57 protein-coding genes and 1 riboswitch are annotated in these 57,671 nt (G+C 44.9%); of the genes, 14 read left to right on the forward strand and 43 right to left on the reverse strand.

Going from position 1 to position 57,671, the window contains the following annotated elements:
* Positions 1 to 28: 28 nt before the first annotated feature.
* The 3 genes from QZV24_RS04645 to QZV24_RS04655 are packed head-to-tail and all read left to right on the forward strand — an operon-like array spanning position 29 to position 2,285.
* Positions 29 to 772: a NifB/NifX family molybdenum-iron cluster-binding protein gene (locus tag QZV24_RS04645; protein WP_294520795.1), complete on the forward strand. Its 744-nt coding sequence runs from the start codon at positions 29 to 31 to the stop codon at positions 770 to 772.
* A gap of 37 nt (positions 773 to 809) precedes the next feature.
* Positions 810 to 1,646 (forward strand): Mrp/NBP35 family ATP-binding protein, encoded by an 837-nt coding sequence (locus QZV24_RS04650; protein ID WP_290657076.1) that lies wholly within the window; start codon positions 810 to 812, stop codon positions 1,644 to 1,646.
* A 33-nt stretch (positions 1,647 to 1,679) separates the two neighbouring features.
* Positions 1,680 to 2,285, forward strand: a complete 606-nt coding sequence (locus QZV24_RS04655; RefSeq protein WP_294520802.1) for a DUF1847 domain-containing protein — start codon at positions 1,680 to 1,682, stop codon at positions 2,283 to 2,285.
* A 98-nt stretch (positions 2,286 to 2,383) separates the two neighbouring features.
* On the opposite strand, the gene QZV24_RS04660 is transcribed toward QZV24_RS04655, so the two are convergent.
* Together QZV24_RS04660 and QZV24_RS04665 are read right to left on the reverse strand one after the other, a co-directional pair.
* A complete protein-coding gene (locus QZV24_RS04660) occupies positions 2,384 to 2,683 on the reverse strand; it encodes a hypothetical protein (protein WP_294520805.1) in 300 nt (99 codons plus the stop codon).
* A 77-nt stretch (positions 2,684 to 2,760) separates the two neighbouring features.
* Positions 2,761 to 3,444 (reverse strand): Crp/Fnr family transcriptional regulator, encoded by a 684-nt coding sequence (locus QZV24_RS04665; RefSeq protein ID WP_294520808.1) that lies wholly within the window; start codon positions 3,442 to 3,444, stop codon positions 2,761 to 2,763.
* Positions 3,445 to 3,572: 128 nt separating this feature from the next.
* Between QZV24_RS04665 and QZV24_RS04670 the strand changes: the two genes are divergently transcribed.
* A complete protein-coding gene (locus tag QZV24_RS04670) occupies positions 3,573 to 4,280 on the forward strand; it encodes a 4Fe-4S binding protein (protein WP_294520812.1) in 708 nt (235 codons plus the stop codon).
* A 76-nt stretch (positions 4,281 to 4,356) separates the two neighbouring features.
* On the opposite strand, the gene QZV24_RS04675 is transcribed toward QZV24_RS04670, so the two are convergent.
* From QZV24_RS04675 to QZV24_RS04745, 15 genes are all read right to left on the reverse strand, one after another.
* Positions 4,357 to 5,184, reverse strand: a complete 828-nt coding sequence (locus QZV24_RS04675) for a deoxyribonuclease IV (RefSeq protein WP_294520815.1) — start codon at positions 5,182 to 5,184, stop codon at positions 4,357 to 4,359.
* Between the two features lie 4 nt (positions 5,185 to 5,188).
* Entirely contained in the window at positions 5,189 to 5,593 is a 405-nt protein-coding gene (locus QZV24_RS04680; protein WP_294520818.1) for a rhodanese-like domain-containing protein, read from the reverse strand.
* Between the two features lie 33 nt (positions 5,594 to 5,626).
* A complete protein-coding gene (locus tag QZV24_RS04685; protein ID WP_294520821.1) occupies positions 5,627 to 6,217 on the reverse strand; it encodes a nucleoside 2-deoxyribosyltransferase in 591 nt (196 codons plus the stop codon).
* Between the two features lie 249 nt (positions 6,218 to 6,466).
* Positions 6,467 to 9,478, reverse strand: a complete 3,012-nt coding sequence (locus QZV24_RS04690) for an ATP-binding protein (RefSeq protein ID WP_294520824.1) — start codon at positions 9,476 to 9,478, stop codon at positions 6,467 to 6,469.
* Positions 9,479 to 9,751: 273 nt separating this feature from the next.
* A complete protein-coding gene (locus QZV24_RS04695; protein WP_294520827.1) occupies positions 9,752 to 11,758 on the reverse strand; it encodes an autotransporter outer membrane beta-barrel domain-containing protein in 2,007 nt (668 codons plus the stop codon).
* Positions 11,759 to 11,781: 23 nt separating this feature from the next.
* Positions 11,782 to 11,940 carry a hypothetical protein gene (locus tag QZV24_RS04700; RefSeq protein ID WP_294520829.1) on the reverse strand — a complete coding sequence of 53 codons (159 nt, stop codon included), beginning with the start codon at positions 11,938 to 11,940 and terminating at the stop codon, positions 11,782 to 11,784.
* Between the two features lie 105 nt (positions 11,941 to 12,045).
* Positions 12,046 to 12,591 (reverse strand): RNA polymerase sigma factor, encoded by a 546-nt coding sequence (locus QZV24_RS04705; RefSeq protein WP_294520831.1) that lies wholly within the window; start codon positions 12,589 to 12,591, stop codon positions 12,046 to 12,048.
* 9 nt (positions 12,592 to 12,600) lie between these two features.
* On the reverse strand, positions 12,601 to 15,315 hold the full coding sequence (locus tag QZV24_RS04710) for an NHLP bacteriocin export ABC transporter permease/ATPase subunit (RefSeq protein WP_294520834.1): 2,715 nt from the start codon (positions 15,313 to 15,315) through the stop codon (positions 12,601 to 12,603).
* A gap of 24 nt (positions 15,316 to 15,339) precedes the next feature.
* Complete coding sequence (locus QZV24_RS04715; protein WP_294520837.1) at positions 15,340 to 17,541, reverse strand: NHLP family bacteriocin export ABC transporter peptidase/permease/ATPase subunit; 2,202 nt, start codon at positions 17,539 to 17,541, stop codon at positions 15,340 to 15,342.
* Between the two features lie 5 nt (positions 17,542 to 17,546).
* Positions 17,547 to 18,506, reverse strand: a complete 960-nt coding sequence (locus QZV24_RS04720; protein WP_294520840.1) for a biotin/lipoyl-binding protein — start codon at positions 18,504 to 18,506, stop codon at positions 17,547 to 17,549.
* Positions 18,507 to 18,774: 268 nt separating this feature from the next.
* Positions 18,775 to 19,026, reverse strand: coding sequence for a hypothetical protein (locus QZV24_RS04725; protein WP_294520842.1), 252 nt, complete (start codon positions 19,024 to 19,026; stop codon positions 18,775 to 18,777).
* 29 nt (positions 19,027 to 19,055) lie between these two features.
* Positions 19,056 to 19,412, reverse strand: a complete 357-nt coding sequence (locus tag QZV24_RS04730; protein ID WP_294520845.1) for a hypothetical protein — start codon at positions 19,410 to 19,412, stop codon at positions 19,056 to 19,058.
* Positions 19,413 to 19,457: 45 nt separating this feature from the next.
* Positions 19,458 to 19,691, reverse strand: a complete 234-nt coding sequence (locus QZV24_RS04735) for a hypothetical protein (protein ID WP_294520848.1) — start codon at positions 19,689 to 19,691, stop codon at positions 19,458 to 19,460.
* Positions 19,692 to 19,715: 24 nt separating this feature from the next.
* On the reverse strand, positions 19,716 to 19,979 hold the full coding sequence (locus tag QZV24_RS04740; RefSeq protein ID WP_294520851.1) for a hypothetical protein: 264 nt from the start codon (positions 19,977 to 19,979) through the stop codon (positions 19,716 to 19,718).
* Positions 19,980 to 20,089: 110 nt separating this feature from the next.
* On the reverse strand, positions 20,090 to 21,274 hold the full coding sequence (locus QZV24_RS04745; protein WP_294520855.1) for an efflux RND transporter periplasmic adaptor subunit: 1,185 nt from the start codon (positions 21,272 to 21,274) through the stop codon (positions 20,090 to 20,092).
* Positions 21,275 to 21,380: 106 nt separating this feature from the next.
* Here QZV24_RS04745 and QZV24_RS04750 point away from each other — a divergent pair, with 106 nt between their 5' ends.
* On the forward strand, positions 21,381 to 21,569 hold the full coding sequence (locus QZV24_RS04750) for a hypothetical protein (RefSeq protein ID WP_294520858.1): 189 nt from the start codon (positions 21,381 to 21,383) through the stop codon (positions 21,567 to 21,569).
* 99 nt (positions 21,570 to 21,668) lie between these two features.
* On the opposite strand, the gene QZV24_RS04755 is transcribed toward QZV24_RS04750, so the two are convergent.
* From QZV24_RS04755 to QZV24_RS04800, 10 genes are all read right to left on the reverse strand, one after another.
* A complete protein-coding gene (locus QZV24_RS04755; protein ID WP_294520861.1) occupies positions 21,669 to 22,364 on the reverse strand; it encodes an alpha/beta hydrolase in 696 nt (231 codons plus the stop codon).
* A gap of 91 nt (positions 22,365 to 22,455) precedes the next feature.
* Positions 22,456 to 23,337 carry a YgcG family protein gene (locus QZV24_RS04760; RefSeq protein ID WP_294520864.1) on the reverse strand — a complete coding sequence of 294 codons (882 nt, stop codon included), beginning with the start codon at positions 23,335 to 23,337 and terminating at the stop codon, positions 22,456 to 22,458.
* Positions 23,338 to 23,351: 14 nt separating this feature from the next.
* On the reverse strand, positions 23,352 to 24,497 hold the full coding sequence (locus QZV24_RS04765; protein ID WP_294520867.1) for a zinc finger domain-containing protein: 1,146 nt from the start codon (positions 24,495 to 24,497) through the stop codon (positions 23,352 to 23,354).
* An 18-nt stretch (positions 24,498 to 24,515) separates the two neighbouring features.
* Positions 24,516 to 25,871 carry an SPFH domain-containing protein gene (locus QZV24_RS04770; protein ID WP_294520869.1) on the reverse strand — a complete coding sequence of 452 codons (1,356 nt, stop codon included), beginning with the start codon at positions 25,869 to 25,871 and terminating at the stop codon, positions 24,516 to 24,518.
* A 139-nt stretch (positions 25,872 to 26,010) separates the two neighbouring features.
* A complete protein-coding gene (gene thiC / locus QZV24_RS04775) occupies positions 26,011 to 27,318 on the reverse strand; it encodes a phosphomethylpyrimidine synthase ThiC (RefSeq protein WP_294520872.1) in 1,308 nt (435 codons plus the stop codon).
* A gap of 58 nt (positions 27,319 to 27,376) precedes the next feature.
* A riboswitch (TPP riboswitch) is annotated at positions 27,377 to 27,477 on the reverse strand.
* Between the two features lie 43 nt (positions 27,478 to 27,520).
* Positions 27,521 to 28,072: a GerMN domain-containing protein gene (locus tag QZV24_RS04780; RefSeq protein WP_294520875.1), complete on the reverse strand. Its 552-nt coding sequence runs from the start codon at positions 28,070 to 28,072 to the stop codon at positions 27,521 to 27,523.
* A 14-nt stretch (positions 28,073 to 28,086) separates the two neighbouring features.
* On the reverse strand, positions 28,087 to 29,181 hold the full coding sequence (locus QZV24_RS04785; RefSeq protein WP_294520878.1) for an N-acetylmuramoyl-L-alanine amidase: 1,095 nt from the start codon (positions 29,179 to 29,181) through the stop codon (positions 28,087 to 28,089).
* Between the two features lie 16 nt (positions 29,182 to 29,197).
* Entirely contained in the window at positions 29,198 to 29,401 is a 204-nt protein-coding gene (locus tag QZV24_RS04790) for a DUF3006 domain-containing protein (protein WP_294520881.1), read from the reverse strand.
* Position 29,402: 1 nt separating this feature from the next.
* Positions 29,403 to 30,347, reverse strand: a complete 945-nt coding sequence (locus QZV24_RS04795) for a ComEC/Rec2 family competence protein (protein WP_294520884.1) — start codon at positions 30,345 to 30,347, stop codon at positions 29,403 to 29,405.
* A 13-nt stretch (positions 30,348 to 30,360) separates the two neighbouring features.
* Positions 30,361 to 30,543 carry a hypothetical protein gene (locus QZV24_RS04800; RefSeq protein ID WP_290657050.1) on the reverse strand — a complete coding sequence of 61 codons (183 nt, stop codon included), beginning with the start codon at positions 30,541 to 30,543 and terminating at the stop codon, positions 30,361 to 30,363.
* Positions 30,544 to 30,677: 134 nt separating this feature from the next.
* On the opposite strand from QZV24_RS04800, the gene QZV24_RS04805 reads away from it, so the two are divergent.
* The gene (locus QZV24_RS04805) at positions 30,678 to 31,727 is read left to right on the forward strand and encodes a M48 family metallopeptidase (protein WP_294520887.1); all 1,050 of its coding nucleotides are present in this window, start codon (positions 30,678 to 30,680) and stop codon (positions 31,725 to 31,727) included.
* Positions 31,728 to 31,788: 61 nt separating this feature from the next.
* Here QZV24_RS04805 and rmuC read toward each other — a convergent pair whose 3' ends face one another.
* From rmuC to QZV24_RS04830, 5 genes are all read right to left on the reverse strand, one after another.
* Positions 31,789 to 32,958 (reverse strand): DNA recombination protein RmuC, encoded by a 1,170-nt coding sequence (gene rmuC, locus QZV24_RS04810; RefSeq protein ID WP_294520890.1) that lies wholly within the window; start codon positions 32,956 to 32,958, stop codon positions 31,789 to 31,791.
* 12 nt (positions 32,959 to 32,970) lie between these two features.
* Positions 32,971 to 34,101, reverse strand: a complete 1,131-nt coding sequence (locus QZV24_RS04815; RefSeq protein WP_294520892.1) for an acyltransferase — start codon at positions 34,099 to 34,101, stop codon at positions 32,971 to 32,973.
* A 13-nt stretch (positions 34,102 to 34,114) separates the two neighbouring features.
* A complete protein-coding gene (locus QZV24_RS04820; protein WP_294520894.1) occupies positions 34,115 to 34,849 on the reverse strand; it encodes an SIMPL domain-containing protein in 735 nt (244 codons plus the stop codon).
* Positions 34,850 to 34,993: 144 nt separating this feature from the next.
* Complete coding sequence (locus QZV24_RS04825; RefSeq protein ID WP_294520959.1) at positions 34,994 to 36,376, reverse strand: amino acid permease; 1,383 nt, start codon at positions 36,374 to 36,376, stop codon at positions 34,994 to 34,996.
* A gap of 108 nt (positions 36,377 to 36,484) precedes the next feature.
* Entirely contained in the window at positions 36,485 to 36,703 is a 219-nt protein-coding gene (locus QZV24_RS04830) for a hypothetical protein (protein ID WP_294520897.1), read from the reverse strand.
* 367 nt (positions 36,704 to 37,070) lie between these two features.
* Between QZV24_RS04830 and QZV24_RS04835 the strand changes: the two genes are divergently transcribed.
* Together QZV24_RS04835 and QZV24_RS04840 are read left to right on the forward strand one after the other, a co-directional pair.
* Entirely contained in the window at positions 37,071 to 37,673 is a 603-nt protein-coding gene (locus QZV24_RS04835) for a chromate transporter (protein ID WP_294520898.1), read from the forward strand.
* 10 nt (positions 37,674 to 37,683) lie between these two features.
* On the forward strand, positions 37,684 to 38,250 hold the full coding sequence (locus tag QZV24_RS04840; RefSeq protein ID WP_294520901.1) for a chromate transporter: 567 nt from the start codon (positions 37,684 to 37,686) through the stop codon (positions 38,248 to 38,250).
* 5 nt (positions 38,251 to 38,255) lie between these two features.
* On the opposite strand, the gene murI is transcribed toward QZV24_RS04840, so the two are convergent.
* Complete coding sequence (gene murI, locus QZV24_RS04845) at positions 38,256 to 39,032, reverse strand: glutamate racemase (RefSeq protein ID WP_294520903.1); 777 nt, start codon at positions 39,030 to 39,032, stop codon at positions 38,256 to 38,258.
* Positions 39,033 to 39,181: 149 nt separating this feature from the next.
* Between murI and QZV24_RS04850 the strand changes: the two genes are divergently transcribed.
* The 5 genes from QZV24_RS04850 to QZV24_RS04870 all read left to right on the forward strand — a co-directional run bounded on the left by QZV24_RS04850 (position 39,182) and on the right by QZV24_RS04870 (position 45,312).
* Positions 39,182 to 40,180, forward strand: coding sequence for a site-specific integrase (locus QZV24_RS04850; protein ID WP_294520906.1), 999 nt, complete (start codon positions 39,182 to 39,184; stop codon positions 40,178 to 40,180).
* Positions 40,181 to 40,186: 6 nt separating this feature from the next.
* Positions 40,187 to 40,678 (forward strand): hypothetical protein, encoded by a 492-nt coding sequence (locus QZV24_RS04855; RefSeq protein WP_290657930.1) that lies wholly within the window; start codon positions 40,187 to 40,189, stop codon positions 40,676 to 40,678.
* Positions 40,679 to 40,907: 229 nt separating this feature from the next.
* A complete protein-coding gene (uraA, locus tag QZV24_RS04860) occupies positions 40,908 to 42,155 on the forward strand; it encodes a uracil permease (RefSeq protein WP_290657929.1) in 1,248 nt (415 codons plus the stop codon).
* A gap of 6 nt (positions 42,156 to 42,161) precedes the next feature.
* Positions 42,162 to 43,082 carry an RluA family pseudouridine synthase gene (locus QZV24_RS04865; protein WP_294520911.1) on the forward strand — a complete coding sequence of 307 codons (921 nt, stop codon included), beginning with the start codon at positions 42,162 to 42,164 and terminating at the stop codon, positions 43,080 to 43,082.
* 109 nt (positions 43,083 to 43,191) lie between these two features.
* Positions 43,192 to 45,312: a hypothetical protein gene (locus QZV24_RS04870; RefSeq protein ID WP_294520913.1), complete on the forward strand. Its 2,121-nt coding sequence runs from the start codon at positions 43,192 to 43,194 to the stop codon at positions 45,310 to 45,312.
* Positions 45,313 to 45,368: 56 nt separating this feature from the next.
* Here QZV24_RS04870 and fba read toward each other — a convergent pair whose 3' ends face one another.
* The 8 genes from fba to dapB all read right to left on the reverse strand — a co-directional run bounded on the left by fba (position 45,369) and on the right by dapB (position 54,141).
* A complete protein-coding gene (gene fba, locus QZV24_RS04875) occupies positions 45,369 to 46,334 on the reverse strand; it encodes a class II fructose-1,6-bisphosphate aldolase (RefSeq protein ID WP_294520916.1) in 966 nt (321 codons plus the stop codon).
* 134 nt (positions 46,335 to 46,468) lie between these two features.
* Positions 46,469 to 49,138 (reverse strand): 3'-5' exonuclease, encoded by a 2,670-nt coding sequence (locus tag QZV24_RS04880; RefSeq protein ID WP_294520919.1) that lies wholly within the window; start codon positions 49,136 to 49,138, stop codon positions 46,469 to 46,471.
* Positions 49,139 to 49,140: 2 nt separating this feature from the next.
* Positions 49,141 to 50,469, reverse strand: a complete 1,329-nt coding sequence (locus QZV24_RS04885; protein WP_294520922.1) for a replication-associated recombination protein A — start codon at positions 50,467 to 50,469, stop codon at positions 49,141 to 49,143.
* Positions 50,470 to 50,471: 2 nt separating this feature from the next.
* On the reverse strand, positions 50,472 to 50,936 hold the full coding sequence (gene dut, locus QZV24_RS04890; RefSeq protein WP_294520925.1) for a dUTP diphosphatase: 465 nt from the start codon (positions 50,934 to 50,936) through the stop codon (positions 50,472 to 50,474).
* Positions 50,926 to 51,177, reverse strand: coding sequence for an RNA chaperone Hfq (gene hfq / locus QZV24_RS04895; RefSeq protein ID WP_290657917.1), 252 nt, complete (start codon positions 51,175 to 51,177; stop codon positions 50,926 to 50,928). Before hfq ends, dut begins: the two co-directional genes overlap by 11 nt.
* A 16-nt stretch (positions 51,178 to 51,193) precedes the next feature.
* The gene (gene miaA / locus QZV24_RS04900; protein ID WP_294520930.1) at positions 51,194 to 52,123 is read right to left on the reverse strand and encodes a tRNA (adenosine(37)-N6)-dimethylallyltransferase MiaA; all 930 of its coding nucleotides are present in this window, start codon (positions 52,121 to 52,123) and stop codon (positions 51,194 to 51,196) included.
* A gap of 140 nt (positions 52,124 to 52,263) precedes the next feature.
* Positions 52,264 to 53,298 carry an aspartate-semialdehyde dehydrogenase gene (locus tag QZV24_RS04905; protein ID WP_290657914.1) on the reverse strand — a complete coding sequence of 345 codons (1,035 nt, stop codon included), beginning with the start codon at positions 53,296 to 53,298 and terminating at the stop codon, positions 52,264 to 52,266.
* Positions 53,299 to 53,349: 51 nt separating this feature from the next.
* Positions 53,350 to 54,141 (reverse strand): 4-hydroxy-tetrahydrodipicolinate reductase, encoded by a 792-nt coding sequence (gene dapB, locus QZV24_RS04910; protein ID WP_290657913.1) that lies wholly within the window; start codon positions 54,139 to 54,141, stop codon positions 53,350 to 53,352.
* 332 nt (positions 54,142 to 54,473) lie between these two features.
* Between dapB and QZV24_RS04915 the strand changes: the two genes are divergently transcribed.
* Complete coding sequence (locus tag QZV24_RS04915; protein WP_294520934.1) at positions 54,474 to 55,262, forward strand: tRNA 2-thiocytidine biosynthesis TtcA family protein; 789 nt, start codon at positions 54,474 to 54,476, stop codon at positions 55,260 to 55,262.
* A gap of 129 nt (positions 55,263 to 55,391) precedes the next feature.
* On the opposite strand, the gene QZV24_RS04920 is transcribed toward QZV24_RS04915, so the two are convergent.
* Both QZV24_RS04920 and QZV24_RS04925 read right to left on the reverse strand, forming a co-directional pair.
* On the reverse strand, positions 55,392 to 55,907 hold the full coding sequence (locus QZV24_RS04920; protein WP_294520937.1) for a flavodoxin family protein: 516 nt from the start codon (positions 55,905 to 55,907) through the stop codon (positions 55,392 to 55,394).
* A 98-nt stretch (positions 55,908 to 56,005) separates the two neighbouring features.
* Entirely contained in the window at positions 56,006 to 57,271 is a 1,266-nt protein-coding gene (locus QZV24_RS04925; protein ID WP_294520939.1) for a lipopolysaccharide assembly protein LapB, read from the reverse strand.
* Positions 57,272 to 57,671 lie beyond the last annotated feature (400 nt).

A 57,671-nucleotide genomic window follows, 5' to 3' on the forward strand; every position in this document is an offset into this window, starting at 1 on the left:
GTCAAAAAAAAAGGGGGGGGAGGGTGCTATGGCCAGACCGGTGAAAAAGAAAAAAATATGTTCATTGCCTGCCTTTGCGGAATTTATTCCCAAAAACTGCAACAAGAATATGTCGGTAATCTATATGCCGGTGGAGGAATATGAAACCATCCGCCTCATGGATTACAACGGGCTAACTCAGCAGGAGTGCGCTGAACAGATGAATGTAGCCAGAACAACAGTACAGGCTTTGTATGTTGCTGCCCGCAAGCGTATGGCAGTATGTCTGGTGGAGGGAAAACCTCTGAAAATAGTTGGCGGTGACTATGAGGTATGTGGTGAAAACCACTTGTGCAGCATTACCCGTCGCCGAAAAAATCATTGTCCCTATGAGCAGAAAGGAAGTCGTATTATGAAATTAGCCGTAACCTATGATAATGGTGAGATTTTTCAGCATTTTGGCAAAACCAGTGAATTTAAGGTGTATGACATTGAAGATAACAAGGTAGTAAAAGCTGAGGTTATCAGCACCAACGGTCAGGGCCATGGTGCTCTGGCAGGTATTCTTCAAAGCCAGAACATTGATACCCTGATTTGCGGTGGTATCGGCGGTGGTGCCCAGAATGCCTTGGCTGCAGCCGGCATTGCCCTTTATGGTGGGGTTTCCGGCTCCGCTGATGCAGCAGTTGAAGCCCTGTTGGCCGGCAATCTTGCGTATAACCCTGCAGTTCACTGCAACCATCATGGCCACGGCGAAGGCCATACCTGTGGTGACCATGGCTGTCACCAATAAATGTGTGTTTGTATTATTAGTTTAGGAGGACAATTTTATGTCAGAAGAATGTAATCACGACTGCAGCTCCTGTGGTACCACCTGTGGTGATGATACCCGCAGAACCATCCCCTACGAGGAGCCAAATGAACTTAGCAATATACGCCATACCATTGCCGTGGTTAGCGGTAAAGGCGGTGTTGGCAAATCCTTGGTAACGGGCCTGTTGGCGGTAGCTATGTCCCGCAAGGGATGCCATGTAGGCATAATGGATGCAGATATTACCGGACCATCAGTACCGAAAATGTTCGGTGTCTCCGGCGAAATTCTGGGCAATCAGGCTGGTGCCTATCCGGTCAGCTCCGCCGGTGGCATTGATATTGTCAGTATGAATTTATTTTTGGAGGACACCTCTGATCCGGTAGTTTGGCGTGGCCCAGTTATAAGCGGCGTGGTAAAGCAGTTTTGGCAGGATGTTATTTGGAATGATGTAGATTACCTGTTCATTGATATGCCACCTGGAACCGGTGATGTACCTCTGACTGTAATGCAATCCATCAAGCTGGATGGTATTGTCATTGTCACCAGCCCCCAGGAACTGGTTTCCATGATTGTAGAAAAAGCCGTTAAGATGGCCTCCGTTATGAAGGTGCCAATTTTAGGCATTGTAGAAAATATGAGCTACTTTGAATGTCCGGACTGTGGCAAACAGCATAAAATATATGGTGAAAGTCATCTTGAGGAAATTGCCAAAGAATACAATCTGGATATTTTGGGCCGTATTCCTATTCAGCCAAATCTGGCCGCAAAGTGTGATGCAGGTCAAATTGAAACAGTTGACTCTGAATATTTACAGGCTGCTGTCGATAAGCTGTTGGCCGGAGATAAGAAATAATTTCGTAACCCAATTTTAAGGGAGGACTTCATTATGAACGCTGATTGCGCCAACTGTAAAACCCATGCCTGTTACACCGAAGGGGTAAACTGCACCGGCATAGACCGGGAAACCGTTTTGGCGGCCTATGATGAGAATGAGCGTCGTATTATGCAGGCGGCTGCCTATGTGGAAGGCACCTTTTACAGCAATATAACCCGGCTACAGGAAACGGCGGAATTTGCCAAAGCCATGGGCTACAAAAAAATTGGGATGGCCTTCTGTATCGGCCTAAATGCCGAGGCCCGTTACATTTCCCGCTACTTTACCCAGCAGGGCTTTGAATTTTACAGTGTCTGCTGCAAGAATTGCAGCTTTAACAAAAAAGAGCTTGGCCTAAAACAGGTCAAACCTGAGCTGGAGCATGAAGCCATGTGCAATCCCAAATTTCAGGCCAAAATTTTGGCTGATAAGGGTACGGAGCTGTTCATCTCCTGTGGATTATGTGTAGGGCACGACACCATATTTAACTCCAGCTGTCCCGGACCGGTTACAACCTTGGTTGTAAAGGATCGCCTGCTGGCTCATAATCCACTGGGAGCCATCTATTCCCGCTATTGGAAGCGTAAGCTGGGTATTATGGATGAAGACGAAGTATAATTTTATTTGGACATAAAAATAACCGAGGTGCTATTATTGGCACCTCGGTTTATTATTAAAAAAATAATAGCTCTAATAATGCGAATCATCAGGGAGATTCAACCAATAATCTGTACCTTTGTTACCCCGAAGGCTTCCTTCAGGGCTGGTATGCAATCCCGTTCCAAAAAGGACCTTTCCAATATACCGCCGCTCACTATCAAAAGAGTATCTCCCCGTTTATTAAAGGTTTGAATTTTGGAAAAGGCCCGGTTAAAAGTATCCACCGGTATGAGCTCCTTTAATTTATCTACGCCGGCCGCCAGCTCCGGCTTCTCCTTCTTTAGACGAATATCGAAGGGCTCCGCCACCTCGGAGCTAAGGTGAACATTTCCCGCCATATAGTTTTTGTTGAGCATAGTATTACTCCCTTCCTATCACTTTCCGGTTAAACATAATTATACACCAAAATCACTGAACTACCAATTGTCAGCATTCATTGTGCACTGAGTACAAAATGGTTCCGGTTGGTCTCCAGTATCCCTTCCTTTTGAAGTCTGGACAGCTCTACTGTCATGGCAGCCCGTTCCACACATAGATAGTCTGCCAATTCCTGTCTGTTAAAAGGTATATCAAAGCTTAGACTGCCGGCCCGTTGTGCTTCACTGGAAAGAAAGGATAATAGCTTCTCCCGGGTGGAACGCCTACTGATATGGGTGATTTTTTCATTAAAGGTCATAACCTTATTGGCCAGTACCCCCACCAAGTTTCGGATGAGTCTTTGATGATAATCACAGGCCGATGAACAGCTTGACAGCAGCCTTTTTACATTCATCATAAGAACTGTGGTATCCGCTTCGGCAATGACACTGATATTAAGTATAGACCCAGGTGATGCAGCATATATCTCACCAAAAAATTCTCCCGGCTGACATTTTGCCATTATATTACGATGCCCCCACACATCTTCCTGAATAATAAATATTGATCCAGTAAGCACCATGCCCATTACTTCCGTGCTATCACCGGCCCGGAATATGTATTTCCCTTTATCCGCCTGTATTATATAGGCACCAACACACCCCAATACAGCTTGTATTTCACCTTTGTCCATACCACTAAAAAATGAACACTTACTGATAATATTCATATTATTTTCTATTTCTTTTCTGTTAACCATAATTTTTGTCCTTTTTTTCCTATTTGTTTGAATTACAACATACTGGTTTGATATATTCTATTATACTTGTTCTATAAAGACAATAAACAGAAAAATTTTTAGTGTGTATAAGTAAGGAGAGTAACCCTATGATCAGACAGATTATCAATATTGACGAAGAAAAGTGCAATGGCTGTGGAGCCTGTGCAACGGCCTGCCATGAAGGTGCCATTGGTATGATTGATGGAAAAGCAAAGCTGCTGCGGGATGATTATTGTGATGGGTTGGGCGACTGTCTGCCCCAGTGTCCTACCGGAGCCATTACATTTGTCCAAAGAGAGGCATTAGCCTATGATGAGGTAGCCGTAAAAGAGCATCAGCGGTTACAGGCTATGGTCCAAAATCAGCCACCAGCCGGGGGATGTCTTAGTACCAGAATGCGAACTCTTACCCCGAAGGAAACTGCCACTGAAATAACAACATCGAAAAAGCTCCCTTCACAGTTGGGCAACTGGCCAGTACAAATAAAACTGGCTCCAGTCAATGCACCATATTTTTCCGGAGCCAAGCTCCTTATTGCAGCGGATTGTACTGCCTATTCCTATGCTAATTTCCACGATGAATTTATCAAGGGCAAGGTGACCCTTATAGGCTGTCCAAAACTGGATAGTATTGATTACAGCGAAAAGCTTACTCAGATTATTGCCCAAAATGATATTGAAAGCGTTACTATTGTCCGTATGGAAGTTCCGTGCTGCGGCGGGTTAGAAATGGCCGTCAAGAAAGCATTGCAGGACAGTGGCAAATTTATCCCTTGGCAGGTCGTAACCCTGTCCATCGACGGAAACATTATTTAATATAATAATCTCCCTGCCTATATGGCAGGGAGATTTCTTTTTATGCAGGCTGCCAAGTATTTTTAACAGCCAAATTCTATTCCATACTTCGCAGACTGGCTATTTCCCGGGCATATCCCTCGTTATCATTAGGGGTCTCCAATATAAATGGCAAAGCCTTTAAATACGGGTGATTGACTATTCGGCCAAAGGCCTCATTGCCGATACTGCCCTCACCAATTTTCGCATGACGGTCCTTCCGGGAGGCAAACGGCATCATACTGTCATTTAGATGAATAGCCCGTAATTTATCAATACCGATTGTCTCATCAAACTCCTTCAGAACACCCTCCAAATCATTCACTATGTCATAACCGGCACTATAAACATGGCAGGTATCCAGACAAACGCCTAAATGATCCTTTAGCTCCGTCCGCCTAATAATTTCCGCCAATTCCTGAAATGTACGGCCAACCTCGGTACCCTTGCCGGACATAGTTTCCAGCAACACTATGGTACTTTGCGCTTTTTTTAATATTGCATTCAACTGACGGCTAATAAGCTCAACAGCCACATCAACCCCCTGTCCCACATGACTGCCGGGATGAAAATTATAATAATTTCCCGGGGTGTGTTCCATCCGCACCAAGTCATCAGCCATAACATTGTGAGCAAATTCCCTCAGTTCTTCCTTGGCTGCACACGGATTTAAGGTATACGGGGCATGGGCTACCAAATAGCCTATCTTATGCTCCTTTTTGAACCGAAGAAAATCCGCCACATCAGCCACATCAATATCCTTCGCCTTGCCTCCCCGGGGATTTCTGGTAAAAAAGGCAAATACATTGCCTCCCATACTGACAATATCCTTGCCCATAGCCAGATATCCCTTGGCTGACGAAACATGACATCCTATATTAAGCATATAATTACTCCTTGGTGACTTCCCCATTCCAACTGATTATTCCACCAAATTCAACAATATTGGTATACCCCATATTTGCCAGTTTTTGGGCAGCTTCCTTGCTCCGCCTACCACTGCGGCAATAAACAAAAATTTCCTGATTTTTGTCCGCCAATTCGGCCGGTGGAGTTTTGTCAATGCTTTCGTTCGGAATGCAGATTGCCTTCGGAATATGTCCTGCTGTATATTCTTTTTGAGTCCGCACATCGACAATAATGTACCCGGAGCTTTCTTCCATCATTTTTCTGCCTTCATCAGGGGTAACCTGCCGAAAGGTTCCCTTGCTGCCCTCCGAAGAGGAAGCTTCCCCACCACAGCCACAAGCAATCATCATTAGAGCCAACAAGGCCAAGCAGATACTTTTCTTCATTTTCTCTATGCTCCCCTCATCCATACCACATACTTAAAGAGCTGTTTGTGACAAATACTGTCTGATTTCTGCTTTTAGCTTCTCTCCATTAAAGTTCTTGAACAACTTAATCATACAGCCGCTTATCATTGGATTCATGTCCATACCCTGCTCCACAGAATGGGTATCGGTTTTGAAACCATAACACCGTTTACCCAACATGTAGGCCATGCCCAGTTCCACGGCGGCTCCTTCGTCCGGCACCCGTCCATCGATATTCATAAAGACAATATCTGCATTTTTTACCTGCTGAGCGTCCAACTCAAAAATCATCTTTACAAGCTCCTCCTCGGTCTTGCCCACCAGCAAAGCTGCTTCTAAGCCATCCCGTTGAGGCAGAAATACCTGATATCCAGCATCTTCCAGTATTTTTACCACTTCCAGATTAAAGTTTTTATCCGCCTGACTAAACATTGGCGCGGCAAAATAAACCTTCTTACCCATACCAATCCGTTGACTGACCTGGGCCTTAAAGGCTTCTTCCACACCATTCTCCGTGCTATTGGCATTTACACAAGCCGCAAAGGAAAGCTGGAATACAGTACACAAGCCCAGCACCCCTGCCCATCTAAATATCTTATTCATAAAATTCCCCCTCTGTTATAACGCCATTGTTCAAATTTTTCTTCTTTAGAAGAAAAATATTCCAATTAGCGTTTCAACGAGCTGGGAGATATGCTCGCCAGCTGTTGTAGTTTGTTTTCCCCCACCTAAAGAGGTGGGGGACATCTTAAAGCTCGTTATCTATAGATATTCATAGTATATAGTGGTTTAGTCTAACTGCCGATATAGCAACTGGGAAAAAACAATTTGGTGGCTTCATCATAATGCTGACTACTCGTCCTTTTCCAATATGTCCTTTAAGGTGCCAAATACCTTGCTGATATCAATCGGTTTGGCCAGGTGACCATTCATCCCCATGTCAAAAGCCTTCTGCTGATCTTCCTTGAAAGCATTGGCTGTCATGGCAACTATTGGGATGTTGGACTTAGCTGAATCCGCCATCTTCCTTATTCTCTGGGTGGTATCATAACCATTGAGATTTGGCATCTGAACATCCATAAGAATAATATCATAATAATCAGCATCGTGTTTTGTGAGCATATCAATGCATTCCAAGCCATCCCGGACCCGATCCACTGCAAAGCCGCTATCTTCAAGCAAGGTGGTGGCAATTTCAGCGTTGAATTCATTGTCCTCCGCCATGAGAATCCTTCGTCCGCTAAAGTCCCAAATATCCCCCTGAATCTGCCCATCATCTGCTTCAGCCGGTGCCTTACCAATCCGGTGGGGCAGCTTGAACACCATCTCGGTGCCTTCTCCCAGCTTACTATTCACTTTTATGGTACCGCCCATTATGTCAATCATACTCTTGACAATGGCCATACCAAGCCCTGTGCCCTGAATGCCACTTTGAGAGGTGGTACGGGCTCGGGAGAATTGTTCAAATATCTTATCGACAAACTCCTGGGACATACCAATGCCTGTATCCCGCACCGTAAATTCAATGGTGCATTCACCGACTTTTTCGCCAGGCAGTTCCTTAACCCCTACAAAGATACTGCCCCCATCCGGCGTATACTTCACCGAATTGCTGATGATGTTCATCATCACTTCTGACACATGGGTCCGATCAATGTAGAGAAAATGATCCGCTATTTCGCAGGAGCTGGACAGCTCCAAATGCTTGTTGCGCATTTCCCCCTCAAAGATAGCCAGGCAGGAATTAAACAGCTCTACCGCATCCGTCAGCTCTTCTTCAATCACTATTTTTTTGCTTTCAATGCGGGACATTTCCAGCACATTATTCAAAATATCCAGCAACTGATGACTGGCCATTTTAATTTTTTTACGATATTCCTTGTGCTTGGCCACATTATCCGACATCCGGTCTTCCAGCTCCGTAAAGCCGATTATGGCATTCAGCGGTGTCCGAATATCATGACTCATGTTAAACAAAAAGGCTGTTTTTGCATCATTGGCCTTATCAGCGGCGGCCCGGGCTTCCTTGAGCTCAAGATGCTGATTCTGTAGCTCCTGATTTAAAATCCTAGTTCGGGCCAGCTGCATATCCTTTTCCTCAGACAGCTCCTCCAAAAGTGCCTCCCGGGACTGCAGTTCCTGATTCATGGCGGAAAGCTCTTCGTTCAATAAGGAAATCTCTTCCACTTGGTCCGCCAGCTGCTGCCGTTGTGCCTCAGTTGTCCGCAGGAACTCACCCTTTTTCCTGCTTTCTCTCACCACAAAGAACAGTATCAACAGGAATATCAGGCTTAAGCCACCCACTGGAATCCATAAATGTTTCCGGAAAAAGTCTATGGTGGTAATTTCATTTTTCGGCATATAGTTGTAGGCCCGGGACAGGGCAAAATCCTTATCTATCAGACTGAGTCCATGGTCCAAAACCTGCATACCTTCAATATTTTCCCGCAAACCGGCAAACCCCAGTGCACCATCATTTAGCAGTTGGGCTGTGTTTAAATCCTTATACCGCTCCTTGCTACGCAGGAGATATTCCGTTCGCAGCTCACTGACAAAAACTGCGTCCGCCTTGCCCTGCAAAACAGCATCAAGACAGTCGTAGGCATTATTATAATAGACAAATTCACTGTTCGGATAATAAACCACCCTGTAATCATCCATTATACCGTTGCGCTTGGAAACAGCTATTCTGGCCTTAGTCAAATCAGGATATTCACCGGCATACAGAACATTAAAATAAGAACTTACTGCCGGCACACTTGGCAATACATCATGGATTTCAGTGATCCAGTAATTGGACACCACCGGAAATATAACATCAACCTCCCGGTTATGCAGTGCTTCATTGAGCTGGGTAATATTTTCATAGCCCTTGTAGATTATTTTTATTTTGGTGAAATTTAAGGACTTAAATATCTCCGGCACGATATCCTTGACCACACCGATAACATTTCCGTCACTGTCCGTTGCAGAATACGGCAAATAACTATCAAGATAGCCCACCGTAAATGTATCATGTTCAGCCAGCCATTTGCGCTCTACCTTGGACAGGGTAGTGGTAAAGGACGTGCGATTAAACCATTTTTTGGTAAGCTCTGAAATAAAATACGGATTTTCATGGTACAGTCGGTACTGGGCCTGGTCAAGCTCGGCCAAAATATCTGGACGGGCTTTATTCACTACCAAATAATAATCCGATGTGCCAGCCTCCTGACAATTCTCAAAGCCCATATTTTGGAAGGAATTATATCCTTCGGCAATCATTATATCAATATCGCCTTTTTTTAAGGCATCATCTCGTTCCTTAATATCACTATACTGAACGAGTTGAGCCTGAATATTATGGTCAGAGAGGAATTTCTCGGCCACCTTGTATTGGGCTCCGGTTAAAGCACCAATCCGTCTTCCGTTAAAGGAACTCGGCTCAGAAGAAATATAATCAGTTGTTGACCTTTTGAAAAACAGATACTGGATTGACCCCATAGGCTGGTTTGGATAATTGATAATAGTTTCCCGGTCCGGGGTGTGAGCCAGACCTGGCAGTAAATCAATTTCCCCCTTCAACAGCTTCTCATACAGTTCACCATAAGTGCCATACACATACTCATATTTCCAGGAATTTAACATTTTAAGGCGCTGCAGATAATCATAGGAATAGCCACTTTTTACCCGATTATCATCCGCCCCCATCTGGAAGCCGGCTTCTTCATAATAACCTACCCGAACAATCTTTTCATCATTGGCTTCAACTGCTATTTCAGCCATAAATTCTGATGAACCCAGCAAGCAGGCCAATGTAGCCAACAGACAAAACATTGATTTAAGATTAAACACTTTCAGGCACTGATCAAATATATATCGCAATTTGTGCACCTCCCCGGAGGAATATATTACAAGCAATTACCATTTGATATCATTTCTATTTATTCTTTATTGATACCGAAAAATCCTATTATCATATAATTTTTTACAGTTTTTAACCTAAGCAGCTGTATCCCGAAACAAATTAAGGCGGATACAGCCTTTACATTACCTGCAAAGGTGTCATATCCGCCTTAACACAAAACTATTTTTTTAAAACCTTTTTCCGGGCATCTAATTTAAACTATCAAAAGGTTATACAGGCTATCAAAGATTCTAAAACATCCAATTGAACCCAACGCGCCCCATAATGCCCCGTTGACGGCCTACCCAACCTACAGCGGAAATATCAATACTCATTTTATCATTACCCTGCGGTTTGAATACCCAGCCCATTTCCAGCATACCACTGGCTCCACGGGCAGTTGGTGCAGGCGTAGACCGACCATTGCAGGTGGCCCGGGCCGTACCATCAAATTCATATTCAAAGGCCGCACCAAAATAATATTTATTTTTTTCATTTAGGCCATGACTTTCCCGTACGCCCAACCGGAACCGTTCACTATGCACACTGTCGGCAGAAAACTCCTGTCCCGTACTCAATCGGAATGTCTCTGGTCCGGTATAATTATAGAAAAATTTACCATAATAGGTAAATTTATGGTTTGGCTTCCACTCCACTTCCCGGCCCAAACCAAAATGGGCCCCATAATAACTGGTACTGGAATCAAAATCCTGCCTGGTCTTTATTCCATTGAATATATAATCATTGGTACTGTAATCCGACTTTAGGCGCCCACCCCGAAGGCTTGTTTCATAAAACTTACCGTCGTTGAAAGTGGTACGGCAAACTATTCCCATACCATAATAACTGCTTTTGCCCCAACCATGGGTACCATCATCCAAATAGGAATCAAAGCTACCCCGGCCATACTCAAACACGGGTGCAATTAGTACCCGACGCTTTTCCGTGTCAATTTTTTTGGACAAGCCCAGCACCATGCTATATCCCCGCATATCAACATAAGAGCCGGTAATCTGTCGCATATTACTGCCACTGGCTGCAAAAAACGGCGTATAAACCTGTGCTCCAGCTGCCTGGGCCGCACTGGCCGCTCCGCTGCCAGATAAAAAATCAGCTCCACGATTTATCAGTACGGGAACCCGAAATGATATAAGATTCTCTGTGTTAAAATGCAGCTCATCCGTATCAACTATCCGCATTACTACATGATTGGCATCAGGACGACTAACTTCAAGAACATACATTATACCGTTAATATCCCCGGTAGGAAGCCCTGAATCACCGTGTCGACCGTAATAAACTGTAGCATCATTATCCGTTATACCTGTGTCATTAACCAGCAAATTCACCACCGAACCCACAGGCAGACTGCTGGTTTTGTCCAAAATACCATTTACGGTACTGGAACTGATATCTGTGCTTGCTCCACCTACTACCGTCACCATAGTATCACCGGACACAGACCCTATTGGTACATGAACATTATAGGCATTAAACGCCCCCAATTCCCCAATGGTTAAATTTGGCACATAGGTATTAAGGGTGTTATTGGTTCCCATAACAGCACTGCGGGTGCGATAAGTATCATTAAACAGCATCGACCCGTAAATCTTGGCATTATATAAATCAGCATCCGCAAAAATATTAACGGTATTATCATGGAGCCGCCCGGCTATGTTCGGAGTATCCGGCTTTGTTTCCGCGGCAATAACATAATTGTTGAGTTTACCACCGTGAATATTGATAATATTGCCACTGACATCACCATACTTGCCATGGCCGGCAATAACATTCATCTTCAGGCCACTGGCCGAGGTATCATGAATGTGCAATGTACTATATCCGGATTGCTTAGCGGGATCATCGTACACTTTCCAGCCAACCACACTGCTATCAGCTGCTCCCACCTCGATAATATTTTTTTGCACCGGAACTGCGGAAACATCATCATGATATCCACCATATACATCGACAAAGGCATCACTGCCGTCAATATTAAGCGTCGTGGTGGTACCTCCCGGTTTACCACCATAAGCCCATATATCGGCCTCGCCATCCCCCTTTACCGTCACTTCGCGGCCGACCTGTTCATCCCCTTTTTTGATTAGGATAACCCGGGCCGGAACCTCGACAGTTCCATCGTGGTGTTCGTATTCAGACTGAACAGCCGCCGGCCACATAAAACAACCGGTACTGACGGCGAATATAAGCGCACTTATTGCCTTATGCAGTTTTTTCCCTTTACCAGTGCTTCCCATATTCTGCTCCTCTACAGACATACTTACATATCAATAACCACTGTCTCACCAATATCTACCGGGGCATCATTGTTCTCTACCTTATTGATAACTTCCACCTGGGCCCCACCTACAACTTCATCGATTTGGTCCAACTTCAGCTCCTGCTTGCCCGGCATGTTATTTTTCTTTTTTTCTTCCATTCTGGGTCCCCCCCTTACACTGCTACAAGAATATAATTGACAACCTTCTATTGATATATACGAATGAAAACTATTGCCGTTACAAAGAACAGCTATGAAATATATTTATTCCTGTCCCAAAATCTGCTTAAGAGTTCCCATGGCCCGAAACAGTATAACCCCCACATTGGCAGAGGAAATATCCAATATTTCGGCAATTTCTTTATTACTCATATCGCCCCAGAATTTCAACTCAATAATTCGCTGTTCCCGTTCGCTCAGCTTATCCATGGCCAACAGCAATTCCTTTTTTCCTTCTTTGACTAACAGCTGTCCATCCGGCTGCTCCAAATCATCTACCTTAGGTGAAAATACATCATCCCATTCCACATTTTGGCGGTGGCTTTGCCAACGATAATAATCCGTCAAAGTACGGGTAGCAATCCGGTTAAGCCATGTAGCAAAGGATGCCTTGCTGCTGTCAAATGCGGCTAAATGCTCCACCATTTTCTCAAATACATCACTGACTATATCATCGGCTACAGTAGAATTTTTCACCCTGGCATATATTAAATTATATATTTTCGGAAAAAAGTGCTCATATAATTCATCAAATGCCGTATTATCTGTTAGAGCCTGCTGAGCAATTTCGTTCCAATTCTTTTCTTCCATATTCCTCTCCTATGCAACCTGACGCTTTACCAGCTGGGCAAACACACCGTTTTGGGCCAACAGCTCATCATAGGTACCGTTTTCCACTATACTGCCTTTATCCATAACCAAAATCCGGTCACAATTACGGATGGTGGATAATCTGTGGGCAATGACCAACCTGGTGGTATTAAGCTTATCCAGACTTTCTGTAACAATGGCCTGAGTACGGTTATCCAACGCACTGGTAGCCTCATCAAAAATCAGAATAGCTGGTTTGGCTGCCAAGGCCCTGGCTATCATAATCCGTTGCCGTTGACCACCGGAAATATTATTGGATCCCTCGCTGATTACCGTCTGCATTCCCATAGGCATCTCCCGGATATCATCGGCAATTCCGGCGGCTTCAGCCGCCACCCAGGCATCATCCATAGAAAGAGCTGAATTCCCCACAATATTAGTAAAAATATCGCCGGACATCAGCTGACCGTTTTGCAAAACTACGCCCATTTGGCAACGAACTGACGGAGCTGACAAATCAGCCAATGATTGACCATCATAGTAGATTGCCCCGCTTTTCGGTTGTTCGAACCCCAACAGCAAACGCACCAGTGTGGATTTTCCACAGCCGGAATGCCCTACAATAGCCACATTCTCCCCGGCTGCCACCTGAAAGCTCACATCGTGAATAACATCTTTTTTACCTTCGCCATAGGCAAAGGACAAATGGCTCACCTCAATAGCTCCGGACAACGGCTCAGCTTCCAGCTTATCCTCGGTGGTTTCCGGCACTTCCGCCAAAATTGGCCGCAGATTTTCAATATGAGGCTGAATGGTAAAATAGGTCCCAATTAAAGGAATTACCGAATTTAAGGTGGCATTAAACGAGCTGAAGGCTGCTTCAAAGGCCAAAAATTGTGCATAGCCAATTCCGGTTGTTACCAATTTTCCGCCAGTACCGTCACTGATTGATTCCTGCATACCATAAATGACCACATAATATAAAAGCATGGTGAGAATAAATGGCTGCACTGCCGCAATTATCGTATTGTAATTCCCCTGCCATCTAAGCTTCAGATTCCACTTCCAGGTTTCGCCAAAAACCTTACTCCAAAGGTGATACGCCTGTTCTTCCGCCCCCCGAACCCGGAACTTGGACAATCCGCTGAATAGCTGTTGAACCAAACCCGCCTCAGCGTTGCCAGCCGTAATCAAATTGCGCTGAAACTTCAGCACCCGACGGTAAACAAAGGCTGTAATCAAACACCACACCAACCAGACCACCATAGCTGCCGCCGTCAGCTTCAGGCTGTACCAACACATAAGCAGCAAACTCCAAAAGGAAAAAATCGTATTAAATACCCCGGTAACAAAATTACCGCTTACTACATCCTTGATAGCATCTATACCATGCATCCGGCTGGCCAGTTCCCCACTGGTGAACTGTTGGAAAAATTTTTGTGGCAACGATAAAAGTCTGCCCCACAACGCAGCCTCCACAGCCATATCCAGCCTGGTACCAATCCGCATCACAGCTATAACCCGAATCATGGACAAAGCCGCCATGGTAAAGCTGGTGACCAATACTACCTGGGTAACGGTTACCAGTCCTTCTCTATCCATAATTGGTAGAATATCCTGGAAGATTGTTTCAGTTATTATCGGTGAAACCAATGGAATTAAGCCGGCAAAAAAGCTTACCAGCAAAATGGTCCGATAATCAGCCTTCCAACACTGATTGACCATAAATCGAATCAAATCAATAATTTTCAGCTTGCGTCGCGGAAAACCGGCATAACAAACAAACGCATCCTCATCCAGCTGAGCTACTACATCATCCGTCAAAGGAATACCAGCCGGTTGCTTTTTGGTAATCAGCCTGTATTCCCCCGGACCATTAGGAATAATCGCCGCCAATTCTTTTTTATCACCATAATAGCCAATCATTACCCCGCTGTCTTTGGAAAACCAATCGTTCCCCTCCAGTTTTACTAACCGAAGCTCTATATTGGCCTTTTGCGCTAAACGACGCAGCAGAGTCAACGGATCCAGCTTTTTGGCAATATCTGTGGAAAGAGAAATGTCCCCATCCGGCATTGATAAGGCTTTAGACGCCTGACGCAATATAAAGACCGTTTCAGATATGGCACGCCCTTCCTGCTCCGAACTGGTTTCCTCGTAATATATTTCATCGTCACCCAACAAAATATTGATAGCATCCCTGACCAGCCACCTTTTCTGTTTGGCCAGAATTTTTTGCCGACGGGCCAGCTGTTTGTCAGCTGATAAAAACCGTACTCCCTGCAGCATGGAAAAAATCTGCTGGTGGCTTATAAAAGTCTTTAACAGCTCCTCCCGGTTATCCTGACAGTCCTGAAATAACTCAGCCTTTGGCCATAAGGAGAGCATATCATCCCCTATAGCAATCATCCGTTTAACCCAGGAGATTTTACTTAAAGTATTAAACCACCCATACATCAACGGAAGAAGTTCTTCCGTTGCGGTGTCTGCCATGGTCTTTTCAATAAGCACACTGTCAGTTACTGCATATATATGAATAAATACTTCGCCAAATTCATCCATAGCAGGGAAAATGGCCTTGCCAGTGTCCAAAGACAACAAGAAAACCTGGCGGTAATCCCGTCCCTCCCGGGTAACAGCATAAACCTCCACCTTTCCTGCATCCAACACTAAAAATTTATCTTCATTTGTCAGCAGCCAACGCTGGCCCGCCTGTAATTCCATACCATCACAACCTGCTATAAATATTTATTCATTACTTGCACTGTACTCTTGAATTAACTGCCGATATGGACCATCATGCTCCATCATATCCCGATGACGCCCCCGTTCCACAACTTTGCCCCGGTCCAATACGATAATCTCATCCGCATCCCGAATAGTAGACAATCGGTGTGCGATAATTACACAGGCACATCCCCGATGCCGGATGTTTTCCAAGACCTTCTCTTCAGTAATTGGGTCAAGGGCGCTAGTCGCTTCATCCAATACCAAAATAGATGGATTGACGGCCAAAGCCCGGGCAATTTCCAGACGCTGACGCTGGCCTCCGCTAAAGTTAAGGCCACCCTCGGACACAGCAGCATCATAACCGTTTTCCAGTTGCAAAATATCATCATGAATGCAGGCATCCTTGGCCGCCTGAACAATGTCACTTTGTCGCAGAGAATTATCAAATAAAGCAATATTTTCCCCCACGGTGCCGGTAATCTGAAATACATCCTGATCCACCGATGCCAAAGAAGTGGTAACAATATTGCGAGGGATGTTCCGCCGCGGCATCCCATCAAAGAGTACTTGACCGCTCCATTCTTCGTACAAACCGGTAATAATCTTTGCCACAGTGGACTTACCGCTACCGGATGAGCCCACAATAGCCACCCAATGTCCAGGCTTTAAATGCAGATTAAAACCCATCAATAAAGGTGGTTCCAACGGACTGTAGCCAAAGCTGACATCATTCAGCTCAAGGTCACCTGAAAGTCGCTGCTTCTCAAACCCCAACGGTTTTTTCGCCGGATAATTTAAGCTATCCACATCATAGCGCCGTACATCGTTAAGCCGCTGCATCTGCATCTCAGTTGTCTGCAAATTGGTATACAGTCTGGACAGATTATTCACCGGAGCCTGGAAACTGCCCATCAGGTGCTGAAAAGCCACAAACATACCGGCTGTCATGGCCCCGTCCATAATGGAAAAACCACCGAAGGTCATAATAAGGGCCCCATTGAGTCCCGCCAACAGGGTTGGCAACATATTAACCGACAGCATCCAGAGTTGTGATTCCTGCCGGCCATTCAGTACCTTGGCCCGATATCCGGCCCATTTCATAAAGAAATCGCCTTCATTGCCATTGGCCTTAATACTGTCAATCATGGTCAAGCCGTTAATGGCCGTACCATATTCCTTGCCAACATCCTGCTGAATACGCATGGCCAAATCCGTCAAACGGCGTCTGGTGTACATCAATACCCCAATATTTATGGCCATAAAGCAAATACCAATAAAAGTCAAAAATGCATTATACTGCAGCAGCAATATCAGGTAAAAAAAGGCCACAAAGGCATCCAACACTGCTGTAGCGGCCTGACCGGACAAAACAGCGGCCACGGATTCATTCATCGCAATACGACTGGCTACCTCAGCGGCATATCGTTGATGGAAAAAATGCATCGGCAGTCGCAGCAAATGCCAAAAAAAGCTGGATGAATCAGCCAAAGTAAGCTTTCGTTGCCATCTGGTCAACATGACTGCCCGAAGCCAGGTCAATACAGCTGATACAATGAAAGACACCGTCATGGCCAAACATAGATTTACCATCCAATCCCGGTGTTTTCCCGTGAGTATATCATCCAAAAAAATTTGGCTGAATACCGGTGCTGCCAATCCAGGCACAATCATACACAGCCCCAACAATACCAGAAACACCATGCCCCACTTATCTTCCCACAGCTTTCCCGCCACAGCTTTAAACACATTGTAACGATGGCCGGCTGGCTGAAATCCCTCCGCTGGTCGTATGGTCATGGCAATCCCTGTGTAGGAGGTAAGAAACTCATCCCAAGTAACTGTCCGTTGGCCCATGGCCGGATCATTCAGGTAAACAATATCCCCCCGAATACCTTCCAGCACCACGAAATGATTAAATTCCCAATGAATAATCAATGGGTAATCCGCTTCTTCCCGTATGCTATCGGCTTCCCAGCTGTAGCCATGTACCTCACAGCCCCGGGCTTTGGCAGCTCTCATTACATTACTGGCCTTGCTGCCATCCCGGTTAACTCCACATTCAGCCCGCAGTTTTTCCAATGGAATCCACAGGCCATAATGAGCCAACACCATGGCCAAGGAAGCTGCACCACATTCAGTAGCCTCCATTTGCAATATCGTAGGTACCTTCACCCGCGCTCCCGGTTTATTAAATATATTTTGCAAAAAATCCATAGCCATATGACTCACCTGTTCCGCAGCCATTGGCTGATTTTATAAAATACTTTTTCAATCGGTGGACGCCGTTCAATAATAACCGAACCCGTACAAAAACTGCCCGGAGTTATGGGCTTATGCTCCCCTACAAAAGAAGTCCACAAATAACCGGAAGGATTGTTTTCATCCTTCACTAAGACGAAGGAAACTTCTACAACTGCCCCCTGACCACTAGCCATAAGCCACTGGGCCAGTTCCGGATTGCTTACCTGCTGTACAATAGATTGCAACGCCACCGGATAGTCCGAAACAGTACGCACTACTCCAATAAGACTGCCTGATTCCTGTACATCTGCCCCATTGGGTACCAGCTGAATGGTTTGGCCAGGCTCGATGCGTTTGCCCTTATCCAGCGGAACATACAATACCCCGGTCAAATCACTGCGCTTTTGGGTTAATCGCACCGTACAAAGCGTAGTTCCACTGGTTACCACACTACCCTTACGCACCATAACACGATCCACAACGCCATCATAGTCACTAATCACATCCCGGGAAGCCAGCTGATGCTGCAGTTTGGCTCTATACTGATACACCTGGTTGGCCGTATCATGCATATTCCCAGCCAGTTGGGAACCATATTGGGCCATATTGGTATCTGCTGACTGCTCCGGCTGTTCCAACTGGGCAATAATGTCACCTTTTTTGACTTCCGAGCCTTCCCGGACATATACATGGGAAATTTTCCCACCAGCCACATGATTTATCGTAGCCATACCACCTGGGTCCAAAATCATCCCTTTACCATCAGCCCGTACCGTAAAGGAACCAAAAATAGACCATAGGATAACCGATATCAACAGAATCCCGATAGCCACCAGCGACATCCAACCAATAGGCGTGGTAATGGGCAGTAGCATATCCAGTCGGTCAGGAGAGCGCAGCTTATCCAGCGCCGCCTTGCTAAAAATATCACTTCCATCTGACATATCCAATAAACCTCCCACGCCTTATTCTACACGGCATAATTAAACGAACAAAAATTATAACGCCATTGTTCAAATTTTTCTTCTTTAGAAGAAAAATCTTCCAATTAGCGTTTCCCTAAAGGACTAGCTTCGCGTCGCAACGAGCTGGAGTTTGTTTTCCCCCACCTAAAGAGGTAGGGGACATCTTAAAGCTCGTTATAAAACAGCCAAAAGACCTGTCGGATAATCCGGCAGGTAATTTGGCATCCACGCTATATTAAAGCTATTATTATCCTACATTCACATCGCCATCAATGGTGTTAGGACCACCAACATTGTTCTGCTGAACTCCACTGTTATTGCTGTTGTTCTGCGAAGTAGTTACATCATCATTGACTGTTTCATCAACTTGATAGATAAGACCTCCCAGTTGAGGCTTGGGCATCTGATCCAAAACATCTGGCGATATCTGCGGAAGCTCTCCCCCTGAGACCTTTGCCAAGCCATCATATTGCAATTCCTTTTTATTCAAATCTTTCATCGGTCTCACATCCTTCTGCACAGTGTTAGTTATTTACCACCAAGATTCACACTGCCTCCAATGGAGTTAGGACCATCCACATTGTTCTGCTGTACTCCACTGTTATTACTGTTGTTCTGGCCAGCACCTGTGGTAGTCTGGGTTGGACTGTTAGGTGTCGCTCCTGGAGCGACAACAACAGCAGCACCACCACCGCCACCACCGTGAGGACTACCGCTACCACCGATGATGCTGGAAACTCCATCCGATACAGTATCATAAACCTCTTTCGCAGGTTCAGTTACAACACCTACCGCATCTTCTGCTACATCCACAATATCATTGAAAATGTTTCCGCCGGAAACCTTGCCCAAAGCCTTATCATGTAACTCGCGCTTATCTGTCATTATGTCCATCCCCCTTCTAGCCAATTTTTATATGTTACACTATCCTTAACCGATATTTACAGTAGTGGTTTCGCCAGTATCCTTTATCACCACCGGCGAACCAACATTTACAGTCCCTGGATTATTGCTGATATTATTTTCCTGAATAACATCACTGATATTATCGCCGGATTCATTGTTCTGCTGAGCACCGTCATTGTTGCTGTTATTCTGCTCTGTTCCACCTGTTATATTATCCAGGCTATCCAATTCCAGTTCCCGTTTTCCCTTTGTGCTCATGGCAATCGCCTCCATCCCGCAGGACTATTTACTTATATTCATATCATTTGCAGTGTTAGGACCTGATATGTTGTTTTGCTGGGCACCGTTATTATTACTGTTGTTCTGCCCACCGGAAGCCCCACCGGAACCACTGTCCGAACCACCGCTTGAGCCACCACTTGAGCCACCACCATTAAGTAATTGATTGGCAACATCCACTACTGGTGCTATGTACTTCTCCCAGCCACCGCCAGCAACCTTGTCCATAGCCTCGTTCTGGAGTTCTCTCTTTTTGTTATCAGTCATTTTAAACAGCCCCTTTCTTTTACTTTGTTGATGTTATCATCTTGCATTTCTGCTTTCTTGACTATACATACGATTTCACAATCCAACTATTACAAATTGTTTAAATATTTTTAACCATCATCCAAATCTACATCAATTTCCGTACCTACGGTCAAGCCTTCAGTATCTGATGTAATGACGATATCGCCTTCCTGCAGCCCTTTAATTATTTCTATATAAGTACCGTCAGTTATACCAGTTTCTACATCCCTAAAGCCCAACCGTCCATCGGCTTCCAAAACGGCTACCCGATCATGACTTTCATCCGTGAAGCAGGATATAGGTATCGTCAATACCCGACGGGTAATGCTGGAATGCAACCTCATTTTCCGATATGCACCCGGCTCCAACAGCCCCACCCGATTATCTATCTGCCAAACTATCTGCCTTACTGACGCCGGTTCATTCAGTGCCGGGGTAATTTTCATTATCGTGGCCGAAAATACTTGATCTGCGCCCAGATTTCCTACCGAATAATTTGCTCCATAAGATTTAGGCAGAGCCTCACCTCCCAATACAGAGACGGCCCCACCGGCAATACTTACTTCTATAGGCCGGCCAATTGCCATGCGTCGCGCATGTTCATCAACTACCGGTGCCGTAAAATACAACTTGGAAAAATCTCCCACCAGAGCTACCGGTGTACCGGCACTGACATAGGCCCCCTCACTCTGGTACAATCGAAGCACCTCGCCGGCAATCGAGGAGGTTACCATCTGCCTGGACTGACGCAAAACCAGCTGTTCCCGTTCAGCCTGATAGCGGGCCAGCTTTGCCTGGGCAGCTGTATAGGCAGCTTCAGCCTCATCATACCGTTCCGCGGAAATTGCATTATAATCCATCAACTGCTTGTAACGATTATAAGAATTTTTTGTTTTCAGCACCTGAGCTTCCGCATCCAGAATATCACTGTCAATCTGCTTCAGTTTTAATGGAATATCTTCATCAATCAACTGCATAATTGTCTGTCCAGCCGATACATTACTGTGCTTTTCCACATATATCTGTACAACCCGGCCATTTTCCCTGGCTATTACATCAGTCATATCATCACTGTAAAGGTTTACCAGTTCCAGTTCTAACATAGGCCTGATGGTACGCTGCTGTACCACAGACCCTCGCAAAGGTAACCGGAGATTTTCCATCCGCTGGGCGATTTCATTTTCTCCCCGATGATTAAGATAGACACCGTATACAAGTAGTGCCACAATAATTGTTATTATAATACCTACACCAAGGTAGAAATAATTCTTCATAATTTACTCCAAACCATTTTAAAAATTTGTAAAAAAATATGTAATACTACACCCACCTAATCGTATATTTTGTTAGAATAAATAAAACAGATAGGAGGGAACGAATATGCGTATCGAACATGATTTACAAGATATAGATTTCTCCAAGCTCAGCAAAGTCAAGGACAGCCTTAAAGCTCACCTTCACGAATTGCGGGACAAAAAACGGGAATTGTCTTGGGATGAATTGGATAATTTGGCCGCAGCCGGCGGACCAACTTCCTGTCAACCACCTGATTTGCACAAAAATAAATAAAATTATATAACTTATAACTTTTAACTACTTCGTCAAACAATCTGAAAATCCTGCAAAAACAGAGGCACATTAGCTAAAAAAGTCAATGTGCCTCTACTTTTATTTCAATATCCAAACGATACCCTTGGCAATTCTATCATCTACATCGCGAAAATGGTTGCCGGGGTTAAGCTCAAACACTGTATCAATCCCTTGTTGCTGGTAGTGGTTTAAAATAGCCCTAGTCCGGTTTTCCACTTGCATCATCAACTTATTTTTGACATTCTTTTCCTTATTCCCCAAGGACAAATACACTTTTTCCGGCTTTTGGGCAAAAGGATTATCCATTACATATTCGGCAAAATTTGGGAACCAAAGAGACCCGGAGGCACTGACAGCTCCCTGAAACATATCCGTCCGGTATAAGCTGTACAGAGCAAACAAACCTGCCAAGGAATAACCGGCAATTATTAAGGTTTTCGGCTCAGCTGAAATTTCCCGCTTTATAGCAGGGATGATTTCTCCGGTCAGTTGGGCAAGATAAATGTCTGCCCCGGCCTGAAATGGTTTCTCCCCCTTAAAAACTGGCATACATTCCCAAGGAGACATTTCCCTATTCCACTCAATGTCACCTATTACTGCAAGTCTAAAGGGCTTATCCGTCCACCTTCGACCTTTTTCGTATATTTCTTTACCGTTCCCCTGAAAAGTGTTTAGAATAATCAGAGGCGCCGACTGCTCATTTACACCATAAATATAAACATTTTTTCCTGCTATCTGCATCATTATCACCGACTTGTCCTGTAAAGTTACCACATGAAAGGTGGAGCCTTAGCACCCGTTAGCATAGGGTAAAGAAAAAGTGACTGAACGGGTCAGTCACTTAAAATTCAAATTACCCAGCAACCTAGTAGCTACCGGAACCGCCACCATTACTACTGGATCTGCCGGAGCTGGAGCTGCTGTTATCACTCTTGGCTCGCTTGGTTACAGTTCTGGTAGTATGAAGAAATACATCTGATTGCCGGGAAATATTAACCGAATCCCGGTTCAGATATTCATTAGCTTCACTGACATGCCGAACATTACTCATATTACCCCGCAGGTGACTGACAAACAGATAGGCAATACCAGCGGAAATCAGGGCACCAAGGATAAGCCCCAGGAAACTGAACTCATTGGCCGGATCCCATGGTTCTCCTTCTTTCTCATAATAGGCCAGAAGCTCATCCACCTTGTCAGCGTACGCATTGAAGGCACCGTTATAATCATTATCCTTCAAATCACTCATAAAGCTATCACGAATAGCCGGAAAACCATTTTCGTCCGTTATACGCTCCCGCATATTATTATCGGTAGTAACAGCCCATTTTCTGGCACTCGGGCAAACTACCATCATAATGCTGCCGTTATTATTGGCTTCATCCCGATAATTCCGGTTAAGGGTTTCATCGGCAAATTTCTTGATACCTGATTCAGAACCAGTTTGGGCATCCTTGGGCACAGTCATAACCACTACCCGGACATTGTACTTCTGCTCAATAGTAACGAGCTTTCGCATCAATGCCTGCTGCTGATCCGGTTTTAACAGATTTTCCATATCAAACAAGCTAACCATGCCCAAATCAGCCGGCAATTTTATCTGACCGATAGCTTTGGGATCTTTTTGATTGGTGGTTGTCTGAGCCAGCAAATTCCCTGCCGGGAAACTATCAGCACCAGCCATAACCGGTACGGTCAAAGCCAGCATCAATAGCAGGGACATAAAAACAGTAAGTAATTTTCTCATTTTCCTGCCCCTCCTCAATCCATCATTGCTTCCGTAATAATCAAAACAATCCACTTACAAATGAAATAAGTTATTGGCAAGGTTATAAGCCATGCTGCCGCGCCATACATCTTGGCCTTATTTTCATCCACTGGCAGTTCCCCCACCAGCTTGCCGGTCTGCCCATTCATAACAAAGGTAAATGGCTTATCCTGATATCTGGTAGTTAAAATCCAAACCGGAGCCATAGCGTACTGCACATCACCGTTTAGCTTATCCATATGAAATGCTGTTGTACTGCAGGTGTCATAGCCGTCTACTGAATTATATAGCACGCTTTCCGTTGATTCTTTGATACGGCTTTCCGCATTTGGAAGTGCTTCTTCGGCCGTAACATCGTATCGGTCAGCCAGGAACCCGGCCATATAGCTGGTATTAAATGGCACCAGTTGTGAATAATTAAACGGTTCAATACTTTCCATCCAGGTATCATCCATCTTCACACTGCCATCCACCGGCACATTGACAAAGTCCATAGTACCGCCCCGGGTAACCCGGTAATGGTCAGTTTCCGTTACATCATAATCACCATCCGTGTAATACCGGGAATTGGTTGCTTCGAATTCACCATCAGCCTCAACAGACTGATTAAACAGCCAATACGGTACATACATCCCCTGAATAGCTTCCACACGGGACTGGGAGGCAAAATTGCTTGGAAGCAACCACTTACCTTTATGATAATCCGAAAATGCTTTTTTGGCGTCAGCTTTAGTGGTCTGGAATGGAATAACCGTATCTGGCCGAAGCTGACTTTCGTACCGCCCCGGTACCATTACCGGGTTGCCACAATAAACACACTCAGTGGCCAAAGTATTATTATCACAGACAATTTCTGCCCCACAGGAGGAGCATACCATGGCCTTTAACATGGCAATTTCGTCCGAACCCCACTGGCCACCGGCTTCAATCAGCTCGGCTTCCTTTTTTTCAATCTTGGTATCCTTGGTCTTTTGTGCTGCTGCCGCCGATGCTTCCTTGGCGGCATAGTACTGTTCCAACTCATCAACTGTAAATTCCGATTCACAGAATTCACATTTTATTTTGCTGCCGCTGCCCGGAGTATACGCAAGGGGCGCACTACAGCTGGGACATTTATAATTTACAGAGGTATCGGCCATATTTATCCCCCAATCCTATTACTGAATGTCGTTGTCATCAAATGCATCACCGCATTCCGGGCAGAACTTCGGCGGATTATGTGGGTCCTCCGGTACCCAACCACACTTATCACACTTGTAAAGCGGTGCATCAGCTGGCTTCTTGGCACCACACTGCGGACAGAACTTGCCTTGGTTTACTGCACCACAGCTACAGGTCCAGCCTTGAGCCTCTGGCTTTTTACTGCCACAATTTACACAGAATTTGCCAGTGTTTTCCGCACCACAGGAACATTTCCAAGAGTTACCGCTGGCGGCAGCCGCCGGTGCTGCCTGCTGTGGCGGAGCTTGCTGAGGCTGTTGCTGGGCCTGCTGCATTGCTCCTACCTGCATCATCTGCGCTGCCTGACCACCGCCAATACCACCGGCCATGCCCATACCCATAAAGGCACCCATAGCTCCGGCCCCGCCTTCGTTGCTGGCAGCCATTTTCATACTGTCAGCCGTAGCTCCAGCCATTTGCAGACCGGCCATCTGGGCATTGCCCATGCTGGCATAACGCTGATAATCCTTGATTTTTTCTTCATCTTCGTCGCTGGCCTTTACGCTGCTCACACCGAAGGAGACAATTTCAATACCTCTAAGCTCCCCCCACTTTTTGCTGAGCAGGTCATTTAAGATATCAGCCAATTCATCCACATGAGCCGGAATGCTGCTATATTTGATTTCCTGCTCAGACAATCTGGCCAAAGCTGGCTGCAGCTTGGTCATAAGCTCACTCTTCATTTGGCTGTCTATCTGCTCCCGCGGATAGGAATCTGTTATATTGGCACAAACATTTGTATAAAACAGAATAGGATTGGTAATCCGATAACTGTACTCACCAAAGCACCGCAAGGATACGGTCATACTAAGACCGCTGCGTTTATCATAGGTATCAAAAGGAATAGGGCTTGGAGTCCCATACTTGTTACCAATGATTTCCTTGGTGTTCACAAAATATACCCGCTGATCCTTCCCCGGATCGCCGCCAAAGGTAAATCTCTTGCCGATTTCACCAAATATCGCTTTGACATTTGACCCCAAATCACCGGTAAATATGGATGGCTGCAGGGAAGTATCATATTTGTACTCACCTGGTTCAGCACAAATATCCACAACCTTGCCCTGTTCAACAATAATCATGCACTGTCCGGTGTTTACCGCAATAACAGAGCCGTTGGAAATAACATTATCCTCGGCGGATGTGTTGGAACTGCGTCCCTGGCTGCTGGTACGCTTTTGTCCCTTGACTACCAATAGATCGGCCGGAATACTTTCACAGTATATAAATTCCTTCCATTGATCCGCCAGTGTACCGCCTGCGGCACCCATTGCTGCTTTAATAAGCCCCATAAGATATACCCCCCAAATTAAATTTTTCCAATATATTTTCTATTTCGATGTTTTTGATATAAAATCCTTTTATTTGGAAAAATATAAACAAATAGTCTTATACAACAAGTGCAGGCCTAAATGACCTGCACCTCTTATTTTAATCCTCAAACGGACATTTTGCCTTGTTAAAATACTTGTTTACAATCTCTACAGCACAATAGTCTCCACACATGGAGCAGGCCCCTTCATCCGCGGGGTTCCGCTCCCCCCGAACCTTCCGGGCCAGATCGGGATCAATGGCCAGCTTGAGCTGTTCCTCCCAATCAAGATTTTTCCTGGCCTCCGCCATCCTGTTATCCCATTCCCTGGCCCCTGGCACCCCACGAACAATATCAGCAGCATGGGCGGCAATCCGGGAGGTAATTACCCCGGTATGCACATCATCAATGGTTGGCAAGGCCAAATGTTCAGACGGAGTAACATAACACAGGAAATCAGCCCCACTTACCGCCGCCAAGGTGCCACCTATTGCAGCAGTAATATGATCATACCCCGGTGCAATATCCGTTACCAATGGCCCCAACACATAAAATGGTGCGTTACGGCATAGGCGCTTCTCCAGCTTCATATTGGCAGCAATCTGATCATACGGCACATGACCCGGTCCTTCCACCATAACCTGCACTCCTCTGGACCAAGCCCGGTCTACCAGCTCTCCCAAAGTAATCAGCTCCGTTATCTGGGCCCGGTCAGTGGCATCATTTATACAGCCTGGTCGCATCCCATCACCTAAACTGATGGTGACATCGTATTTCTCACAAATATCCAAAATATCATCATAATGAGTGAAAAATGGATTTTCTTTTTCATTGTGCAGCATCCAGCCTGCAATAAAGGAACCACCCCGACTGACAATATCCATTTTCCGGCCCTGCCGCCGCATTTTTTCAATGGCTGAAAGGGTAACACCGCAGTGCATGGTCATAAAATCGGCCCCATCCTTGGCCTGCTGTTCAATGGAATGAAGCATATCCTCATCCGTCATTTCCACCACAGCACCATGTTCCTTTATCGCCCGTACCGTAGCCTGATAAATTGGCACAGTTCCAACCATAACAGGTGAATGGGCAATAATCTGCCGTCTGGATTCATCAATATTATCTCCGGTGGATAAATCCATAACGGCATCCGCTCCGCATTTTACTGCTTCAGCCAGCTTTAACAGCTCCGGAGCCGGATCAGGAAAGGTACTGGAAGTACCAATATTAGCATTTACCTTTACGGAAAGACCTTCCCCCACTGCACATGGCTTTAGGTTATTATGATTGATATTGGTACAAAGTGCCACCCGGCCGGAGGCAATCAATTCCCGCAACCTATCCGGGTCCATCTGCTCTCTGGCGGCGGCCAGCTTCATTTCATCAGTGATTTTTCCTTCTCTTGCCTTTTGCATCTGTGTTGCCATTTTCTTTCCTCCCAAAAAATAAAACCATCCCTGCGTACAGAAATGGTTTTCAAATGCCCAAAGCATCTTTTCACTTCCCTACGCAGGTATTATCCCAACAGGTTCAAAGGGTCGGCAGTAAATACTGCCTCTCAGCCAAAGGTTCCCCCAGTGAGTATATTCAATTCATTGATATTCTAACACCAAAGAACACATTATTCAATTATTTAAGCAATTCTTCCATCCTGGTAATAGGCTGGCTGGTATCCATATGCCCTTTCAGGGTTTCCACCTTGCGCCCCTCAATGACAATCTGGACTTTTTTTATCTCCGGAAATTCAGTAAGGGTATTAACAATCGATCCTACCAGCATCTCTTCACCAGTGGATCCACCGGATAACTTATCAACCATTGCCTTATTAAAGTCCACCTTGGCTGTATCCCCGGTCACGGTTACCCCCAGCACCTTGGCATCCTTCGGAATAACAGTGGTCAGCTTACGGTCATCCGTCCCGGCCAACAGGGCATCCATAGCAGCCCGATATTTCGTGGCCCCCTTGAGCTTTACCTTCTTTTTCTCGGCCACCAGCTTGCTGGCATCGTTATTCGGGAAGTAAACCTTGATTTCCAGCGTATCATCTGCCGGTTTATCAGTATTGGTAGTAACTCCGGCGGACGGTTTATCCTGCTTGGTTACATCGGTATTATTACAGCCTGATATCATAAAAACTGCCACCAACAGCAACATACTAATCAGGATTTTGGTGATTTTCATTCAGTTTACCTCCATTATCTCAATGTATCACGGAAATAATTATTTATGCCCCGGCAAATAGCTTTGGCCATAGTGTACTGGCATCGCACATTTGCCAACATACTTTCCTCATAAGGATTGGTAATAAACGCCGTTTCCACCAAAGTGGCCGGCACCCGGGAATTTCTCAGCACATAAAAACGGGCGCTGGTTATGCCACGGTCCCGCAGGCCTGTACTATGTACCATTTCATTTTGAATATACTGGGCCAGCATAGCATCCCGAGAGGAATGAGGATAAAAATATGTACCGGTACCATTGGCTTCCGAATTCGTAAAAGCATTGCAATGTACGCTGACAAACATTTCCACCGATGGATCCCGACGGGCTACATCCACTCTGGCCTGCAATTCCTGCTTATCGGTGGCAACTGGGCCAAATACATCCACATCCGTAAAACGGGTCATAAGCACTCTGGCGCCATTTTCCCGCAGAATTCGGGCAGCTTCCAAAGAAATACTCAAAGTAACATCCTTTTCCCTCAACAGACTAGGACCACTAGCTCCATTATCAGTACCACCGTGACCAGGATCCAGCACAATAGTATGCCCGGCCACACTGTCCATCAATTCATCCTCCGGTATATCAGGTACCGGCTTGGTATCCACTGGCTTGCCTTCATCCCCGGCAATCTCAATCACCAATCGATACGGCTTTCTGGTTTTCTTGTCCTTTTCAACAGTGTAAACCTTGTATTCATGCGTTGCCAAATCCCCATCTGTGGCAATCATAATCTGTAAATCATTTTTATTCTTTTCTCTTACGGTCATATATCGGGCTATTTTACGGTCAAGACCGATATTTTTCTTTATCTCCCCTGGCTTGGTATTTTTCATCAGCACCAGTAGCTGATTGGGTTTGTCCGGATTATCCGACACCTCGTATTCCAGATTATCACGGCTAAGTCCTATTTCAATTTTCAGCCAGTCCCTATCCCCGTCTTTATAGCTTTTATAGTGAAAACTCTCCACTTTGTGGCTGGGTGCCGCCTGACAGGAACCAAAATTCATTCCCCAAAAGCCTATGGCACAACAGACCACGATGAACAACCTACATAGTATTCCCTTCAAAAAAATCGCTCCCAAATCACTTTCCCATTAACTCCATAGCTTCTTTCAAAGCATCCTGAGTCTTTTTCTTATCAATGGAAATTTCAATATTGATATAACTGCCTTCAGCTAAATCCTCCGGCAACAAATTACTGGGAATTTCTATCTGATAATCCTCATTCTCCCCCAGTAAAATCACCGCCAGATTTTCTTCGATTCTGTCAACATATGCTGAAATCATCTTATTGTTCTCCTGTCACCGAATATGTATTACCATCGCTTATAATGGTAATCGTACCACTTTCAGCTGTCGTAAGATATTTTATATTATATCTCTTGAATAAATTACGGACTTCCTTGTGAGGATGCCCATAAGAGTTTCCCTTGCCGCAGGATATTATTCCCCACTCCGGATGAACCGCCTTCACGAATTGAAAGGATGATGATGTATGGCTGCCATGATGAGGCGTCTTGTATACCTTGCAGGCCAACCCGTCACCGTATTTTTCAAGAAGTTCCTTTTCAATATCTTTTTCAGCATCACCGGTAAACATCATGGTAAAGTTCCCAAATGATAGAATTCCCACAATGGATTCATTGTTCACATTTACTTTTCCGCCGGTATTCAACGCTTTCGTATCCTTATCCACCAGCTGTGGCGACGGACTCAGTACCCTGAACAAAACCCCTTTGCCAAAATCCAGCACATCACCAGCCTGAACGGTAGTCTGATCAACCCCACGGGCTTTGGCTGTTTTCAGCGCGTTGCGAAAATGAGCTGATGCAGAAGGAATACCATTATAAATGTATTCATCCACATCATATTTTTTCATTACCTTGGCAGCACACCCCATATGATCAGCATGGGCATGGGTGACAATCAGCTTGTTAATATGGGTTATCCCCTCCCGGTCCAAGGCTTCAAACAACTTATTATTGTTTTCCCCCTTATGTTCACCATCACGGTATTTATCATCACCGGTATCAATAAGAATCACCTGTGCACCGGTCTGAATGAGATAAGCATCCCCCTGGTCCACATCGATAGCCTTTATTATAAGCTGACTGTCTATATTGGTGCCACTATCCACTGCAGCAGTATTGCCGGCCGTATTTCCACATCCGGCCAACAGCATGGTCAAAGCCACAATCAGTAAAAAGGCATTGCGTAATAAATTTTTTAACATAGTCGTTACCTGCCTAACGCTTATTCTTAACATTTACTACATACAGTCGTATACCAAGCATAATCAGCCAGGCTGTCACGCTGACCAGCAGCACATAGTCAATCGCCTGCAAATTGCTGTAATCCGTATCGTACAAAATAACGGCAATAAGCACCATCATCAGCCAGTCTGTTTTATTTAACCCGTCTATTTTCATATTCGCCTCCAAAGAACAAAACACACTTTGTCCAACCTTATAAATCAACTTCTATATTATATCACTTAACAAAAAATATGACAAAAATACCATCTTCCGCTTTTTTCTTATCTCTAAAGATATTTTAATCATTTATGTTTGCTTGTGCTGCCTTCTCTTTTTCCGCTGTTCCATCCCAGGCTGATGCCAATTGGATATCAACGGTTCTCAATGTAGGAGTTGCCGGCTATCAAATGGTACAGTACAACAAGGAATTTGATAGACTGAACAACACCGAGGAAGGTCGTCAGGATTTGTATCAAAGTATGAAGAATAAACAGGGAGTAAATGACGACCCATATCTAAACAACCGTCTGGATGGCATTATGGGCAATCTGCACAATGCTATTGCCGTCAGCGACCCATCCATCAATGACAAACCATATCTGTACTTTATCAATCCAAGCAACGATTTTAACGCAGCCTGCTCCTTAGGACATGTTATGACCGTTAATACCGGTATTTTTGATCTGCTGAAAACCGATGATGAAGTAGCAGTAGTCCTTGGCCACGAAATGGCCCATGGACAGAAGGACCATGTAGCAAAAGGCTTTAAAAAAAGCATTCCAGTAACCCTGATTGCCACAGCCATTGCCTCCAATACCAACACCGTTGGTACGGCGGTTACTGCACTTATCGCTGACTACACGGAAAAGGTGCATATCACCAAACCTAATGAATGGGAAGCAGATAACTACGCATTCAATTATATGTCGGATTCCGACTACAATCTGGGAGCCTGTGCTGCGGTTTGGCAACGGGTAATAGATAAATACAGTGGTCAAAAGGACCGGATGACCGGTGATATTTTCTCCGTTTCCGACCATCCTTCCCACGATGAACGGCTCAATAACTACATCAAAAAAATCAAAGAATACAGCAACGGAATAGTGGATGTCAAAGACAGTGCCGTATATGTCAACGACAAGGAATTTATTGCTCCTTCCGCTTACGGTGATATGACTGGGAAAATCCGTGCTTACTATGTAGCCGGCAACCTGGCCCGTGCCTGCCACGACAACAAAAACATCACCGCCACTGTAGAAAACAGTACTGTTTATATGGGCGAACAGCCTATTATCACGCCAATCGGCACCGATGCATCACCGGAAGAAATTGCCGCCAAGCTGAATAGCTTGAAGTAAAACCAAAAATACTGTAGCCTGATAATTCCATCAAGCTACAGTATTTTTTTGCCTTTAAATATTATTCTTCTTCAACATCCACCGGTAAAGCTTCCACATCCTTCAGCTTTCGCATCATCATATTGGTACGGGTACCTACCAGAGAATCGAATTTACTGGTCACCTGTCCCAGCTGCTTATGTAACTTTTCAACGGCCTCGCTGTACACCATAAATTCACTTTTTACTTCTCCCAAGGTCTTCCATACCTCATTGGAGCGTTGCTGAATGGCCAAAGTTCTAAAGCCCATCTGCAGGCTGTTTAATGTAGCAGCCATAGTGCTTGGACCGGCAATATTTACCTTGTATTTATGCTGCAACCGTTCAACCATACCATTGTCTACTGCATGGGCATACAGACCTTCCACTGGCAGAAACATTAACGCGAAACTGGTAGTATGGGGCGGCGCCAGATACTTGGTGGCAATATCCTTGGCTTCGCTGTCCAGCCGATTTTCCAGCTCCTTTTTGGCCTGCTCAATCAAGCCTTTATCCCCGGATGACTGGGCCTCCAACAGATGACTGTAGGAATCCATCGGGAATTTGGCATCAATTGGCAGATAAACCACCTCGCCCTCCAGTCCCGGCAGCTTAATGGCAAATTCCACCCGTTTATTGCTGCCTGGGACGGTTTCCACATTTTCCTCATACTGCTCCGAGGTCAAAATATCCACAAGAATATTTTTTAACTGGTACTCTCCCAATACGCCTCTGGTCTTAACGCCGGACAATACCTGCTTCAAGCTGCCCACATCGGCCGCCAGAGCCTGCATTTCCCCCAGCCCTTTATATACCTGCTCCAGCTGACTGCTGACCGTTTTAAACGAAGCTGAAATCCGTTTTTCCAGTGCTGTCTGCAGCTGCTCATCCACAACGCCTTTGATTTCCTTGAGATTTTTATCCAATTCACTGCGGATAGTGGTAATGCCCTTTTCGGTTTCCGTCCGCACCGCTCCAAGGCCATCGCCAACCACTGATTTAATCTCATTCAACGCCTTAATATTTGCATCATCCATCTGGGAAATATTGCGGCAAATATCCTCCTTGGTCATCTGCTGGCCATCCCCCAAGGCCTTCTGCATATTCCACAGCACCTGCTCAGCCCGAGAATTATCTGGTTTTTTCATCATCAAGGCAATCAAAAGGCCTATGATTATTAACAACAATACAATAGCAATATAAATCGGCTCCATAATCTCCTCCGTTTATTTTTTTGGATATACTCCAATAGTGGCCTTATTTATAACCGGTATCACCTCACCTAGCCGACGCATCAGCATGGCCAACAGCAAGGTAGCCCCCACCGCCAGGCAGTAAAACAACACAGTCATTGACACGGTAAGCCGCAGCCCCAGACCATCAAACAGAAACCCAAAATAAGTCAGGGCCAACGGATGAGCCAAATACATAAAATAGGAATGCTTGCCCAAAAGGGCCAAAACCGGCCGTAAGAAATCCGGCAGCTGCCAAAGGGTAAAAATAGTGAAGAAAAACAGACTGGCTCCCAAGGTATAAATTATCCCGGTAGGTGCCAGCTGATGGGCCGTAGCCACTCCCTCCAGTGGTGTATAGCCCCGAACGCTCAACAGATAATAGTAATAGCCCAGATGCGCCGCCACTGTCAGCCAGAAAAATACCACTATTCCGCTGCGGTATTTGGCCATAAACTCCATAAAGCCATTCATATGTACCGCCAAATAGCCCCCCAGCAGGAATATAAACACATAGTGTATTACCCAATAATTCAAATGATAAATGGCAAACCGGTTAAGAATCGGATTTTCAATTGTATACGGGTTCCAAATAAAGCAAAGAAGATAATTTATTGCTATCTGGGCAACCAACAGCCAGACCAGCTTAACATTATCCAGCCGTTTCACCGCCCATACCCACATTGGCATCATCAGATAAAACCATATGAGCAGTACCATAAAATAAAGCTGATAATTGGCCAGGCCAAAGAATAAATCATACAATATTGTAATAGGATTTAGTGGCCCCGGGTCCTGCCACAAAATACAGTAATGTACTATATAAAACAAGGACCATACCACATAGGGAACCACCACTGCCTTGTAACGGCGCTTCAAAAAATCCTTGTATACAAACGGCTGGGACAAATCCAGATTGTAGAACAGTCCAAAGGCCGAGATAAAGAAAAAAATCGGTACACTAAAACGGGTGAAAATTTCCAATAACGCAACAATATGGGGATTGGCAATGGCATCCGGTGTAGTATGCTGGCCCAGATAGGCCGCCCCAATATGGATACCCACAACCCCCAGCATGGAAATTCCCCTAATATATTCTATTGCCGCCAATCGTGGCTTTTTCATCCAAAACGCTCCATTACTCAATAATATAGTCTACATGAACTGTTGCACCCAGTTCAATAGTACCAGCCTCAATAGGGGTAGGCTCGGGTGCTTCATTATCCATCGCGCCGGCACTGGCCATCTTGGCTAATGTCATATCAGCCCGTGGTTCAACGCTTCCAACACTTTCCGTTACCAGCTTTATCCCCTTGATTTTTATCCCAAGTTCATCGGCAATGATGTCCGCCTTGGCCCGGGCATCCCGCAGTGCAACCCGCAGTGCTTCCTTGCTATACACTTCCGGTTCCTTTAAATCAAAGTTCAAATTATTTACCCGATTGGCACCGTTATTCAAGGCCCGATCTATAACAAGACCCGTTTGGGAAATATCATTGACCACTACCTCAAGGGAACAGGACGCTGTATAACCAATAACCTTGTTTGTCTTATTTTTTTCCTGACTGTATACCGGCCGAAAATTATAGTGACTGGTCTTCATATCAGACGGATCGATGCCCAAATCCTGCAGAGCTGCTTTTACCGCATTGGCAGCGGCGGCATTATCCTGCTGAGCCTGTTTCGCGGTCTTGGCATTGGACACAATACCAATGTTAATATTGGCTCTATCCGGCGTGGCCGTAACCTCACCATAGCCGTCTACGGAAATATAGTTTGTTGGACTGTCCGCAGCACTGGCCAGTCCCACCATTGACACCATCAGAACACACATCAACAATAAACTCTTTTTAACAACTTCTACAATGTGCATTATTAGCCCCCCTTACTTTGTTAAAAATACCCCAAAAACTCATCGGTCAAAACATTCTAATCTACAGTGTACACAATTATTTTCAACATATCAATAGAAAGCCCCTTTCAGCTTTACACTGAAAAGGGCTGCTGGCGTGTTTTCTTATTCGGCCGAGCGCAATGCTCCCAAGCGTTCCTTTTTCCGTTTTTGTCGTTTATGATTGCCAATTTTAAACAAAGCCATCGGGATTAACAGACTGACAACCCCCAGATATATTGTTTCCCGTAAATCCGGAGTAGAGGCAATAACCACCATGCAGATTACCTGAGCCCAAATACCAAACAGGGTAACAAAGGGAAAGAATGGCGTTTTATATTTTAGTTTATCCTCGGAATTTCTGGCAATACAGTGCTTACGAAAATTATACTGGCTCCAGCAGATAGAAATCCAGGCAATAGCACCGGTAAATCCGGACAAGGATAACAAATATGTATAAGCCATATCACTGGAATCAAAGCTGTACAAAAGAATGATAAACCAGCAGGTTATAATAGTGACAATTACTGAATTTTGCGGTATCCCCTTGTCATTTATTTTGGCAAAAATCTTTGGTGCCATACCAATGGATGCCAATGAATACATGGCGCGGCTGGTACCATAAAGACCGGAATTAACACAGGAAAGCGCCGCGGTCAAAATTACAAAGCTGAAGCAAGCCGCAAACTTATCAAAACCATAGTTGGCCAGTGCCACTGCAAACACACTTTCATCCAAACCAGCCTGTTCCCATGGCAAAATGGAAACCAAAATAGAAATCGGAATAATATATAATGCGATAATACGCCATGTAACATTTCTTACAGCCAAAGGAATACTTTTGGCGGGGTCTTCACACTCACCGGCGGCCAGCCCAATGATTTCTGTCCCCTGAAAGTTTACCAGAATAATGGTCATGGTCAAAATAATTGCCCAATAACCATTAGGGGCAAAACCACCACTGCCTAATAGCAGAGTTGTTCCAATAAAGCCCTGATCCCCCACAAGGCCCACAATAATCATAATGCCCACAATACTGAAGGCAATAAGGGCGATTATCTTTATAATGGCCAACCAAAATTCACTCTCACCAAATTTATCCACCTGAAACAGATTTACCAATGTGACCAGCAGGCAAAAAAAGATAGCCCACCATAGCTGACTGATTTCCGGAACAAAATTATTCATAATTATGCCCGCTGCAATCATTTCAGCCGGCACATAGGTAACCCAGGTTATCCAATAAGTCCAACCCACTCCACAGGCCCAGGTTGGATTGATATACTTTCGAGCGTAAGTTACGAATGACCCCGCTATAGGTTCAGCCACAGCCAACTCTGCCAAACAAAGCATAACACACAGCACAATAGCTCCCCCCAATAAATAGGACAGAACTGATGCCGGGCCAGCCTGTTGCAGAATATAACCTGTGCCAAGGAAATATCCGCTGCTAATTACCCCACCCAAGGATATTAACTGTAAATGGCGGTTTTTCAATCCCCTTTTCATACCTTTATCTTCCATTATAGCCTTAACACGACCTTTCAACGCTTCATTCAAAATACTTTGTATACTATAGCATTTTTCAACCAGTAATGCCATTTATTTCTGCTGATTCTACTTATCTTCAATCAGCTCATCATCTTCATCCTCATCGTTGTCCCCATCAGTTTTTTTATCTGAGTTTTGATGACGGTTAAACATAATAACTGCTACCACGGCTACTCCAATGCCCACCATACTGGTAACAGCCGAAATATCAGCCGGGGCAAATTCGGAAATCAGCCAAAAAATAAGTACAATTACCAGACAAAGCTTCATACTGTTCATATTCAAAATCCTTTCCGCCAGAATTATTTATTATGTTTTGGTGAAATTTAATTATATTTTAATTCTCATTTAATAATTCAATGCTATTATATATTCACATTATAGAAGATACTATCTTCTATACTCGGGTCAAAGTATGCAGCTGTCAAACCTCTCCATTTGATGGTTGCCCGAAAAATACTTTGATAAATCCCATTATCATTCCTTCTCCGTAAGAGGCCCCTAATCTCCAAGGGGTCTCTTTTTTGTGTAAAATTCGACTGCATTAAGTTGGAATTTAAAGCTCCAACTGGGTAAGTCTCATTTTACTTGCATTTACATGTGGGCAATGACATAATTACCTTATATTTATTTTATCATAAGGAGTACATCTATGGATACTGAAAAGCTGGATGAAGCCATTCAAAAGTTGGATATAGAGCCTGGCACCGGCCACTTTTATTGGATATTGTTCAAATCTACCTTTCTCATAAGTGCTTTTACCGTGGGCGGTGGTATGGTTATTATTCCACAGTTAAAAACCAAATTTGTGGATGAATACGGCTGGATAAACGACAAGGAAACCTTGGATATCGCCGCTATCGCCCAATCTCTGCCGGGAGTTATGGCCGTAAATGCCTCCATTATGCTGGGTCATCGAATGGCCGGATTGGCTGGAACCCTTGTTACAACTCTGGCTACAGTATTACCGCCTCTTATTACCATGACAATTATTGCTTTTTTCTATGATTTATTTGCCCACAACTATTATGTGCAAATGCTGTTAAAGGGTATGCAATGTGGTGCCACAGCAGTTATCATCAATGTGGCAATTAACCTCGTGAAAAAACTCACCAATAAAAAACAGCTTATTCCTATACTGATATGTGTGGGAACCTTTATCGCTGCCCTGTTCTTTAATGTCAATCTCATGTACTGTGTCTTGGTGGATGCCCTGCTCGGCCTGTTGCTGCTAAGGGATCCGAAGTACAATTAAGGAGGTCATTATGGAATTATTGATTCAGCTATACTGGGAATTTTGTAAAATAGGTATTTTCTGTGTCGGCGGCGGTTATGCATCCCTGCCGTGGATACAGGCGGCTGTGGTGGAAAATTATCATTGGCTCACCCTGACGGAATTCGTTGATATTTTTACCATATCCCAAATGACACCAGGACCAATCGGCATCAATGCCGCAACCTTTACCGGAACCAAAATAGCCGGTCTGCCTGGTGCAATAGTGGCCACAGCAGGCTTCGTTACCCCATCCTTCATCCTCTGCCTCACCATAACCTATCTACTAAGAAAATATGGCGAAATAAGTGGGATAAAAGGGGTATTAAACGGACTGCGGCCGGCGGTTGTTGCCCTGATTTGCGTAGCCGGGCTGAGCTTTATTTACCTTTCTGTGTGGAACACCGAATCCCTGCCGGAAAACCTGTATGACTATGATATTACCGGTATCATCGTGTTAATTCTCTCCTTTTGGGCGCTAAAAAAGAAGGTCAGCCTGATTCCCCTGCTGTTTGGCAGTGGCGTAGCTGGCTTGATATTGGGAATAGTATTACAATAACCAAATTAAATTTCGATTTCATAAAGTTTTTGGGACAGTTCAATCATTGCCGGGTCATCGCTGCTGTTGAGCCAAGTAATAGTACCCTTTTTATCAGAATTATTCAAGAGATTTCTTGAATAAAGCCGCCGGCGAAGCTGTCTGGCGGTTCCCGCTGCCCCGTCATATATTTTCACTTTATTGTCAAACAGTTCACTGATTACTTTTTTTACAAATGGATAATGGGTACATCCCAGTACAACTCCATCCACGGTCTTTCCACCCAACGCCTTGAAATGACTGGCGAGAAAGTCCCGCAGGGCCGGTGAGTCCAGCTCACCTCTTTCCACAAATTCCGGCAGCCCCGGCAGGGGCATTTTTATTATCTCAGCCCGATCCTTCCAGGCATCCATCAGAGTAGCAAACTTCGTTTCCCGCAGGGTTGCTTCTGTAGCCAAAACCAGTACCCGTCCATTGGGACAACCAATCACTGCCGGCTTTAAGGCTGGTTCAATAGCAATAATCGGCAAAGACGGATATTTTTCTCGCAGGCGCTTACCCGCCGCACTGCTGGCCGTATTACAGGCAATTACCACAGCCTTTACCCCCCGGTCCAAAAGCTCATCCACCACCCTGGAGGTCAAATGATATATCTCCTCCGTAGTACGGCTCCCATAGGGAGCATTTTTTGAATCACCGTAAAAAATAAAGTTTTCATTTGGCAAAAGGGCCGTTATCTCCCGCAAAACACTGATGCCCCCCATACCCGAATCCATTACTCCTATCGGACTATCCGCTGTCATATTATCAAAGACCTTTCCTCTAACGATAAAATCTACACAATCATTCTTGTTTACATATCCACTATTATACACCAATATAAATCTTTACGGTATGCAATCCTATTGATTTGAGTTGTTTTTGTGTATAAAATATAGCTAGGTGGTTGAATATGAATGTTAGAGATGACTTTTATCTATACAAGAATGACAAAATAAGCCAAAATGCCAAGCTTACCAGCAAAAGCAAGCGGCGTATGAATAAATCCAAGGCTGATAACACCCTGAAATCATACTCAGCTGATTGGAATGATTTTACCGACTGGTGCTCCCATCATGAGGTGGCACCACTCCCCTGCACGGCAGAAACCATTGTAAATTACATAAACGATTTGGCGGACCACGCCCATGCTAATACGGTATCACGACGCATTACCGCCATATCGGAAAATCATATTGCCGCCGGCTTTCAATCCAACAATCCCACCAAGGACGGTATGGTAGTTAATGCCATGCGGGCTATCCGCCGGGAAAAGGGAACCTTTCAGCACGGCAAGGCACCTATTTTGCTGGAAACTATGTCTCTGCTGGCTGATTTGTTTGATGCCGGTGATTTGGTATCCATCCGGGACAAGGCCATTATTTTCCTGGGCTTTGCCGGAGCATTCCGCCGGTCGGAGCTGGTAGGTATTGATATGCAAGACATTACCTTTACTCCGCAGGGTATGGTAATATTCATCCCCCAATCCAAAGGCGATCAGCTGGGACGGGGCAGTCAAATAGCGGTTCCATATGCACCGGACCCTCATGTTTGTCCAGTGACAGCAGTACAGGACTGGATAGAAGCGGCCAACATTAAATACGGCCCTCTGTTTCGCGGTTTCAAACGCAATCTTGAACCACGGGACACCCAGCTTACTGACAAGGCCGTAGCCCTAATTGTAAAAAAATATATGGCCATGCTCGGCATGAATCCGGATGATTTTGCCGGACATAGCTTGCGACGGGGCTTTGCCACCAGTGCAGCCCAACATGATTTGGATGCATTGTCCATTATGCGCCAGACCCGTCACAAATCGGAAAAAATGGTGCACCGCTACATTGAACAAGGAAATCTTTTCCGGGAAAATCCACTTAACCGTATGTATGGTTCATCATCAAGAAAGGATTAGACATAAATGAAAAAATATCATCATAAACTGCTTATGACTATTGGTATTATTTTAATTGTAGCAGGAGGCTTTGGCTGGGGCTTTACCTATGTGTATGACCACCGTCCCTGCGACAATCTGTCCGGCTACTGTGACATTGACTTTAAAACCGGCGTAGATATAAATGGCAAGGTCAGTACAGCTACCCTGACCATTATGGATTACCGGTTTTCCAGTGCTGTACTCAATCCTACCCTGACCCTTATATGTGATGATGATACCTTTACCATTGACGCTGCCACCCGCCAAACTCCGCCCAGCTATTCGTTGGCATTTTACAATGACAAAACCACATTAAAAAATACCAACAAGCTCTTTGTGGAATTTCCGGCAGAAGCGTTTGATGCCATTCTGAAGGCTGATGTTATTACAATTCAGTTCAGCTATGACAACGGTGATAAGATTTCCCTGCCGCTCAGCGAACCAGATATGGATTATTGGCGTACGCATCTCCAATAAAATGTTTACCCATTAACATCGAACAAATCGTTTGATATCATATTTTCAAGGAAGCAACTTTCCAAACATTAAATGGACAAGTTGCTTTTTTTATGATAAATTTTTATAATGCAGTTGTTCGAATTTTTCTTTTGAAAAAGAAAAATATTCGGAGCAGCATTTCAACGAGGCGGGAGAAATAGTTCGCCGAGTTAAAGGTTTTTTTAATATCGAAGGAGTGATTTTGTCAATGAGTGAAAACCGTGTAATTCAGGTGGATGAACGACCACCAATTACCAAAACAATTCCACTTAGTCTTCAGCATTTATTTGCAATGTTTGGTTCTACAGTATTAGTGCCAATACTCTTTAAGGTTGATCCGGCAACTATTCTGCTGTTCAACGGTATCGGTACTTTGCTGTATTTATTTATATGCCGTGGAAAAATCCCGGCCTACCTTGGTTCCAGTTTTGCGTTTATCTCGCCGGTATTTGCCGTACTCAGCCAGTACAACTACGAAGCTGCATTGGGCGGCTTTATCGCTGTAGGTGCCGTTTTTGTTCTGGTGGGTATCATAATTCGGGCAGTTGGTACCAGCTGGATTGATTTCATCTTTCCGCCGGCCGCTATGGGCGCTATCGTAGCTGTTATCGGTCTGGAATTGATGCCTACAGCCGCCGGTATGGCCGGTCTTACCGCCAAGGAGCCGGATACTGTAGCCATCACCATTTCCATTGCCACCTTGGCTATTACCCTGTTGGCCCAGATTTTATTCCGGGGCTTTTTGGCTATTATTCCTATACTTATTGGTATTATCGGTGGCTATATTTTATCTGTAGCCTTTGGTATCGTAGATTTCAGTCTGGTAGAAAATGCACCTTGGTTTGCCCTGCCTACCTTCTATACACCGGAATTTAACCTTACAGCTATTACCATTATCCTGCCGGCAGCTCTGGTGGTTATTGCCGAACATGTAGGTCACCTGTTTGTTACCGGTAACATTGTAGGTGCTGACCTCACCAAGGACCCTGGTTTGGACCGGTCCATTATCGGTAACGGTCTCTCCACCATGATTTCCGGTTTCTTTGGTTCCACACCAAACACTACTTACGGAGAAAACATCGGTGTACTGGCCATTTCCAAGGTATTCTCCACCTGGGTAATCGGCGGTGCCGCTATTTTCGCTATTATCCTGTCCTGCTTTGGCAAGCTGGCTGCGGCCATTCAGAGTATTCCTACCCCGGTTATGGGTGGCGTATCCATGCTGCTCTTCGGTGTTATCGCCGCTTCCGGTATTCGGGTACTGGTAGACAGCAAAATTGACTACAACAAGCCAATCAATCTGATGTTGACTGCAATTGTACTTGGTATTGGTGTCAGCACTGCCAGCATAACCATTGGCTCCACCACCCTTTCCGGTATGTCACTGGCTACGGTGGTTGCCATTATTCTCAGCGTATGCTTTAACCTTATTAAAAAGCTTCGTGGTGAGGAATAAAACATTATGAAAATAACCTATCAGGTTGACAATGAAGCTCTGACCCCTATTTCGGTCAGGGCTTTTTTGAAGAGTAAATGTGGGGTAACTCAGGGACTGTGGCGACGACTGAAATGGAATGGTACCATTTTGGTAAACGGCATCGAAGTAAAGGCCACCATGGCCCAAGTGAAGACCGGCGATATCATCACCTGCCTTTTGCCGGAAGACTCGGAGGTGGTGGCTGCCCAGGTACCACTGGACATCCGCTATGAGGATGATTATTTAATCATCCTGAACAAACCGGCTGGAATGTTGGTCCACCCCACCGGCAAGGACCACGACAATACATTGGGTAACGGTCTGAAATACTATTATCAGCTCACCGGGCAGGATGTGGATTTTCATCCGGTTCATAGGTTGGACCGCAACACTACCGGATTGGTGGTTGTGGCCAAACTGCCACAGCTGCAAAGCGCCCTTACCCAGCCCGGAACCAATACAAAACAGATTATGCAATCAGCCAATGTGAAGGATAAACTGTTCAAACGGACTTATCTGGCTATTATAAAAGGTACTCTGCCTCAGCCGGAAGGAATTATTGATTTACCCATTGCCCGACACCCAAACAGCATTATCCAACGCATTTGCCATCCGGCGGGCCAATACGCTGAAACCCATTATCAGACCCTTTCAGTAAATCAAGGAAAATCCTTGCTTAAACTGGAGCTGAAAACCGGCCGTACCCACCAAATCAGAGTTCATATGGCCGCCATTGGTTATCCGCTGCTGGGGGATGATTTATATGGTGGAGACACTGCACTAATAAATCGACAGGCACTACACGCTTATCATCTGGAGGTGTTCAATCCCCTCACCAGGGAAATAACTTCCGTTTATGCCGATGTACCAGCAGATATGATGCAAGCTTTTAGGGCTAATTCCTAACTAGGACTTATGTTTCTACTTAAGTTCAATTATGAAGAATGCTTTCACTAATAAAAGGAATTATGATAGAATTAAGTGAAATGAGTTTTGGGGAAGGCGGGATATGCAGATGGGAAAAATTGATATTGCCAAAGGGCAGATTTTGCATAAAAAAGGTGATGTGGTAAAGGATGTAGCCATTATTCTGAAGGGCAGCTTCCTCATAAAAAATGATGAAGATATTACCCTGAAAGCGGATAACGGCTCCATACTGGGTGCATTTCAGAAATGCGGTGAAGCCTACAAGTATGACTATGTAGCCAATGAAGACAGCACCCTGTTTGTCTATGACTACAACAGTGAAGCAGAACTTATAGAAGCAATCAATGAAACAGCTTCTGTTGCCCCTGCTATGGCGTCAGCTACCATTAACCTGCTAAACAATATGATTGATGTTTTGGCTTCTCTCCATGAAAAATGTGAACAGCTATGCAAAAAGCTGAAAAACGATTATTCCAATTACAAAAATATTTGTGCAGAACTTATGGTGATGCCAAAGAATTTTGACACACTTAATATTTTGTTTCCGCCAGCCGAGCCAGCCATTCTCAACAGCTGGGAAGCTGACTTTTACCGCTCCTGCCGGACCCAAAACGATTTGCTTCGTCAGGAGTATTATCCAGCTGATATAAACTTCTGTATCGGCACTATCATGCTGGCTGCCAAGATGGCTCAGGAAATCCAGCCGCAAATCGAGGCAGCAGCTGACTTTATCCACCGCACCAAGCTGGATAATGATGCATTTATCAAGGAATACCATTCACAAACAGCCAAACTGGACAACGCCAAGCGGCAGGAGGCTATGGAGGCCGGCAGTGGCAATCTGCCAAAGATAAAAAATGCTCTCCGCACTATTCTGGCCTTTGCTGATATTGACCAGGAAATCAGTGACACCTTTACCAAGGATTTGAAGAAGTTTATGTCCCATCCGGACAAGACGGAAAAATCCGGCGAAATGCGGGCATTGCGTCAACGCATTGCTGATAATTTCTATACTATCTATGAGGCTGCTTTCTTTAAGAGTCTGGAAACTGAAAATGTTCCGGCTGAAGTTAATATGTTCTTCTTCTTTGGCTTTGTGGACGAAGAAATGGCCGGCGAGGACAATACAGCAGCACTCTACAAATACGCCCTGCTGTGGGAGGATGACCCGGAAGGCACTATTCTCCCTACCCACAAGTGGTTACAAAAGGTCTATACCGGCGAGGTACTTCCATCCAAGGATGAATTCGATAACGACTGGACTGAACACCTGAAGGAAGAAGTTCGTCAGGGCAATGTGACCCAAGCACAGGCTGATGCAATGGTAAATGACCCTAAGGCCAAGGTTTCTTATGAGCTGCATAATATGATTGCCAGCGCCAATAAAATGACCTTCGGCAGCGTATTTTCCTTTATACCGGTATTCTACGCCCAGCAGGTAAACCGTCCGTTGGAAATGTGCCTCTCTAGCGTAGAACGGGTCCGTCAGGCACTGAACAGGATACGCTCTATTGACTTTGGCTGCTTCTATCGGCCAGCCTACACCAGCTTCACCAAATTGAAGATTAACCGTTATGTTTATAATATTGAAATCCTGCCTTATATCATCCTGATGCCAAACTTCGGCAGCCGTGGAGTAATGTGGCAGGAAATTGAGGGCCGAGTACGCACCAGTCCGGCTCATATGATGTTCTCTATTTTCCATTCAGAGGATATTGAAAATACCATGGTTACTGTTTGCGCCCAGTTCCGTTGGGAAATGTGCAAACGCATTCAGGGTGTTCACTACAGTGATATTTCCGATCCTTCCCTCACCTCGGAGTATGTTAACTACCTTCAGTTCTACAAGAAGAACTCAGATCTTACCGCCGATATGAAGGAAGCCGTTCGGGCCGCCCTGAAAAAATATGGTAACAACTACCGTAACATTTTCACCTCAGAGTATGAGATATTTATAAATAACGAATCCAACGGCATACTCCGTCTCAACCGGGTAGCCAGGGAAATTCTCTTTAAATACTGTACTTTCTCCAAGGCCTACCGTGATAAACTCAGCATCAATCCACAATATCGCAAGCTGATGGATGCTTGGCGCATCAGTCAGGACGAAAAGGAACATACCTTGGATTTGTTCAGCCGCAAAATACTTACTATGGTGGATGAATTGCCAGAGGAAGTCAAGCTGGAAACTGAATATCTTAAACTGTAAACTACCAACAAAAAATCGTGGTTCCTGTATGGAACCACGATTTTTAATTTCTAAGCTTAGGCTTTACCATCAGAGCCCAATACATTCCGTATCTTATGCGCTACAATATCCTGAATATTCTGCCGGGCTGGCTTCAAGTACTGCCGTGGGTCAAAATGCTCCGGATACTTAGCCATATGCTCACGAATACCGGCTGTCAATGCCAAACGCATATCCGAGTCAATGTTTATCTTACATACGGCACTACGGGCTGCCTTACGGAGCTGATCCTCCGGAATGCCAATGGCATCCTTCAGGTTACCACCATAGTGATTGATAATCTCCACATACTTAGGAACTACTGAAGAAGCACCATGCAATACGATAGGGAAGTTTGGCAGACGCTTGGAGATTTCCTCCAAAATATCAAAACGCAGCTCAGGTGGAACTAATACTCCCTCAGCATTTCTGGTACACTGCTCTGGGCGGAACTTAAAAGCGCCATGACTGGTACCTATTGCAATAGCTAAGGAATCAACACCGGTACGGCTGACAAACTCCTCAACCTCATCCGGCTGGGTATAGGATGCATTTTCACTGGAAACATTAACATCGTCCTCAATGCCTTCCAGCTGACCAAGCTCACCCTCAACTACAACTCCATGGGCATGGGCATATTCAACAACTTCCTTGGTAATAGCAATGTTTGCCTCAAAAGAATGGGCTGATCCATCAATCATAACTGATGTAAAACCGCCATCAATACAGGACTTACAGGTCTCAAAATCTGCGCCATGATCCAAGTGCAAGGCAATAGGAACACTGCTGACCTTCAAAGCTGACTGAACCAAACCGAAAAGATACTCCGCACCAGCATATTTTCTGGCACCAGCGGAAGCCTGTAAAATAACCGGTGACTGAGTTTCCTCAGCTGCAGCAACAATACCTTGAACGATCTCCATATTGTTGACATTAAAAGCACCTATTGCATACCCCCCTGCATAGGCCTTATCGAACATTTCTTTAGTATCAACCAATGGCATAAATTAATACCCCCCATATACATTATTGGTTTTATTGTTTTTAATTATAACATATAAACCCTATAAAAAATAGACCAAAACCACGGTAAATGTACAAAAATAAAGGTAAATTTATGTCAAATACGAATAAACAATTACCTTTTATCTATATTTTCCTCCGGCAAGGAATTTATAAACCGACATGGCACATTGTTTTTTACCCTGTCCAAAACCGAAGACAGATACAACGCCTTTCTGGCCCGGGTAATCCCCACATAAAACAGACGGGCTTCCTCGTCAAAGCACCCACTCCGAATGGCCTGATAGCTTGGAAAGGTTTTCTCCTGCAAACCAGCAAAAAACACTTGGTCAAATTCCAGACCTTTGGCCTGATGTACAGTAATAATTGGAATTTTCGGATGTTCGGACAGCATGAGATCAAACTCTGTGTTGGACAAGGAAGTCACATTCAACAAAGCTTTAATTTCATCCAGGGCAGACTGACTACCATCATCCCGTTCCCGAATAATACGATACAGTGTCCGCAGATTGGCCACCCGGCTGGTTCCCTTTTCCCTTATATTAGCATCCTCTTTTTGATACGCTGACAAAATGCCTGTTTCATTGATGATATCCACCATCAGCTCCTGCGGCCGTTTGACAGACAATGATTTTTTAAAACCATTTATCATTTCGCCAAAAGGAGCAAAATGCTTGGAATATTTGGCAAAAAACTGCCGTCGTTCATCAATGCCCTTAGAAATATTATTTTGCACCGCATAGATAAGGCACTCACCAGTGGCACAAATATCATCAAAGGCATCATGAGTAGAAATATGGCTAACCTGACAAAATTCTCCTATTGTCGATAGCTTGTGATTAGGCAGCTTTGGATAAAATCGGCGAAAAATATCCAAGGTATCATAATAAGCCAAACACTGCAGTGGCTCCATCCCAAGCCGGTTCAGCTGACTGGCCAGAATAGACAAATCGTAGCCCACATTATGTCCCACAATTACACTGCCTCTGGCAAAATCAAGAAATTTCTGCAAAGCATCCCGAGGATCAATTCCCTCAGCCTGCAGCTTTTCATCCGTTATATGATGGGTATATACCGACTGTCCCACCGGCTTGGTGGCCCTCAGCAAACAATTCAGCTTGTCCAGCTCTTTACCGGTTTTATCCAGACGGATGCCGGCAATCTGGATAATCTCATCCCTGGCGGTATCCAGACCGGTGGATTCCACATCAAAGACCACCACATTGCCGTTTTCCATCTCCCGCCGTAGCATCTCAAAAGGCTCATCATACTTTAGCGTAGATGGATGCAGGATATCATTGGGCCGAATGCCCAAATTCATAGCCTCATCTGATTTCAGCCGTTCAATGGTCCGTTCACCAATTCCCTTGGCGTATTCCTTGGCAATACGGCAAATACTGTTGTCATCCCAGCTATTCACCAGAATATTAAATACGGCCAATACATCCTTTATTTCCTTGCGGCGGAAAAACTTAAATTCATCCACCAGCATAAATTCCAAGGGAAAATCACTGAATTCCTCGCCAGCTGCATATTGATTTTCCCGTCGTTTATTTATGATTTTCTGAAAATTCTGGGACAGGAATTTATTATAAGTATTGGATCTGGTCAATATGCAAACCCGGGACAAATCCGCCGGCCGAAGCCGCTGTAGGGTCATATAAATCCAATGGGCTTCCATATAGATACTATTAAAGGTACTGTAATGTATCTTCTCCCCCGGTTCAGCTACCATGGCCATGGCATCCTCTTTAAAGAAATTACTTACCATTGCCGGAAATTTGTTTTTCAAATATGTATAAGAGCTGTCTAAAAGAATTTGGGTCGAGCGGTAATTCCGATTGTATACAATCACCTCCGGTCCATAATTCTTCATAAATTTCTCAAAAATAAGTTCCGGCTGGGAGCCGCGCCATTCATAAATAGTCTGGAAAAAATCGCCACACATTATAACATTGCTATTACCAAACAATTTTTCCAACACACTGTATTCCAGACGGCTGGTGTCCTGAACCTCATCGATGCACCAAAACTTGTAGGCGGACTGCCACCGTGTCTGACGCTGTTCATCCTTCAGCAGATAATAGGCCATATTTATCAAATCACAAAAATCCAGGGCGTGATTTTCCCGCAGCGTATTATCGTACAACGCTATCAGCTGACCACCCCGACTTTGAAATTCCATTATTAAATCCCCACAGGGCTTTTTCATAACCCGGCTGGCATCCTCCACCCGAGAACCTTTTTCAACAATCAGACGGTCAATTACCCGCTGATAGTCCGCTGCCATATCATCGGTGAAATAATCATATTCTCCCCGATATTCCTTAAAAAGAGTAATCAGCTTCTGCACAGCTGCACTCCAACCACTGAGCGCGGTCATATGGGCAAAATCAGGTATCAGCTTAATAAGCTCCAGGCAGTCTTCCTCATCAAAAATTATTGAGTTTCCCGCTATACCAATATCCGATTTTTTTGCTTCGCTGCGGATAATATCGTAACAAAAACTGTGAAATGTAGTAACCGTCACCGCTGTTCCGGCTTCCCCCACCACATCCACTACCCGCTTTTTCATTTCGTTGCAGGCCTTGTTGGTAAAGGTAAGACAGGCAATCTCCTCTGCCCGGGCTTTCTTTTGCTCAATGATATTGGCAATGCGATAGGCCAAAGTATTGGTTTTCCCCGTACCGGCTGATGCAATAAGCAAAATGTTGTTTGTCAGCTCATTGACAACGGTCAGCTGCTGGTCGTTGAGCTTTCCTTTTCCGTCTTCATTTATGTCCATTGTTATTTAAACCTCTCAGGCCAGCACCATTTCAAATAGTCCCGCAGATGCTTTTCCCGACCATTATCTGTCGGATGGTAATAGGACACGCCCTTCATTTCCTTCGGCAGATACTGCTGCCGAACAAAATGCCCTGGAAAATCATGAGCGTACTTATAACCTTCCCCGTGCCCCAGTTTTGCTGCTCCCTTATAATGGGCATCCCGCAGATGACTTGGTACCCGGCCACAATCATGACGCCGCACATCAGCCAGTGCTGCATCCACCGCCAGATAGGCAGCATTACTCTTAGGGGCGGAGGCCACATAGGTAACGGCTTCCGCCAAAGGAATTCGTCCCTCCGGCATTCCCACAAACTGTACGGCCTGAACTGCTGCCATAGCCACCACCAAAGCCATGGGATCGGCATTCCCCACATCCTCAGCCGCACATATGGCCACCCGCCGGGCAATAAAATTCACATTCTCACCACCGGCAATCATTCTCGCCAGATAATGAACCGCTGCATCCGGATCACTGCCCCGCATGCTCTTAATAAAGGCCGATACCGTATCATAATGATTGTCGCCCTTTTTATCGTAGCTCTGGACCCGTTCCCCCAAAATATTTTTTATCAGCTCCAGAGAAATAACGCTGCCATCTTCCACCATGGCAGCCGCCTGCTCCAACAGGTTCAGCGCCATACGACCGTCGCCGCTGGACAACTGGGCTATAGCCGCCAGCACTTCATCATCAGCCGATATTTTACGGCCACCCAGTCCCCGTTCCGTATCGAACAGGGCAGCCTTCAGCATCCGCACCAAATCCCCCTCTGACAAAGCCGTAAGGCGAACTATCCGCACCCGGCTGAGCAGGGCATGATTGACCTCAAAAAATGGATTTTCCGTAGTTGCACCAATTAAAATAAGCCGCCCGTCCTCCACATAGGGCAGCAACACATCCTGCTGACTTTTATTAAAGCGATGTATCTCGTCAATAAATACAATTGTGCGTTTTTGATAGAATTTTCGTTGATCCGCCGCCTCATCCACAATCTTCCGTATGTCACCAATGCCGGAAGACACTGCATTCAGCTTTTTAAAATGACTGTTAGTAATATTGGCAATCATCTGAGCCAAGGTGGTTTTGCCGGTACCCGGCGGACCAAATAAAATTAAGGACGGCAGCTGGTCCTTTTCAATCATCTTGCGCAGATACTTTCCCTGACCAACTGCCTCTTCCTGTCCAATAAACTCATCAAAATTACGGGGCCGCATCCGTTGCGCCAATGGCTCGTACTCATTGCGACTGTTTTCCGCTGCTGCCCCAAATAAATCCATTTCCAAATCCATACTCATTCTCCTGTGGAGCCAAAGCCACCCTGACGCACAGCACCGGTCCCGGCTTCATCTCCATCCATGGTGAGATACTTATAAAAAATCCCCTGAGCTATACGGGTTCCCTTGGCAATAAAGAATTCCTTCGCCCCGTGATTGATGAGTGGCACCATAATATGCCCCTCATTCTCTGGATTGTTATAATAATCCGCATCAATTATCCCCTGACTGTTAATACAGGAAATACAATTCTTGATGGAAATACCGGAGCGGACATGGATACCCAGATACTCATCCGGCTGCATATAAGCCTTTATACCGGTAGGAACCAGCACCACCTGATGAGGGGCAAGCACCGTATCGGCAGCTGCCTCCATATCGTATCCGGCACTACGGCCGGTTTTTCTTTTCGGTAAATTTATGCCCTTATCCGCAAAGGCATTAACCACCTCAAAGCCCCGAAGTCGGTTATTATTCCTCATTTTGTTCTTTCTTTTCTCCGCTTAAATTGTCCAAATGACGGCTCAATGTGATGGTGGAAATCGCATGCTTGTAGACCAGCTGCTGCTTTCCCATTGAATCAATGATAACAGTAAAATTATCAAAGCCCTTTACCATGCCTTTAATCTGAAATCCATTAACCAGATGAATGGCAACCTGTACATTTTCCTTCCGCACCTGATTTAAAATACTGTCCTGTAAATTGATAGCCTTCCCTGTCATTTCTACCCCTCCATAATTAGTGATTGAAAAATCTTGCTATATTCCAGGTGACATTGTCCAACAGTCCATGTCCCTTATATAACGCCGGATGATACCAGTGAATATATGGCATTTTACGATACCATGTAAGTTGCCGCTTGGCAAAATGCCGGGTGGCTTTTTTTATCTCATTGCCAGCATCAGCCAGACTACATTCCCCATGAATGTGCCGAAGCATTTCCTTATAGCCGATTCCCCGCATCGCCTGACAATCCGGTGCAACCCCAGCAGCCAGCAGCTGACTAACTTCCTGGGCCAATCCCCCCGCAATCATCATATCGACTCTTCTGTTTATTCTATCATAAAGCAGGTCCCGTCGCCAATATAACCCTGCCACATAAACATCATAAATCAGTTCACTCTCCCGATCGGTGGAAATCTGCTCCCCGCCAAGGTGATAAACCTCCAGAGCCCTTATCACCCGCCGAAAATTATTGGGATGAATCCGCTGGGCAGCTTCCGGATTGACCTTTTGCAGCATTTCATGCACATATTCCTTGCCCTTTGATGCTGCCAGTTCCTCCAACTGCTGACGATACTTCTCATCACCGGCTGTTTCGTTAAACTGATAGCCCTCTACCAGCGATTTGATATAGAGTCCGGTTCCTCCGGCCAAAATCGGAATCTTCCCCTGGTTATTCAGCTTGGTTATCAACGGCTTTACCTGTTGGATAAAATCTGCCACATTAAAGGTTGCCTCTGGCGGCAGTATATCTATCATATGATGGACCACACCACCCCGCTCCTTAACATCCGGCTTGGCGGCGCCAATATCAAAGCCCCGGTACACCAACTGAGAATCCCCGGATATGATTTCTGTATTTAATTTCTTGGCCAGCTCAATGGACAGCCCCGTTTTGCCGGAAGCTGTAGGGCCCAATATCACAATTATTTTTTCTTGATTCATAGGCTACACCACACACTTATCGGAAGAAAAATATATGCAGCAGAAAGAAAAATTTTCACCTTCCTCCGATTTTAGAAAAGAAAATGGCTGCTGCCCATAATGATACACCACAAGCAACAGCCAATGCAAATTCACCAATATTATTTAATCATATCATGTTCGATCATATATTCCGCAATCTGGAGAGCATTCAGAGCTGCACCCTTTCTAATCTGGTCACCGCATACCCACAGATTAAGACCATTATCAATGGAATAATCCTTACGGATACGCCCCACCTCCACATCGTTCTTGCCGGAGGTCATAAGTGGCATTGGATACGCCTGCTCATCCGGATTATCATTCAGGGTAACACCTGGGAACTTGGCCAGAACTTCCCGGGCCTTTTCCACAGATACCTCATCCTCAAATTCGATATTTACTGACTCAGCATGGCTGCGGTATACCGGCACACGAACAGTGGTAGCAGTGATGCGCATATCCTGGTCATTCATAATTTTCTTGGTTTCGTCAATCATCTTCATTTCTTCCTTGGTATAAAGGTTTTCCTTGAAGACATCAATCTGCGGAATTAAATTAAAGGCAATCTGATAATGCTTCTTCAATGCTGCCCCTGGCAGAATATTGGCCACTACTTCCTTGCCATCATTTATGTCCTTCACCTGCTGCTCCAGCTCAGCCATGGCTTCTTTGCCACCACCGGATACAGCCTGATAAGTAGAGACTACCACCCGCTTTATCTTTGACACATCGTAAAGCGGTTTCAAAGCCATTACCATAATAATAGTAGAACAATTAGGATTAGCAATAATGCCCTTGTGCCAGGAAATATCCTCCGGATTTACTTCCGGAACTATAAGCGGAACCTCCGGGTCCATCCGGAAGGTACTGGAATTGTCGATAACAACAGCCCCGGCCTTAGCCGCAGCCGGGCCAAGGGTTTTGCTGATGGAACCACCGGCAAACAGAGCGATATCCACATCATCAAAGGACTGTTCAGTAGCTTCCTCAACGGTGTATTCCTTGCCCATAAACTGGATTTTCTTGCCGGCTGACCGCTTGGATGCCAATAATTTTAAATTGGCAAAAGGAAACTTACGCTCCTCGATAAGATTTAAAAACTCCTGTCCCACGGCTCCGGTAGCACCCAGAATAGCAACATTATAATTCTTCATATCATTTATCCCCCTAAAAACATAATTCCACATTACGCATGCCAAACACGATTAGTCCATAAACTGATCCAAGCCCACAATAAGCCCTTTTCGGCCAATTACTTTTTTGCAGGCCAGACAAACGCCTGGCATAAAGGACTCCCGGTTCAGGGAATCATGGCGAATAGACAGCGTCTGACCCAAACCACCGAAAATAACCTCCTGATGCGCCACATACCCCGGCAAGCGGACACTGTGAATATGCATACCATCCACATCTGCCCCCCGGGCACCGTCCACCTTCTCAGTCTCGGCCGGATTGCCCTGTTTATGGGCCTGACGAACCTCCGAAATCATCGCAGCGGTCTGCAGCGCCGTCCCAGACGGTGCATCCAGCTTCTTGTCGTGGTGAAGCTCAATTATCTCCACCTCCGGCATATATTTGGCGGCCTGCTTTGCCATCAGCATCATCAATACAGCCCCAATGGCAAAATTAGGCGCAATGAACACTGGTGTATCATTGGCGGCAGACAAATCAGCCAATGCCTGTTTTTGCTCTGCCGAAAGGCCGGTAGTACCAATTACCGGGGCTACTTTATGCTTCAGTGCCAGACTGGCATTGCCAAATACCACATCCGGAATAGTGAAATCTACCATTACCTGTGGCTGGGCAGCTTCAATGGTAGCAGCCAAATCCTTCGTGTAGCTGACACCGCATTTACCAAACCCAACGACTTCACCGGCATCGCCCTCACCAACTATATCAACTGCACCGACCAGCTCCAGGTCCTTATCCTCAAGAACAGCCTTAACTACAGCCTGTCCCATACGGCCATAAGCACCGCTTACTAATACCTTTATCACAGACCAACGCCTCCATATTAAATGTTATAACGCCATTGTTCAAATTTTTCTTCTTTAAAAGAAAAATCTTCCAATTAGCGTTTCCTTTTCAGGACTAGCTTCGCGTCGCAACGAGGTGGGAGATATGCTCACCACCTGTTGTAGCTTGTTTTCACCCCCACCTAAAGAGGATGAGGACATCTTCACCTCGTTATAGTGTCTATAGACACCTTTATAATAATAGCTTAAAATGGTGGTATAGGCAAGATTATTTTATGATTTTTCCATTCTTATTGTACATTTGTCTATATATTAACAATACACTGTTACAGTTTTGAGAGGATGTTTATATTTTGAAAATCAATCTGCCCCAGCTCTATTTCAGCAAGCTGATGCGGGCAATTACCGAATTTGAACTAATTGATAACCACGACCAGATTTTATTGGGCATATCCGGTGGCAAGGACAGTATTTTTCTGGCCTACGCCATGGCTATGATGAAGCAACGGCTTAAAAAACACTTTTCTTTAAAGGCGCTCACCATCAATCCGATGTTTTCGCCGGATTTCCCGGAAAAAGTTGAGCGAATCCGAAAATTTATGCGTGATCTGGAAATCCCCTTTGAAACTATTGATGTGGATATTGCCGGCACCATTGAAGCCCAGAACGGCAAAGAGCCTTGCTACACCTGTGCATTTTTTCGACGAGGGGCCGTAAATCGCTTTGCCAAGGAACAAGGCTGCAACAAGGTGGCCTATGCCCATCACCACGATGATGCAGTGGAGACCTTCTTTATGAGCCTGTTGTATTCCGGACAGCTCAATACATTCACTCCAAAAACTTATTTAGATAAAGTGGATATAACTGTTATCCGTCCCCTGGTATATTTCCGTGAACAGGAAATAATTGATGCCATTCAGTATCATGGCTTTACACCGGTGCCATCCCCCTGTCCCCACGACGGTCACACCATCCGGCAGACAGTAAAGGAGCTTATCGCCGATATGGGAAAGGATAACCCCCAGCTATATTCTCATCTGGCTGCTGCCATGCGAAAAAACAATTTAGGTGAGCTGTGGCCTGCCAGCAAAAACCGCAAGGAAATGCAGAAAGCCTATTATAGCTATATGTATGGAAAATAAATGTAAAAAAACGCCAGTAAGCGTAGTATAGTGTAGAGACCCCCATAAGTTAGACCAAGTATCTAACTTATGGGGGTCTTTTTATGGCAAAAAACAGTGCTGAATATAAACCTCGTCAACAACTATAAATCAGCTCTCCAACCGATTTTTAAGTGTCATAAAATACTCTCTGGCATTTTGCAGATCATTATCATCCGGGTGAGTCTTTCCGCCAGCCAGGCGTTTTATCCGGGCCTCATTCATAGCATGGGGATGTCCTTCCGGGAACATCCTTTGCATCATATCAACCATTTTCTGGGAAACCGCTCCCTGACAAATAAACGATCCCACTACCTCACAGCTTTCATCAAACTGTGCAACAATGTTTTCAATACACTTTTGAGCGTGCTCAGAATCTGGATATGCACCAAGAGTCGCAAATATGGCCACCTTTTTGTTGCGCAGACTTTTTATAAAATCAGCCGCTTTTTTATCTGCGTTCCCTCGGTCAATCCAAGTCCCCACCACTACCAGATCATAGTCAGAAACATCAGGATTTTCCTCGACCTTTACGGCTTCCATTTTCTCATCCAAGGCATAGGCCACGGTACCAGCCACCTTCAGTGTGTTACCGGTACGACTTGAAACTACTACAATACTTTTCATATCATTCCTCCCAAAATATAAGGGGCTAAACAAATTAGCCCCATTAGTCGATAATGATTATCATTACATACCGATATTATCATTTTGTAAATAAAGTGTCAAGTAGATTTCAAGCGGTCATAATGCAGTCTAGCTTGTTCATTGCCGGGCTCAAGCTCTTTGGCTCTACTAATATCCTGAAGGGCCTGGGCCTTGTTCCCCATTTGTTCATAGGTAAGCCCCCGGTAAAGATAAGCCTCGCCATAAGCATCATCCATGCTGATGGACTTTTCTAACAGCTCCATAGCCCGGTTATAATCACCGGTGCCCAGATAAATTGCCCCTAAAACACAATAATCATATTTCTTTGGTTTATTATTGGACATTTCCTTCTGTACATTTCGTAAAGCATCCTCATATTGTTCCATGGCCAGATAGGTTCTGGCTATATAGCGATATAGACCCGTAAATTTAGGATTTAGGCGAATGACCTTATTGTAGTTTTCCATAGCCTTATCATAATCATGGTATATATCATTGTAGAGTATACCCAGGTTACAATAGCCATAGTCATAGGCTGGATTTATCTGTACAGAGGTTTCAAAGCATTCACGGGCTTTTTCATAATCCTGTAATACATCTTTATAGATTATTCCCAGATTGTTATATGCCGAAATAAACCGGGGATCATAGCTGAGTGCCTTTTGATAACATTCAATAGCATTGGAATAATCCTCATTATTATCATAATCAACGCCATCATTATAAGCCAGCTTCGCCATTGCCGTGTTGTATGTAGACGAAGACGAGGTATATGGCTCATTTCTCATAAATTTATCCTTTAGCTGCTTCATACGAAAGCGGATATTTTGTTTTTCCGTTTCGTTATAAGCCCGAGCATATTTATGCTTCAATTCATCCATTTCCCGTACCAGGCGGTCACGCTCCTCGCTTTTTTGCCGGCTTTTCTGTATAGACTCAAATGAAGTATGCTGAAAGTCGCTGGTATCCACCACCGCAACCAGATGACAATAATACATGGTCCCCCGCCCACTGGTTGAGCTAGTATATTGTGGCAACCCCTGAACGCGTATTACACTGGCGGCGTAGCTGCGTAATTCCGAAAAGGTCAGCTGATCAAGAAACAATTCCGATGAACTGTCAACAAAAATTGCAGCCTGTTCACTGGCACTTTGCAACGCCTCATACCTGGCCCGTTCTTTAGCCAGTGCTTCATCTTCAAGATCATTGTTCATCAGGAAGTAAGTGCCATCCCCCTCCACCTGATGGCGTTGGGCAAATGCTATTGTTGAAAGAAATAATGGCAAAAACAGGACTATTCCCATGACTAATATGTTCTTATTCAGCACAGTTAAGCTTTTCATTTAACACACCTCTATTTCCTTTATAACGCCATTGTTCAAATTTTTCTTCTTTAGAAGAAAAATCTTCCAATTAGCGTTTTCCTTTCAGGACTAGCTTCGCGTCGCAACGAGGTGGGAGATATGCTCACCACCTGTTGAAGTTTGTTTTCACCCCCACCTAAAGAGGAAGGGGACAGCTTCACCTCGTTATATTTAACTCTGTGATTTTATAATATTCCCTCTTTTTTTATTTGGCAATAAAATTACTAAAAAAGGAATATGGATTTTTTTGTAGAAAAGAATATATAGGAATTTTTTAGTTACCTAAAAGGCTAGGTTGGTATCTGGGGTAGGCTATTGCAGGTAAATACAGAGAAGCGTCAATAATTTGTTGTTTCTATTTTAAAGGAGGAATTTGCTT

It is taken from the genome of uncultured Anaerovibrio sp. (assembly GCA_902786545.1).
Lineage (GTDB): Bacteria > Bacillota > Negativicutes > Selenomonadales > Selenomonadaceae > Anaerovibrio.

Excerpts from the sequence above, each read along its gene's own strand:
- uraA (WP_290657929.1), top strand. The coding sequence starts at position 40,908 with ATGAGTGAAAACCGTGTAATTCAGGTGGATGAACGACCACCAATTACC.
- QZV24_RS04760 (WP_294520864.1), bottom strand. The coding sequence starts at position 23,337 with ATGAGAAAATTACTTACTGTTTTTATGTCCCTGCTATTGATGCTGGCT.
- QZV24_RS04870 (WP_294520913.1), top strand. The coding sequence starts at position 43,192 with ATGGGAAAAATTGATATTGCCAAAGGGCAGATTTTGCATAAAAAAGGT.
- QZV24_RS04695 (WP_294520827.1), bottom strand. The coding sequence starts at position 11,758 with ATGGGAAGCACTGGTAAAGGGAAAAAACTGCATAAGGCAATAAGTGCG.
- QZV24_RS04800 (WP_290657050.1), bottom strand. The coding sequence starts at position 30,543 with ATGAAAATAGACGGGTTAAATAAAACAGACTGGCTGATGATGGTGCTT.
- QZV24_RS04685 (WP_294520821.1), bottom strand. The coding sequence starts at position 6,217 with ATGAATAAGATATTTAGATGGGCAGGGGTGCTGGGCTTGTGTACTGTA.
- hfq (WP_290657917.1), bottom strand. The coding sequence starts at position 51,177 with ATGACAGGGAAGGCTATCAATTTACAGGACAGTATTTTAAATCAGGTG.
- QZV24_RS04740 (WP_294520851.1), bottom strand. The coding sequence starts at position 19,979 with ATGACTGATAACAAAAAGAGAGAACTCCAGAACGAGGCTATGGACAAG.
- rmuC (WP_294520890.1), bottom strand. The coding sequence starts at position 32,958 with ATGGAGCCGATTTATATTGCTATTGTATTGTTGTTAATAATCATAGGC.
- dut (WP_294520925.1), bottom strand. The coding sequence starts at position 50,936 with ATGAGGAATAATAACCGACTTCGGGGCTTTGAGGTGGTTAATGCCTTT.
- QZV24_RS04855 (WP_290657930.1), top strand. The coding sequence starts at position 40,187 with ATGAAAAAATATCATCATAAACTGCTTATGACTATTGGTATTATTTTA.
- QZV24_RS04670 (WP_294520812.1), top strand. The coding sequence starts at position 3,573 with ATGATCAGACAGATTATCAATATTGACGAAGAAAAGTGCAATGGCTGT.
- QZV24_RS04675 (WP_294520815.1), bottom strand. The coding sequence starts at position 5,184 with ATGCTTAATATAGGATGTCATGTTTCGTCAGCCAAGGGATATCTGGCT.
- QZV24_RS04655 (WP_294520802.1), top strand. The coding sequence starts at position 1,680 with ATGAACGCTGATTGCGCCAACTGTAAAACCCATGCCTGTTACACCGAA.
- QZV24_RS04745 (WP_294520855.1), bottom strand. The coding sequence starts at position 21,274 with ATGAAGAATTATTTCTACCTTGGTGTAGGTATTATAATAACAATTATT.
- miaA (WP_294520930.1), bottom strand. The coding sequence starts at position 52,123 with ATGAATCAAGAAAAAATAATTGTGATATTGGGCCCTACAGCTTCCGGC.
- QZV24_RS04905 (WP_290657914.1), bottom strand. The coding sequence starts at position 53,298 with ATGAAGAATTATAATGTTGCTATTCTGGGTGCTACCGGAGCCGTGGGA.
- QZV24_RS04795 (WP_294520884.1), bottom strand. The coding sequence starts at position 30,347 with ATGTTAAAAAATTTATTACGCAATGCCTTTTTACTGATTGTGGCTTTG.
- QZV24_RS04850 (WP_294520906.1), top strand. The coding sequence starts at position 39,182 with ATGAATGTTAGAGATGACTTTTATCTATACAAGAATGACAAAATAAGC.
- QZV24_RS04805 (WP_294520887.1), top strand. The coding sequence starts at position 30,678 with ATGTTTGCTTGTGCTGCCTTCTCTTTTTCCGCTGTTCCATCCCAGGCT.
- QZV24_RS04865 (WP_294520911.1), top strand. The coding sequence starts at position 42,162 with ATGAAAATAACCTATCAGGTTGACAATGAAGCTCTGACCCCTATTTCG.
- QZV24_RS04920 (WP_294520937.1), bottom strand. The coding sequence starts at position 55,907 with ATGAAAAGTATTGTAGTAGTTTCAAGTCGTACCGGTAACACACTGAAG.
- QZV24_RS04815 (WP_294520892.1), bottom strand. The coding sequence starts at position 34,101 with ATGAAAAAGCCACGATTGGCGGCAATAGAATATATTAGGGGAATTTCC.
- QZV24_RS04880 (WP_294520919.1), bottom strand. The coding sequence starts at position 49,138 with ATGGACATAAATGAAGACGGAAAAGGAAAGCTCAACGACCAGCAGCTG.
- QZV24_RS04705 (WP_294520831.1), bottom strand. The coding sequence starts at position 12,591 with ATGGAAGAAAAGAATTGGAACGAAATTGCTCAGCAGGCTCTAACAGAT.
- QZV24_RS04730 (WP_294520845.1), bottom strand. The coding sequence starts at position 19,412 with ATGACAGATAAGCGCGAGTTACATGATAAGGCTTTGGGCAAGGTTTCC.
- fba (WP_294520916.1), bottom strand. The coding sequence starts at position 46,334 with ATGCCATTGGTTGATACTAAAGAAATGTTCGATAAGGCCTATGCAGGG.
- QZV24_RS04780 (WP_294520875.1), bottom strand. The coding sequence starts at position 28,072 with ATGAAAATCACCAAAATCCTGATTAGTATGTTGCTGTTGGTGGCAGTT.
- thiC (WP_294520872.1), bottom strand. The coding sequence starts at position 27,318 with ATGGCAACACAGATGCAAAAGGCAAGAGAAGGAAAAATCACTGATGAA.
- QZV24_RS04750 (WP_294520858.1), top strand. The coding sequence starts at position 21,381 with ATGCGTATCGAACATGATTTACAAGATATAGATTTCTCCAAGCTCAGC.
- QZV24_RS04645 (WP_294520795.1), top strand. The coding sequence starts at position 29 with ATGGCCAGACCGGTGAAAAAGAAAAAAATATGTTCATTGCCTGCCTTT.
- QZV24_RS04650 (WP_290657076.1), top strand. The coding sequence starts at position 810 with ATGTCAGAAGAATGTAATCACGACTGCAGCTCCTGTGGTACCACCTGT.
- QZV24_RS04665 (WP_294520808.1), bottom strand. The coding sequence starts at position 3,444 with ATGGTTAACAGAAAAGAAATAGAAAATAATATGAATATTATCAGTAAG.
- QZV24_RS04660 (WP_294520805.1), bottom strand. The coding sequence starts at position 2,683 with ATGCTCAACAAAAACTATATGGCGGGAAATGTTCACCTTAGCTCCGAG.
- QZV24_RS04840 (WP_294520901.1), top strand. The coding sequence starts at position 37,684 with ATGGAATTATTGATTCAGCTATACTGGGAATTTTGTAAAATAGGTATT.
- QZV24_RS04720 (WP_294520840.1), bottom strand. The coding sequence starts at position 18,506 with ATGTCAGATGGAAGTGATATTTTTAGCAAGGCGGCGCTGGATAAGCTG.
- QZV24_RS04700 (WP_294520829.1), bottom strand. The coding sequence starts at position 11,940 with ATGGAAGAAAAAAAGAAAAATAACATGCCGGGCAAGCAGGAGCTGAAG.
- QZV24_RS04680 (WP_294520818.1), bottom strand. The coding sequence starts at position 5,593 with ATGAAGAAAAGTATCTGCTTGGCCTTGTTGGCTCTAATGATGATTGCT.
- murI (WP_294520903.1), bottom strand. The coding sequence starts at position 39,032 with ATGACAGCGGATAGTCCGATAGGAGTAATGGATTCGGGTATGGGGGGC.
- QZV24_RS04765 (WP_294520867.1), bottom strand. The coding sequence starts at position 24,497 with ATGGCCGATACCTCTGTAAATTATAAATGTCCCAGCTGTAGTGCGCCC.
- QZV24_RS04825 (WP_294520959.1), bottom strand. The coding sequence starts at position 36,376 with ATGAAAAGGGGATTGAAAAACCGCCATTTACAGTTAATATCCTTGGGT.
- QZV24_RS04735 (WP_294520848.1), bottom strand. The coding sequence starts at position 19,691 with ATGAGCACAAAGGGAAAACGGGAACTGGAATTGGATAGCCTGGATAAT.
- QZV24_RS04725 (WP_294520842.1), bottom strand. The coding sequence starts at position 19,026 with ATGAAAGATTTGAATAAAAAGGAATTGCAATATGATGGCTTGGCAAAG.
- QZV24_RS04715 (WP_294520837.1), bottom strand. The coding sequence starts at position 17,541 with ATGGCTATGGATTTTTTGCAAAATATATTTAATAAACCGGGAGCGCGG.
- QZV24_RS04770 (WP_294520869.1), bottom strand. The coding sequence starts at position 25,871 with ATGGGGCTTATTAAAGCAGCAATGGGTGCCGCAGGCGGTACACTGGCG.
- QZV24_RS04885 (WP_294520922.1), bottom strand. The coding sequence starts at position 50,469 with ATGGATTTGGAAATGGATTTATTTGGGGCAGCAGCGGAAAACAGTCGC.
- QZV24_RS04925 (WP_294520939.1), bottom strand. The coding sequence starts at position 57,271 with ATGAAAAGCTTAACTGTGCTGAATAAGAACATATTAGTCATGGGAATA.
- QZV24_RS04710 (WP_294520834.1), bottom strand. The coding sequence starts at position 15,315 with ATGGAATTACAGGCGGGCCAGCGTTGGCTGCTGACAAATGAAGATAAA.
- QZV24_RS04790 (WP_294520881.1), bottom strand. The coding sequence starts at position 29,401 with ATGATTTCAGCATATGTTGACAGAATCGAAGAAAATCTGGCGGTGATT.
- QZV24_RS04820 (WP_294520894.1), bottom strand. The coding sequence starts at position 34,849 with ATGCACATTGTAGAAGTTGTTAAAAAGAGTTTATTGTTGATGTGTGTT.
- QZV24_RS04835 (WP_294520898.1), top strand. The coding sequence starts at position 37,071 with ATGGATACTGAAAAGCTGGATGAAGCCATTCAAAAGTTGGATATAGAG.